The 57,671-nt window shown below is 60.2% G+C and carries 45 protein-coding genes and 3 tRNA genes (1 of these 48 running past the window's edge); 28 read left to right on the top strand and 20 right to left on the bottom strand.

The annotated features are described in order from the left end of the window. The 4 genes from dgcA to etfB form a co-directional block, all read left to right on the top strand. A protein-coding gene (dgcA, locus tag F451_RS0113075) for a dimethylglycine demethylation protein DgcA (protein WP_020681824.1) crosses the window boundary here: on the top strand, positions 1-1,081 show its 3' portion. The gene continues 983 nt to the left of window position 1, outside the view; only the last 1,081 of its 2,064 coding nucleotides appear in the window; the start codon falls outside the window, past its left edge; its stop codon occupies positions 1,079-1,081. Positions 1,082-1,182: 101 nt separating this feature from the next. Continuing rightward, on the top strand, positions 1,183-3,114 hold the full coding sequence (locus F451_RS0113070) for a (Fe-S)-binding protein (RefSeq protein WP_156826478.1): 1,932 nt from the start codon (positions 1,183-1,185) through the stop codon (positions 3,112-3,114). Then, positions 3,111-4,349 (top strand): electron transfer flavoprotein subunit alpha, encoded by a 1,239-nt coding sequence (etfA, locus tag F451_RS0113065; protein WP_020681822.1) that lies wholly within the window; start codon positions 3,111-3,113, stop codon positions 4,347-4,349. The genes F451_RS0113070 and etfA overlap by 4 nt, the downstream gene beginning before the upstream one ends. Positions 4,350-4,378: 29 nt before the next feature. Continuing rightward, positions 4,379-5,155, top strand: coding sequence for an electron transfer flavoprotein subunit beta (gene etfB / locus F451_RS0113060; protein ID WP_020681821.1), 777 nt, complete (start codon positions 4,379-4,381; stop codon positions 5,153-5,155). A gap of 129 nt (positions 5,156-5,284) precedes the next feature. On the opposite strand, the gene F451_RS25510 is transcribed toward etfB, so the two are convergent. The 6 genes from F451_RS25510 to F451_RS0113030 all read right to left on the bottom strand — a co-directional run bounded on the left by F451_RS25510 (position 5,285) and on the right by F451_RS0113030 (position 13,486). Then, positions 5,285-7,129, bottom strand: a complete 1,845-nt coding sequence (locus F451_RS25510) for an IucA/IucC family protein (protein WP_020681820.1) — start codon at positions 7,127-7,129, stop codon at positions 5,285-5,287. Beyond that, the gene (locus tag F451_RS0113050) at positions 7,126-7,728 is read right to left on the bottom strand and encodes a GNAT family N-acetyltransferase (protein WP_020681819.1); all 603 of its coding nucleotides are present in this window, start codon (positions 7,726-7,728) and stop codon (positions 7,126-7,128) included. The genes F451_RS25510 and F451_RS0113050 overlap by 4 nt, the downstream gene beginning before the upstream one ends. Continuing rightward, complete coding sequence (locus F451_RS0113045; RefSeq protein WP_020681818.1) at positions 7,721-8,914, bottom strand: MFS transporter; 1,194 nt, start codon at positions 8,912-8,914, stop codon at positions 7,721-7,723. Before F451_RS0113045 ends, F451_RS0113050 begins: the two co-directional genes overlap by 8 nt. Beyond that, the gene (locus tag F451_RS0113040; protein WP_020681817.1) at positions 8,911-10,227 is read right to left on the bottom strand and encodes a lysine N(6)-hydroxylase/L-ornithine N(5)-oxygenase family protein; all 1,317 of its coding nucleotides are present in this window, start codon (positions 10,225-10,227) and stop codon (positions 8,911-8,913) included. Before F451_RS0113040 ends, F451_RS0113045 begins: the two co-directional genes overlap by 4 nt. Further along, the gene (locus F451_RS0113035) at positions 10,220-11,800 is read right to left on the bottom strand and encodes a pyridoxal phosphate-dependent decarboxylase family protein (RefSeq protein WP_020681816.1); all 1,581 of its coding nucleotides are present in this window, start codon (positions 11,798-11,800) and stop codon (positions 10,220-10,222) included. The genes F451_RS0113040 and F451_RS0113035 overlap by 8 nt, the downstream gene beginning before the upstream one ends. 1,002 nt (positions 11,801-12,802) lie before the next feature. Continuing rightward, positions 12,803-13,486, bottom strand: a complete 684-nt coding sequence (locus F451_RS0113030) for a MaoC family dehydratase (RefSeq protein WP_083928426.1) — start codon at positions 13,484-13,486, stop codon at positions 12,803-12,805. A 1,028-nt stretch (positions 13,487-14,514) separates the two neighbouring features. Between F451_RS0113030 and F451_RS0113025 the strand changes: the two genes are divergently transcribed. The 4 genes from F451_RS0113025 to F451_RS0113005 all read left to right on the top strand — a co-directional run bounded on the left by F451_RS0113025 (position 14,515) and on the right by F451_RS0113005 (position 18,447). Beyond that, complete coding sequence (locus F451_RS0113025) at positions 14,515-16,098, top strand: BCCT family transporter (RefSeq protein WP_020681814.1); 1,584 nt, start codon at positions 14,515-14,517, stop codon at positions 16,096-16,098. Positions 16,099-16,200: 102 nt separating this feature from the next. Next, complete coding sequence (locus F451_RS0113020; RefSeq protein ID WP_020681813.1) at positions 16,201-16,455, top strand: hypothetical protein; 255 nt, start codon at positions 16,201-16,203, stop codon at positions 16,453-16,455. Positions 16,456-16,673: 218 nt separating this feature from the next. Continuing rightward, on the top strand, positions 16,674-17,339 hold the full coding sequence (locus F451_RS0113010; protein WP_020681811.1) for a glutathione S-transferase: 666 nt from the start codon (positions 16,674-16,676) through the stop codon (positions 17,337-17,339). A 67-nt stretch (positions 17,340-17,406) separates the two neighbouring features. After that, on the top strand, positions 17,407-18,447 hold the full coding sequence (locus F451_RS0113005; protein ID WP_020681810.1) for a type II secretion system F family protein: 1,041 nt from the start codon (positions 17,407-17,409) through the stop codon (positions 18,445-18,447). 64 nt (positions 18,448-18,511) lie between these two features. On the opposite strand, the gene F451_RS0113000 is transcribed toward F451_RS0113005, so the two are convergent. The 8 genes from F451_RS0113000 to F451_RS0112965 form a co-directional block, all read right to left on the bottom strand. Beyond that, positions 18,512-19,009 carry a DUF3016 domain-containing protein gene (locus F451_RS0113000; RefSeq protein WP_020681809.1) on the bottom strand — a complete coding sequence of 166 codons (498 nt, stop codon included), beginning with the start codon at positions 19,007-19,009 and terminating at the stop codon, positions 18,512-18,514. A gap of 134 nt (positions 19,010-19,143) precedes the next feature. Then, a complete protein-coding gene (locus F451_RS0112995; RefSeq protein WP_020681808.1) occupies positions 19,144-21,261 on the bottom strand; it encodes a TonB-dependent siderophore receptor in 2,118 nt (705 codons plus the stop codon). Positions 21,262-21,716: 455 nt separating this feature from the next. After that, positions 21,717-23,546 carry an ABC transporter ATP-binding protein gene (locus F451_RS0112990; RefSeq protein WP_020681807.1) on the bottom strand — a complete coding sequence of 610 codons (1,830 nt, stop codon included), beginning with the start codon at positions 23,544-23,546 and terminating at the stop codon, positions 21,717-21,719. Positions 23,547-23,564: 18 nt separating this feature from the next. Beyond that, complete coding sequence (fhuB, locus tag F451_RS0112985; protein WP_020681806.1) at positions 23,565-25,526, bottom strand: Fe(3+)-hydroxamate ABC transporter permease FhuB; 1,962 nt, start codon at positions 25,524-25,526, stop codon at positions 23,565-23,567. After that, positions 25,523-26,431, bottom strand: coding sequence for an ABC transporter substrate-binding protein (locus tag F451_RS0112980; RefSeq protein ID WP_020681805.1), 909 nt, complete (start codon positions 26,429-26,431; stop codon positions 25,523-25,525). Before F451_RS0112980 ends, fhuB begins: the two co-directional genes overlap by 4 nt. Positions 26,432-26,453: 22 nt before the next feature. Continuing rightward, positions 26,454-27,221, bottom strand: a complete 768-nt coding sequence (locus F451_RS0112975) for an ABC transporter ATP-binding protein (protein WP_020681804.1) — start codon at positions 27,219-27,221, stop codon at positions 26,454-26,456. Beyond that, a complete protein-coding gene (locus F451_RS0112970; protein ID WP_020681803.1) occupies positions 27,214-27,975 on the bottom strand; it encodes a siderophore ferric iron reductase in 762 nt (253 codons plus the stop codon). Before F451_RS0112970 ends, F451_RS0112975 begins: the two co-directional genes overlap by 8 nt. Before the next feature lie 403 nt (positions 27,976-28,378). Continuing rightward, positions 28,379-29,650, bottom strand: a complete 1,272-nt coding sequence (locus F451_RS0112965; RefSeq protein ID WP_020681802.1) for an aromatic ring-hydroxylating oxygenase subunit alpha — start codon at positions 29,648-29,650, stop codon at positions 28,379-28,381. Between the two features lie 595 nt (positions 29,651-30,245). On the opposite strand from F451_RS0112965, the gene F451_RS0112960 reads away from it, so the two are divergent. Both F451_RS0112960 and F451_RS0112955 read left to right on the top strand, forming a co-directional pair. Then, entirely contained in the window at positions 30,246-31,352 is a 1,107-nt protein-coding gene (locus F451_RS0112960; RefSeq protein WP_026291740.1) for an FAD-binding oxidoreductase, read from the top strand. Positions 31,353-31,741: 389 nt separating this feature from the next. Then, positions 31,742-32,725: a calcium/sodium antiporter gene (locus F451_RS0112955; protein ID WP_020681800.1), complete on the top strand. Its 984-nt coding sequence runs from the start codon at positions 31,742-31,744 to the stop codon at positions 32,723-32,725. 28 nt (positions 32,726-32,753) lie between these two features. On the opposite strand, the gene F451_RS0112950 is transcribed toward F451_RS0112955, so the two are convergent. Both F451_RS0112950 and F451_RS0112945 read right to left on the bottom strand, forming a co-directional pair. Then, positions 32,754-33,563: an inositol monophosphatase family protein gene (locus F451_RS0112950; RefSeq protein WP_020681799.1), complete on the bottom strand. Its 810-nt coding sequence runs from the start codon at positions 33,561-33,563 to the stop codon at positions 32,754-32,756. Next, on the bottom strand, positions 33,560-34,123 hold the full coding sequence (locus F451_RS0112945; protein ID WP_020681798.1) for a thioredoxin family protein: 564 nt from the start codon (positions 34,121-34,123) through the stop codon (positions 33,560-33,562). The genes F451_RS0112950 and F451_RS0112945 overlap by 4 nt, the downstream gene beginning before the upstream one ends. Positions 34,124-34,310: 187 nt before the next feature. On the opposite strand from F451_RS0112945, the gene F451_RS0112940 reads away from it, so the two are divergent. The 11 genes from F451_RS0112940 (at position 34,311) to F451_RS0112890 (ending at position 45,454) form a co-directional block, all read left to right on the top strand. Next, entirely contained in the window at positions 34,311-34,766 is a 456-nt protein-coding gene (locus tag F451_RS0112940) for a regulatory protein RecX (RefSeq protein ID WP_020681797.1), read from the top strand. Positions 34,767-35,011: 245 nt separating this feature from the next. Beyond that, positions 35,012-37,609, top strand: a complete 2,598-nt coding sequence (gene alaS, locus F451_RS0112935; protein WP_020681796.1) for an alanine--tRNA ligase — start codon at positions 35,012-35,014, stop codon at positions 37,607-37,609. Positions 37,610-37,750: 141 nt separating this feature from the next. Further along, a complete protein-coding gene (locus tag F451_RS0112930) occupies positions 37,751-38,986 on the top strand; it encodes an aspartate kinase (RefSeq protein WP_020681795.1) in 1,236 nt (411 codons plus the stop codon). A gap of 228 nt (positions 38,987-39,214) precedes the next feature. Next, entirely contained in the window at positions 39,215-39,406 is a 192-nt protein-coding gene (gene csrA / locus F451_RS0112925) for a carbon storage regulator CsrA (protein ID WP_020681794.1), read from the top strand. A gap of 59 nt (positions 39,407-39,465) precedes the next feature. Beyond that, positions 39,466-39,554, top strand: a tRNA-Ser gene (locus F451_RS0112920). A 12-nt stretch (positions 39,555-39,566) separates the two neighbouring features. Continuing rightward, positions 39,567-39,643, top strand: a tRNA-Arg gene (locus F451_RS0112915). A gap of 26 nt (positions 39,644-39,669) precedes the next feature. Next, positions 39,670-39,746: transfer RNA gene (locus F451_RS0112910), tRNA-Arg, on the top strand. A gap of 529 nt (positions 39,747-40,275) precedes the next feature. Further along, complete coding sequence (thiI, locus tag F451_RS0112905) at positions 40,276-41,739, top strand: tRNA uracil 4-sulfurtransferase ThiI (protein WP_020681793.1); 1,464 nt, start codon at positions 40,276-40,278, stop codon at positions 41,737-41,739. 290 nt (positions 41,740-42,029) lie between these two features. Continuing rightward, positions 42,030-42,287 carry an OadG family protein gene (locus F451_RS0112900; RefSeq protein WP_020681792.1) on the top strand — a complete coding sequence of 86 codons (258 nt, stop codon included), beginning with the start codon at positions 42,030-42,032 and terminating at the stop codon, positions 42,285-42,287. 55 nt (positions 42,288-42,342) lie between these two features. Continuing rightward, positions 42,343-44,136 carry a sodium-extruding oxaloacetate decarboxylase subunit alpha gene (gene oadA / locus F451_RS0112895; protein WP_020681791.1) on the top strand — a complete coding sequence of 598 codons (1,794 nt, stop codon included), beginning with the start codon at positions 42,343-42,345 and terminating at the stop codon, positions 44,134-44,136. 16 nt (positions 44,137-44,152) lie between these two features. Next, positions 44,153-45,454: a sodium ion-translocating decarboxylase subunit beta gene (locus tag F451_RS0112890; RefSeq protein ID WP_020681790.1), complete on the top strand. Its 1,302-nt coding sequence runs from the start codon at positions 44,153-44,155 to the stop codon at positions 45,452-45,454. Positions 45,455-45,661: 207 nt separating this feature from the next. On the opposite strand, the gene F451_RS0112885 is transcribed toward F451_RS0112890, so the two are convergent. Next, positions 45,662-46,585 (bottom strand): histone deacetylase family protein, encoded by a 924-nt coding sequence (locus F451_RS0112885; protein WP_020681789.1) that lies wholly within the window; start codon positions 46,583-46,585, stop codon positions 45,662-45,664. Positions 46,586-46,823: 238 nt separating this feature from the next. Here F451_RS0112885 and F451_RS0112880 point away from each other — a divergent pair, with 238 nt between their 5' ends. The 6 genes from F451_RS0112880 to F451_RS0112855 all read left to right on the top strand — a co-directional run bounded on the left by F451_RS0112880 (position 46,824) and on the right by F451_RS0112855 (position 54,036). Then, positions 46,824-48,440 (top strand): tetratricopeptide repeat protein, encoded by a 1,617-nt coding sequence (locus F451_RS0112880; RefSeq protein WP_020681788.1) that lies wholly within the window; start codon positions 46,824-46,826, stop codon positions 48,438-48,440. Between the two features lie 617 nt (positions 48,441-49,057). Next, positions 49,058-50,488, top strand: a complete 1,431-nt coding sequence (locus tag F451_RS0112875) for a cytochrome c oxidase subunit II (protein ID WP_020681787.1) — start codon at positions 49,058-49,060, stop codon at positions 50,486-50,488. 25 nt (positions 50,489-50,513) lie between these two features. Next, entirely contained in the window at positions 50,514-52,310 is a 1,797-nt protein-coding gene (ctaD, locus tag F451_RS0112870; protein WP_240476477.1) for a cytochrome c oxidase subunit I, read from the top strand. Beyond that, positions 52,307-52,981 carry a cytochrome c oxidase subunit 3 gene (locus F451_RS0112865; RefSeq protein WP_020681785.1) on the top strand — a complete coding sequence of 225 codons (675 nt, stop codon included), beginning with the start codon at positions 52,307-52,309 and terminating at the stop codon, positions 52,979-52,981. Before ctaD ends, F451_RS0112865 begins: the two co-directional genes overlap by 4 nt. Before the next feature lie 4 nt (positions 52,982-52,985). Continuing rightward, positions 52,986-53,702: a heme-copper oxidase subunit III family protein gene (locus F451_RS0112860; RefSeq protein WP_020681784.1), complete on the top strand. Its 717-nt coding sequence runs from the start codon at positions 52,986-52,988 to the stop codon at positions 53,700-53,702. 10 nt (positions 53,703-53,712) lie between these two features. Then, positions 53,713-54,036, top strand: a complete 324-nt coding sequence (locus F451_RS0112855; RefSeq protein ID WP_020681783.1) for a cytochrome C oxidase subunit IV family protein — start codon at positions 53,713-53,715, stop codon at positions 54,034-54,036. A gap of 211 nt (positions 54,037-54,247) precedes the next feature. Here the strand turns inward: F451_RS0112855 and F451_RS0112850 are convergent, their stop codons facing one another. Then, positions 54,248-54,802, bottom strand: coding sequence for a magnesium transporter (locus F451_RS0112850; protein WP_020681782.1), 555 nt, complete (start codon positions 54,800-54,802; stop codon positions 54,248-54,250). Positions 54,803-55,189: 387 nt separating this feature from the next. Between F451_RS0112850 and F451_RS25505 the strand changes: the two genes are divergently transcribed. Further along, positions 55,190-55,807: a nucleotidyltransferase family protein gene (locus F451_RS25505; RefSeq protein ID WP_020681781.1), complete on the top strand. Its 618-nt coding sequence runs from the start codon at positions 55,190-55,192 to the stop codon at positions 55,805-55,807. 38 nt (positions 55,808-55,845) lie between these two features. Here the strand turns inward: F451_RS25505 and F451_RS0112840 are convergent, their stop codons facing one another. Continuing rightward, the gene (locus F451_RS0112840) at positions 55,846-57,132 is read right to left on the bottom strand and encodes a TRAP transporter large permease (RefSeq protein ID WP_020681780.1); all 1,287 of its coding nucleotides are present in this window, start codon (positions 57,130-57,132) and stop codon (positions 55,846-55,848) included. After that, positions 57,129-57,671: TRAP transporter small permease (locus F451_RS25500; protein WP_020681779.1), on the bottom strand; the 543-nt coding region annotated here is incomplete at its 5' end. The genes F451_RS0112840 and F451_RS25500, both read right to left, overlap by 4 nt.

Below are 57,671 nucleotides of genomic sequence, written 5' to 3'. Positions count from 1 at the left end.
CATCGCCGATCCGCATTTCATTGCCAAGGTCAAGGCGAACCAGGTGGATCAGATCCGCCAGTGCGTGGGTGCCAACTACTGCATCGACCGCCAGTACATGGGTCTGGACGTGCTGTGCATCCAGAACGCTGCGACCTCGCGCGAATACAGCGGCATGCCGCACATCATCGAGAAGACCACCGGCCCCAAACGCAAGGTGGTTGTTGTGGGCGGTGGCCCTGGCGGGCTTGAAGCGGCCCGTGTGGCGGCGGAGCGCGGCCATGCCGTGACCCTGATCGAGCGGGCGGACGAGCTCGGCGGGCAGGTCACGATTGCTGCCAAGGCGCCGCAGCGTGACCAGATGGCCGGTATCACCCGCTGGTTGGCCATGGAAGTCGAACGTCTGGGCGTGGATCTGCGTCTGGGAACATCGGCCAATGCCGACATGATCAAGGACCTGAAAGCCGATGTGGTGATTCTGGCCACCGGCGGCCGTCCGTTCTTGGATCAGAACCCGCACTGGGGCGCAGCCGATGGGCTGTGCGTATCCACCTGGGACATTCTCAATGGCACCGTAGAGCCCGGCAAGAACGTGCTGATTTACGACACCATCTGCGAATTCTCCGGTATGTCGGCTGCCGACTACCTGAGTTCCAAGGGCTCGCTGGTCGAGCTGGTGACCGATGATATCAAGCCGGGTGTCGGTATTGGTGGTACCACCTTCCCGACTTACTACCGCAGCCTGTACGAGAAGGAAGTCATCATGAGCTCCGACATGCTGCTGGAGAAGGTTTACCGCGAAGGCGATAAACTGGTCGCGGTACTTGAGAACGAGTACACCGGTGCCCAGGAAGAGCGCGTGGTGGATCAGGTGGTGATCGAGAACGGTACCCGTCCCAACGAAGAACTGTACTACGAGCTCAAGGCCGGTTCGCGCAACAAGGGTCAGATCGACAATGAAACCCTGTTCGCAGGCCAGGCGCAGCCGGTGCTGTCTGAAGCCGGCGAGGGCATGATCCTGTGGCGTCTGGGGGATTGCGTATCGCAGCGCAACGTCCACGCCGCCATCTACGACGCCCTGCGTCTGTGCAAAGACCTTTAATACGGCCGGCCGGGCATTGCCCGGCCACCCGCCGTGTTAGCTACCCTAACTCTGCGACGGGCCTGGCCTGTCGCACCCTTTTTTGGTGAGGGTGACGCATGATCCTCGACTGGTTACTCCCTGTTCTGATTTCGGCTGCGCTGGTGCTGGCACTGGCCGGCGCCATCAAGCGCGTCAACCTGTGGCGCGCCGGCCAGCCCGATTCGGTCAATCTTATTGCCGGCCTGATGGCCATGCCGCGTCGCTACCTGGTGGATCTGCACCATGTGGTCGAGCGCGACAAGTACATGTCCAACACCCACGTGGCGACGGCCGGCGGTTTCGTACTGTCCATGCTGCTGATCGTGCTGGTGCACCTGTTCGGACTGGAAAGCCGCTGGCTGGCCTGGGCGCTGCTGGCGTCTTCCGTGCTGATGTTCACCGGTGCGGTCTTTGTCTTCCGGCGCCGGCTTAACCCGCCATCGCGCCTGTCCAAAGGCCCCTGGATGCGGCTGCCCAAAAGCCTGCTGATGTTCTCTGCCAGCTTCTTTATCCTGACGCTGCCGGCAGCGGGCATTTTGCCCGAAGACTTCGGTGGCTGGGTGCTGGCGCTGATTCTGCTGGTGGGCGTGGCCTGGGGCCTGAGCGAGCTGGTATTCGGCATGACCTGGGGCGGGCCGATGAAGCACGCTTTCGCCGGCGCGCTGCACCTGGCATTTCACCGTCGTCCAGAGCGCTTCAACGGCGGCCGTTCTACCGGGCTCAAGCCGGTCGATCTGCAGGCCCGTGTGCTGGGTGTGGAAAAGCCGACTGATTTCAAATGGAATCAGCTGCTGGGCTTTGATGCCTGTGTACAGTGTGGCAAGTGTGAAGCCATGTGCCCGGCCTTTGCCGCCGGTCAGCCGCTGAACCCGAAAAAGCTGATTCAGGACATGGTTATCGGCCTGGCCGGTGGCAGCGATGCCAAGTTTGCCGGCAGCCCCTATCCCGGCGTTGAGCTGGGCCATGCCGTGGGCGGCCCGGGCCAGACCATCACTGAAGGCCTGGTGAACCCGGATACGCTCTGGTCCTGCACCACCTGTCGTGCCTGTGTTGAAGAATGCCCGATGATGATCGAGCACGTCGACGCCATCGTCGACATGCGCCGCTTCCTGACCATGGAAAAGGGCAACACCCCCAACAAGGGTGCCGAGGTGCTGGAAAACTTGATCGCCACCGACAACCCCAACGGCTTCGATCCGGGCGGGCGCATGAACTGGGCGGCGGATCAGAACCTGCCGCTGATGTCCGATGTGAAAGAGGCTGACGTGCTGTTCTGGGTTTCCGATGGTGCCTTTGACATGCGCAGCCAGCGCATCCTGCGCGCCTTCGTCAAGGTACTCAAGGCGGCGGGTGTCGACTTTGCCGTACTGGGCGATGAAGAGCGTGATAGCGGTGATGTGGCTCGCCGACTGGGTGACGATGCCACCTTCCAGAGCCTGGCCAAGCGCAACATCGCAGTACTGAACAAATACCGCTTCAAGCGCATTGTGACCACCGACCCCCATGCGTTTCATGTGCTCAAGAACGAGTACGGCGATTTGGGTGGACATTACGAGGTGCTGCATCACACCACCTTTATCAATGAGCTGGTACAGCTGGGTCGTCTGCAGCTGGATACGTTCAAGGGCGGCACCGTGACCTATCATGATCCCTGCTACCTGGGACGCTATAACGGCGAGTACGACTCACCCCGCGACCTGCTCAAGGCACTGGGTATCGAACTGGCCGAGATGGAAAGGTCCGGTTTCCGCAGTCGCTGCTGTGGCGGCGGTGGCGGCGCACCGATCACCGATATTCCCGGTGAGCACCGTATCGCAGACATGCGCATGGAAGATGCGCGCGCGGTGGGGGCAGAACTGGTGGCCGTGGGTTGTCAGCAGTGTACTGCGATGCTTGAAGGCGTTGTGGAGCCACGGCCGCAGATCAAGGATATTGCTGAGCTGGTGTCCGAAGCGCTGATCGAAGGCGCACCGGCGGCCAGAGCCGCAGTCGCTGAGGAGGTGCTGTCATGAGTGATCTGATACGCAGAGACCCCCGTGCCGAGTGGATCGCCCGTAACCGTCTGCACCCGCTGCACGCGGCCATGACGGCGCCTGCAGGCGAAGTGCGCGGGCCTTCCGGTTTGCTGCGCAAGAACCCCCATGGGGTCGGCTTTATCGGCCCCAATGGCATCAAGCGTATCGACCGCTCGGGTGGCAGCAATGCCGCGGCGGGCGGACGCCGGGGTGCGGCCAAGAGTGCCCAGGCCGTTGAGTTGCCGCTGCATGTGGTGGAAGCGCCCGATTTCTACGTTGTCACCGTGCTGGACCTGGTGGGTGGCCGCCTGGGCAGTCACGACAAGGATGTGCTCGGCCAGGCCCACAAGCTGGTGAATGGCCTGGAAGGTAACGGTGCGGTGCTTGCCGTGGTATTTGGCGAGTGCAAGGAAGAGGGCTTTGGCCTGGCGGGCGTCGATCGCCTGCTGCACCTGGAAGGTAGCGAATACGAAGGCTACAGCCCGGAGCAGCGCCTGGCGGCGCTGGTCGAAGTTGAGCGCAGGTTCACCCCGCGCTACTGGCTGTTCCCCGACAGCATCAATGGCGGCAATGAACTGGGCTGCCGCCTGGCGGCGCGCCTGGGCGAGCGCCCGGCGACTCAGGCCTGGCAGGTGGATACGCAGCAGACCCTGTGCCGCGGTGCGGGCGGGAGCAGCGATATTACCCGCGCCACACCACGCCTGCTGTTGCTGGCCGAAGAGTGCGCCGAGCCTGTTGATGAGCGGCGCCATGAGGCGCTGGCCGTGGAACTGGACAGTATTGCACCGAGCCTGGTACGTATCAGGGATTGTGGCCAGGTGGCGGTGGATCCCAATGCGATTCCGCTGGCCGAGGCCGAGTTTATCCTGTCCGCCGGCAACGGTATTCGCGACTGGGATCAGTTCCACCAGGCCGCCGAGCTGCTGGGGGCGACCGAAGGCGCCAGCCGCGTGGTGGTGGACGATGGCTTTATGCCCCGTCCACGCCAGGTGGGTGCATCCGGTACCTGGGTTACCGCGCGGGTCTACCTGGCGGTGGGAATCTCCGGTGCGATTCAGCACATGCAGGGGATTGGACAGTGCGACAAGGTGGTGGCCATTAACCTGGATGCCGGCTGTGACATGGTCAAGCGCGCTGATCTGAGCGTGATTGGCGATAGTCAGGCGGTGCTGGCACACCTGATCGAACTGGCCCGGGAATACCGGCACGGAGCGGCTGAAAATGCAGCCTGAACAGACAGACCGCAACGGGAGGGTCGCACATGACATCTGATCTCAACATCGTTGCCCTGGTGTCCATCGGGCAGCACCCCAAGTCGGGTCGTGCGCGTCGTGCCGAGCAGGATGCGCGCGCCGTAGAGCTGGGCATGCGCCTGGCAGGTGACAACGTGCAGGTGCTGCACGCCGGGGACGCCGCAGAGGAAACCCTGCGCCAGTATGCCGGCATGGGGCTCAAAAGCCTGCGGGTGCTGCAACAGTCGCCGCAAGCAGATGCGGTGGTGGCCCTGGGTGACTACCTGGCGGAGCATCGCGCGGATGTGGTGTTGACCGGGGTGCGCGCTGAAAGCGGCGAGTCATCCGGCATGGCGCCCTATCTGCTGGCCGAAAAGCTGGGCTGGCCGCTGGTAACACGCATTGCCGATATCGTCAGCATCGAGAACGGTGAAGCGCAGATCCTGCAGGCGCTGCCGCGCGGACAGCGTCGTGCCATTCAGGTACGTCTGCCCTTCGTGGCGAGCGTTGACATGGCCGCCCAGGTTGCTCGTCAGAGCGCTTTTGGGCCGGGGCGTCGTGCGGAGCTGGAGTCACTGCCCTGGGTTGAAACGCCGGACAGCGAACGTGCCCAGTTCAAGGAAGCACCGGCCCGCAAGCGGCCCAAGCGCCTCAAGAAGGTCAAGGCCACGACGGCTGCCGAGCGTTTCAAGGCCGCCACCGCCAAGTCCCAGGGAACGGGTGGTCGCATTATCAAGGATCAGCCGCCGACGGAGCAGGCGCAGGCGATTTTCGACCTGCTGCTCGAAGAAGGCGTGCTGCGCTAACAGCCTGCCAAGCGTTTTTGGACGAAATCGACAAGAGCCAGGGCTGCCGCCCTGGCTCTTTTTTTATGGCGCGCGGTTCATTTCATTAACCGGCACTCGACGTTGCCGGACGCTGGCGCCGGTTAACGCTTAACCGTTCGCGGCTCTGACGGGCGGCCCAGGTTGTGCGGGGCGGAACTGCGCGATCGGGTTGCGCAGGGTGCCGGCGAACTTGAGGTTCCTGGCCGGGTCTGCCAGGTCGATCATCTGCCGGTTGTTGCCCAGCTGCAACCGGTTGAGGCAGGACAGGGTGAACTCGTCCGCAAACAGGTCGTAGCGGTCGAACTTGTCCGCCAGTTCCGGGTGCGCCTGCTGGTAGTCGATGATGCTGTCGGCCACCAGGCGCCAGAAGGCCTCTTGCGGAACGTCGCATTGCTCGACCAGGACCTGGCCGAGGAAGCGGAAGAAACAGTCGAAGACGTCGGTAAAAATCGACAGTACCTTCAGCTGTTCCGGCACCTCGACGGACAACCGCTGCACCTTCTCAGACAGCACCACCTCGGTGTTCATGATGGCCGATTCCTCGGCGATGTCCTTCATGATGGCCCTTACCGGCACGTTGTTTTCCAGTACCAGGATCAGGTTCTCGCCGTGGGGCATGAACACCAGGTCATGGGCATAGAAGCAATGCAGCAGCGGGCTCAGGTAGGCGTCGAGGTAGCGCTGCAGCCAGGTTTCGGCATTGAGGCCGGCACGGTTGATCAACGCTGCCAGGAAGGCCTTGCCGTCGGCGTCGATGTGCAGCAGCGCCGCCATGGTCATGAGCCGCTGGTCGTTGCCGAGCTGCGGCAGCGGGCTTTCGCGCCAAAGCGCCGACAGCATTTTCTTGTAGGGGCTGTCGCCCGCGATTGCGGCCTCGAAGTGGGCGTTGCGATAGCCCACGGCCGCCACCTCGCGCAGTATCGAGAAGCCTTTGGCGGCGAGCCAGGGATCCTGTTCGACCAGGGCGTGGATCCAGTCGTTGATCGCCGGCGTAGTGCTCATGTAATAGGGTGACAGCCCGCGCATGAAACCCATGTTGAGGATCGACAGCGCGGTCTTGACGTAGCGTTTGTGGGGCTGGCTGCGGTTGAAAAAGGTGCGGATCGACTGCTGCGCCTGGTAGTGGTCCTCCGCCTCGCCGAGGCAGACCAGGTCGCGGCGGGCGATATCGGCCGCGAATACCGACGCCAGCTTGTTGTACCACTGCCAGGGGTGTACCGGCATCAGCACATAGTCCGCAGGATCCAGCCCGAGCGTCTCGAGCTGCCGGTCAAAGGTGCTGAGGGTGTCCGCCCCCAATTCTTCCTCGAGCAGGGTCCGGTAGGGCAGCGCGCGCAACGAGGCAAATACCGTCTTGCTGCGATAAGCCGCGACCCAGATCAGCCGGATCGGTGCGGCAGCTTCCGGCGTGTAGGCACGGTAGTCCAGGGTATCGAAGCCGATGCGGCCGTTGTTGGCGAGAAAGCAGGGATGCCCTTCCATCATGGCACCTTCAAGTGTCTGGAAGTCGGCGTCAACGAGTGCCTCGCTGCCGAGCCCTGGACGCAGGTGTTTCCAGGCACTGCCGTAAAGGGTGCTGGCGATCTCCTCCAGGTAAGTTGGCAGCACATCGTCGGCAATGCCGAGCCGTTCCCGGTGTTCGATGATGAAGGCCAGGGCGTCCAGCTCGGTGGACGTACCGTCGACACGCTTTTCGATGGATGCGGTGTCGATCGCCCAGTGATCGAGCGCCAGCAGCCGGGCGCGGAACCGGTACTCGATGGCCGCAGTGTCCGTTGTCAGCCGGTAATGTCCCCAGTCCCCCTGCGCGGACTCGAGAGTCGGCGCGATAAGCCGTTCGTGTGACAGTTCCGCGATCGACTTGCGGATGTGCAGGCGGTTGACGCGGGTCCATAGCGCCGGTTCGAGATGAGCGACGGCCTGTTGTGGTGCCGTTGAGAGCGGGGTGGTCATGCTGTCGTAAGTCCTTTGCGTTTGCATATTGGGTTGGGAAGCCGCAGTGCGCGGCGGTACTGCTCGCGGGTACAGAAGGCGAGGTGCGCGGTCTTGCCCGGCAGTTCGATGAAACGGTCATATTCAAAGCCGGCCCGGCGGTTCAGCCTGTGAATGCGATCGTTGTGCATGTCGGGCTCGACGACGACGCGACAAACCTGTTCGTCGCTGAACAGGAACTCCATTACCAGGCTGAATACGGCCCAGCTGAAACCGGCGACGGGGCGATCCGGCGGCGACAGCAGGATATGCATGCCACAGTCGCCGTCTGCGACCGCGTAGTGCCGGCCTACCGGTTCGAGACGCGGGTCATAGCGCTCCAGCAGGAAAGCCGGTTCGCCGTTGCGGTAGCCGAGAAAAATGTTGGACCGGGTGGCGAGCGTGCGGTATTCGGCTTCGACCTCGTCCGCGCTCGCGCCCTGCAGCCCCCAGAAGTGGGCATAGGGGAGCGTCATCCAGCGGTGGAGCAAGGCGATGTCTTCGGGAATGCGCAGCCGGAACAGTTCGAAACGCCCCAGGCCCTGCACGGTTTTGACGAAATGGAGTCTGGTGTCAGGCATTTTCGCTCCTTGTGACTGACGTTGAGTTGAGCAGAGTGGCGGGCGCGGCATCGGGCCCGGCACGCAGCAGGTGTTTCGACAGCAGCAGGGTCACCACCAGGCCACCGGCTGCGATCCAGAACGGCAGCTGCAGACCGAAACGGTCAACCAGCGCACCGGCGCCCCAGGAGGCGAGCAGCACACCCAGGCTCTGAGCCACCTGGATGCGGCTGAAGTCGGTGGCGTAGGCCTCGGGCGAGCTGCGTTCGAACAGCAGCAGGTCGAGCCGTACCGTTACCTGGAACAGCGACCAGCCGAACAGGCCGCGTCCGAGCAGTACCAGCACTTCCTGTTGCGAGGCCTGCAGCACAAGCCCGGCGATACCCGGCAGCAGCGCTGCGGCCAGTGCACTCGGGGCGCCGCGGTGGCGGTTATAGCGCAACCCGAGGAGGGCGATCGCCGCCGGAATGGCGAACACCAGGCCTGAGAGGATCTCGCCATCGAACGTCGAGATCATCTCCCAGTAGCGGGCGAAGAAGGGCCGGATCAGAAAGGCGCTGAAATAAAACAGCAGCATCACCAGCGTCAACCGGTAGATGAAGCGGCTGCTGCGTGGGGCCACAGGCGCTGCCGCGTCCCCTTTGACGGGCGCTGCATACCCGGCGCGGACCAGCACGATGCAGACGAGCATCTGGATGAAATCGCCGCCGGTCATGATCATGAATGCCTGGCGCGGCTCCAGCAGCTGCAGCACGAAGCCGCCGGCCAGTGCACCGAAGATGGCGCCGAAGTGCACCACGACAGACAGCAGGCCAATGGTGTTGCCGTGCCGCTCGGGCGACTCGAGGCGCATGATCAGCGGATAGATCAGCAGGTAGCTGCCCTTGAATGCCACCATCGCCAGCGACAGTATCCAGAAACCCATGATGGTATCGGCGCCGTAGCACAACAGGCTCAGCACGCCGGCTGCCGCCTGGGTCGGAATCAGCAGGCACAGCGCCGGCACCCGGCGTGACAGCCGTGCCCAGAGCGGATAGCTCAACATCACAGCCAGGCAGACGGCGGCCAGGTAAAGACCGACCGCCTGCGGCTCGTCGATACCGTAGACATCGGCGAAGAACTGCGGATAGAAAGGGATCAGCATCGAGTCGCTGATCACCGCGACCAGTGTCATGCCGATCAACCAGGCTTTCAGGCCCCGCTTCATCGACAGGCCTGCCGCTCGAACGTCGCCGGTGCCGGCGCGGCGAACTGCTGGAAGGCGATCGACTGTTCGACCGGGTAATGCTCGACTCCGGTCAGCGAGCGGATGATGCAGGAGTTGCGGTAGCAGGCCATGCCCAGGTCCGGGGTGGACAAGCCGTGGGTGTGCAGTTCCGCATTCTGCACGAAGATCTCGCCACCGGATCGGTCGATGCTGTAATCCCGGCGGGCGTCGTAACGTCCCGCGTCGTCCCAGCGGATACGCGTCGCGATGCCGTCGAGATAGGCCGGGGCGCGCCAGCTGTAGCCGGTCGCCAGGATCAGCCGCTCGCTACGGTGACGGTAGTGCCGGTCCTGCTCCTGCTGGTGGAGTTCAAGCTCCAGGCCGTCGGTCGAGTGCGAGAGTCGCGTCAGCGCCGCGTTGGTATGGAGGTTAACGCGAAGATCCTGCCGCAGCTGCCGGGCATAGAGTTCATCGTAGATGTCGTTGATCAGGTCGCTGTTGATACCCTTGTACAGCTGCTTCTGGGTTCGGTTGAGCTGTGCCCGCTGCGCGGGCGGCAGGCTGTGGAAATAGTCGACGTACTCGGGCGAGGTCATCTCCAGTGTCAGCTTGGTGTATTCCAGCGGGAAGTAGCGGGGAGAGCGGGTGATCCAGCTGAGGTCGAAGCCGTGTCCGCCGCCTTGCTGCAGCAGGTCCTGGAATATTTCGGCCGCGCTCTGGCCGCTGCCCAGCACGGTGATGGAGCCGGTGCCGAGCAGGTCGTCCCGGTTCTCAAGGTAGGCGGATGAATGGATGACGCCGGCGGGCAGCGGTTCGCAACAATCGGGTATATGCGGCGACGGGCCGGTACCGAGCACCAGCTTGCGGGCGCGGATCAGGCCGGCGGCGCCGTTTTTCGATGCCCGGGTATGGAGCCGGTAGGCGTTGGCAGCGCTGTCGTAGTCGATGCGCTCCACCTCGGTGCCGAATCGCAGGTTGGGCAGCCGCGCCACGGCCCACTGGCAGTAGCGGTTGTATTCCTCGCGCAGCAGGAAAAAACTTTCGCGGATATAAAACGGGTACAGCCGGCCCTGCTGCTTGAGGTAGTTCAACAGACTGAAGGGACTGGTGGGATCGGCCAGGGTGACGAGATCAGCCATGAAGGGTGTCTGCAGGCGGGCGCCGTCAAGCATCATCCCCGGGTGCCAGTCAAAACCGTCGTTGCGGTCCAGAAAGATGCCCTCGAGCCCCTCGATCGGCGCCGTCAGGCAGGCCAGGCCGAGGTTGAACGGGCCTATTCCGATCGAGGCAAAGTCATAGATCTTCTCAGACATCGGTGTGCTCCTTTGTTTGAACAGGCTGTTGCTGATTTTCCCGGACGCTGAACCAGGCATCGCCGTGCCGGCGAATCAGTTTCACCACGGCCTGGATATCGCCGATGGCGGTGGCCGGGTTCAGCAGCGTGAACTTGAGATACTGCCGGCTCCCCACCCGAGTACCGGCAATCACCGCCTCGCCCGAGCGCGACAGCGATTTGCGGATTGCCGCGTTGGCGGCATCAACCTCCTCGCAAGAGCTGCCGGGCCGCGGGTTGTAGCGGAACACCAGGGTGCTGAGGCGGGGCTGGTGCAGCACCTCGATACCGGGCTCGGAGAGCAGCAGGAGGTAGGCCTGGCGGGTCAGGTGAATGACCTGGTCGAAGGCCTCGCCGATGCCCCGGGCGCCCAGGGTGCGCAGCGTCAGCCAGAGCTTGAGGGCATCAAAGCGGCGTGTGGTTTGCATACTCTTGTTGACCAGGTTGGGGGTGCCCTCCTGCAGCTGACTGAGCGGGTTCAGGTATTCGGCGTAGTAGGTCACCGCCGACAGGTGCTGCTTGTCGCGCACCAGCAGGGCGCTGCAACTGACCGGCTGCAGGAACGACTTGTGGTAGTCCAGGGTGACCGAATCCGCCTGCTCGATACCGGCCAGCCAGTGCCGGTATTTGGGTGACACCAGCAGGCCGCAGCCATAGGCGGCATCGGCGTGCAGCCAGAGGTCATGGCGGCGACAGATGGCGGCGATCTCGGGCAGTGGATCGATGCTGCCGAAGTCCGTGGTGCCGGCGGTCGCCACCACCGCCATGGGCTGCAGGCCCTGGTCGCGGCAATCGTCAATCTGCTGCTGCAACGCGATACTGTCCATGCGGAAGTAGCGGTCGCAGGGGACCGGAACCACCGCGTCGTACCCCAGTCCCAGGATGGCGGCGGCTTTCTGCACGCTGAAGTGGCTGAGTTCGGAGGTGAAAATGCGCAGCCTGTTGAAGCTTTCCGGCAGCCCGTGCTGCTTGTTGAGGTGGTTCTGTCGTGCGGCGCAGAAGCGATCCCGCGCCAGCAACAGGGCCATCAGGTTGGACTGGGTGCCGCCACTGGTGAAAATGCCGTCCGCCAGATCGCCCAGGCCGATCTTCGCCGCACTCCAGTCGAGCAGCTTCTGCTCGATGAAGGTGGCCCCGGCGCTCTGGTCCCAGGTGTCCACCGAGGTATTGATCGCCGACAGGATCAGCTCGCCCAGCAACGCCGGAATGGCGACGGGGCAGTTGAGGTGGGCGACGTAGCGGGGGTGGTCGAAGTGGACAGCGTCGCGCAGGTACAGCCGTTCGACTTCCGTCAGGGCGGCGTCGAGATCCTCGTGGCACTGGTCCAGATCGATATCCTGGAACGCCGTTGCCAGTTCGTGCGGCAGGATCCCGGTGAAGGGCCCGCTCCTGTCCTGAAGGGTGCGGCGAACGAGACCGATCCCTTGCTGCATGGCGGTTTCGTAGCGTGACAGGTTGTGCGGGGTGAGCAGGGTGTCCCGGGCTTCAGGGCGTAGCGGCCGAACAGTCGGGGGGGTGTCGACGGGCGCGAGTGCGAAGGCTTCCTCTGTCATTCCATGGTCCTTGTAGTCGAGTAACGGGCCGTTGCATTCGCTCGTCGCCGGGTAGCGACATAAATAAGATTGATAATGCGAATGCGAACGATTATTATTCTTGCATGTTTTACCGTATGACTGTCAACAGCCGAAAGGCGGATGGGGGATAAAAATGCGATCGGATGCGGTAAGGGGATACCGGCACGCTGCGGCTGAAAGTGCAGCTTGAACAGGCAGGGGGCGCGGCAGGGTAGACCCTGCGCCAATATGCCGGCATGGGCTCTAAAGCTTGCGGGTGCTTCGGCAGTCGCGCAATGCAGCGGCGATGATGGCCCTGGGCGACTGCCTGGCCCAGCACCGTGCGGATGAGGTGTGGAACGGGGGGCGCGCTTCTGGCACAAGGCGAAATGCCCATTGCCCGGGTTGGAGAGGCTGCGGCCTGTCCCGAATCTGTCCACTTTACCGGTCAGTTTCGCGCCGCGAAAAGTGTGGCACTGTTGGCTGCTCCGCTACGGAGCCCGATGCCTGCTAAATTTACCGGCCCTTGCGATGGGGTAAAAAATAATAATTCCCGGCTGTCGTAAAGAGAATACTTTGTGGCGAGTTTGGATAGTCGCCCGAGCGTCGGCTGGGCTATTCTGTTTTTACAGTCGACGCAGGCAATATCTGCTCAGGGTGAACTCACCATTCACCTGATATTACCGACGGCTCTGTTATCGCATTACCCTGTATCCATTGCGGAAAGTATCGCTTATTCGATGTTTTCCGGTCTTTGTCTGAGCTCGGGTGTTTGCATGCATTCACCTTGAATACTTTGTACCCATCACGGCTTTTATCCGGGCACCCTGCCCGGATTTTTTTTATCTGCAGGATGTCGGTTCACTGAGATTGGTGCCGGCATTAACAGTATTTCCAGCATCACTGGCGGGCTGCGCAGGAGCAGGCTTTATGCGCTGACGCCGCGGGGTTAGCCCGCGTAATTGCCTGGCGGCTGAACGGGCGTGTTTACGATCTGTTCGGTCAGAAATAGAGACGCAGCAGTGTATCGGCGACGCACACGGTGCGGCTCGATCCTTCTACTTCTACCTGAATGCGGTTCACCATTTCGATACTGCGTTTCGATGCGGTCATGGATATCAGGGTGGTGCGGGCGCGGATTCGACTGCCGGTTCTGACCGGGTGCGGAAAGCGCACCTGGTCAAGCCCACAGTTCACCACCATGCGGGCTTCGGGGTAGGGGGGCTTTTCCGGATTGACGGTATCGGTCAGCTCCGGCAGCAGCGACAGGACCAGAAAGCCATGGGCGATGGTTCCGCCGAATGGCGATTCGCTACGCGCGCGCTCAGGATCGGTATGAATCCACTGGCGGTCACCGGTAACATCGGCGAAATGGTCGATACGGGATTGATCAATCGTCATCCAGTCTCCCACGAAGACTTCCCTGCCAATACGCGACTGCCAGTCTTGATAGAAAGCAATAACCTTGGCGTTCTTGACGCCCTGCAGTTCGCGGTCGCTGGCGGTATCGAAGAACAGGTGCATTCTGGAAACCCAGGAGTTGTTCAGCGTGTTATTCAGCGAATGGCTGATGAAATAGGAGAGCTGGCGCAGATGAGCGTCGGACGTGTTCTTCAGATCAAGGCTGCTGATCCGGGTTCTGATCGACCTTTCTTTTTCTCTGATGTACTCGAAGACGTCCATCATCAGATCCTGTATTGGTGGTGACTGAAGGGTGACACGGCCCTGGCTGCTTCAACTCATTGGTATCATCGCGGCCGAGTTGCTGTATTAATTCCGGTTCCCCGGTTGCATCCAGTCGGATTACCCGGGGTATCGACCGCATACCCGCAAGACGGTACAGATTTGGTGTCATCGGCGCCAGTGCTATTAACCCGCGGATTGATATGAGGCATGGACGCTTCATCATTGGGTCTTGCTTTAAAAAATGGCCCAATGCGAACGCCAGCAAAACCAGCACGTTCACGCACTCGCGCCCACTCTCTTGAGTTAAAGGGCTGTGGCGTGACGGACAAATAGGGAGGGAACCTATTTGTCCACCAGGTTGATGCGCAGAGCCAATAGCGCATTTACCGTCCCGACCATCTTTAATGGGATCCGTCGAAACCCTGTCAGCCCGCTGTCCTTCTGGCTGGGCGTCGTCTCGAAGCGCCATTCATGGCGGGGTGACCTCGTCGAGCACGCAGACAAACGCCTCGATCAGAATGTCATCGTCGTCGGTGCCCCGCAATGATTTCAGCCGCAACAGGCCTCAGTCGCCGTTATCGAATAAGTGCGCTGGTGGCTGGGTAGGCGCGTTCGTGTCAGCCGGTTGCCAGCACCAGGCTGCAGCGCGCCGGTAATCTGCATGTCGCGTCGGACGGTCGGGCAGAAACCTGGTGGTGTGCGGAGGCTTTTGCGGTGCTCAAAGCAGCGGCTTTCGCCGTTTGCGCTTGAGTTGACGCCATCTGCAGAACTTTCTTGCTGGACGGCACTAATGACGTTTTCAGGATTCCAATGTCGCCATTGCGTCGTTTGGGCAATGCTGGTGTCGCTATCAGAACACCGGCGTTGGTGCTTGTTTGTAAGATGGTATCACCATTGTGCCAGCTTAGTTCTGCGGGAGGTTCACTTTTATCCCTTTCTGGGGTTAATGGATTTCGCAGAGATTTCGTCGCGAAATATAACAATAACGACAAAACGATATCGATCCCGATACGGGTGAGGAGTGTTGAATGAACGCGGGTTTAAAAACCGAAAGTGCAAGCGCCGAGAATGAATATGAAACGGATTATGAGGTAGGCCAGGATAACGTTCAGGTCATGGGGATGGATGTCCATAACCCCGTATTTGGCGTTAGTGCAGGCTTGATTCTACTGTTTATCATCGGCACTTTGCTGTTCCCCGCTGAAGCCAAAGTCGCACTGACAGGCGCGCGCGGCTGGTCAATCGAGAATTTTGATTGGCTGTTCATGATCGGCGGTAATATTTTTGTGCTTTTCTGCCTGGCGCTGATTGTGCTGCCAGTGGGCAAGATTCGACTGGGTGGGGCTGCTGCCAAGCCCGAGTTTTCGACCATGTCCTGGTTCTCAATGCTGTTTGCCGCCGGTATGGGTATCGGCCTGATGTTCTGGAGTGTAGCGGAGCCTGTGGCTTACTACACCGACTGGTACGGCACGCCGCTGAATGTGGCTGCACGCACATCCGAGGGCGCGGAACTGGCCCTGGGCGCGACCATGTTTCACTGGGGGCTGCATCCCTGGGCAATTTACGGCGTTGTTGCTCTGGCGCTGGCGTTCTTCTGCTACAACAAGGGTCTGCCTATGACCATCCGCTCCGCCTTCTACCCGCTGCTGGGTGAGAAGTGCTGGGGTCCGATCGGTAACGTAATCGATATCCTGGCTGTGCTGGCGACCATTTTTGGTCTGGCAACGTCGCTGGGTCTGGGTGCACAGCAGGCGTCTGGCGGTCTGAACTACCTGTTTGGTATCGAAAACAGTCTGACCACCCAGATCGTGGTGATCGTCTGTGTGACCGCCGTGGCGCTGCTGTCCGTTGCCCGGGGTCTGGATGGCGGTGTGAAACTGCTGAGTAACATCAACATGGTGATTGCGGCCAGCCTGGTTGCGCTGGTGATTGTGGTCGGCCCGACGCTGCAAATCTTTGGATCGATTGGCGGTATCGTCACAAGCTACGTAGAAAACATTGTACCGCTGAGCAACTGGATCGGCCGTGAAGACGGCACCTGGTTCCACGGCTGGACGGTTTTCTACTGGGCCTGGTGGGTATCCTGGTCGCCGTTCGTGGGCATGTTTATCGCCCGTGTGTCCCGCGGTCGCACCGTACGCGAGTTCCTGACTGCCGTGCTGCTGGTTCCGACGCTTGTGACTGCCGTCTGGATGGGCGCCTTTGGTGGCACCGCTGTTGAGCAGGCCCAGGCAGGTGTGGGCGCGCTGGCCAACGGTATCGGTGATGTGTCCCTGGCGATGTTCCAGATGTTCGAGCACTTGCCGCTGAGCATGCTGATGTCTTCCGTGGCCGTGTTGCTGGTGCTGGTGTTCTTCATCACCTCGGCGGACTCCGGCTCCCTGGTGATCGACAGCATCACTTCGGGTGGCAAGACGGATGCTCCCATGATTCAGCGACTGTTCTGGGCGTCCCTGGTGGGCATCATTGCTGCGGTACTGCTGGTGGGTGGCGGTTCCGAAGCCCTGACTGCACTGCAGGCGGCGGCAATCACCACAGGCCTGCCGTTCACGCTGGTCTTGATGTTGATGTGCCTGAGCCTTTATAAAGGTTTGAGAGCAGAAAGCATTTAATCCAAACGCCGGTGCGGGACGACGGCTTCCCGGCCAGCATATGCAAAACAATCAAACAGGCCTCGCTGCCTGTTTGATTGTTGGATAAAAGAGGGTGCAGATATGATGTACACCGATCTGATCGATCAGGATGATTTTCGCGAACGTCTGGTACGCCTAGGCATTCCGGTTGCCCAGGGGGCTGATGCCGAATATTGCTGTCGCGAGCTGCTGAACTGGCTGGCTCTGCCTCAGGGTGCGGCCAGTCTGCCCCAGGCCAAGGCCCTGGTGAAGGAATTGCGTCTGCAGCGTGAAATACTGCTGCCCGACGTGGCCCGTGCAATTGATCAGTATCTGGTACCGGTGCTGGGGCGCTAGTCGCCCAACAGCTCGATCTGTATTCCTGCCAGGGATCTGGCTGACACATCGCACTGAAAGCTCACTTTGTTATGCAACCCGGACAGGCTCGCGCCTGTGCGGGTTTTTTGCTTTTCAAAGCCGAGGGTGGCTTTGCGCAATGCTGTTCCTGCCGGCGGGCAAACAGGTACACTCTGCACCCTATGAGCCATATAGCCCGTTATCACAGGGGACCTGAGGTGCCGCTTCCTATCCTGTATTCCTTTCGTCGCTGCCCCTATGCCATACGTGCCCGGCTGGCGCTCGCCTGTGCGGGTATCCGTTGTGAGCTCAGAGAGGTGGTGTTGCGAGACAAACCCGCTGAAATGCTGGCCGTTTCGGCCAAGGGTACGGTGCCCGTGCTGCACGTTGGGCATGATGGCACGCAGCCTGTGGCGCAAAGGGTGATTGCAGAAAGTCTCGATATCATGCTGTGGGCTTTGCAGCAGCATGATCCCGAACACTGGCTGGGGTGTGAAGAGCGCGCAATGGCGCTGATCGGGCGCAATGATGGCGAGTTCAAGTGGGCGCTGGACCGGTATAAATATGCCGACCGTTATCCGGAGAAGACGGCCGTTGAATACCGCGAAATGGCCGAGCCGTTTTTGCGTACGCTGGACGCCAGCTTGCAGCACAGCGCAGGTCTGGTCGCGAACAGACCGACGCTGGCGGATGCGGCAATTTTCCCCTTTGTACGCCAATTCTCTATGGTCGATCCGGTCTGGTTTGCTGCCAGCGGGTACAAGGCGCTGCAGCGATGGTTGAGCGACTGGCTGGCATCGGACTTGTTTGCCGCCGTTATGACGAAATATCCGCCCTGGCGGCCTGGCGATGCCATAACGCTGTTTCCTGCGGATTCGCGATAAAGGCCAGAGTGCCGTCTGCAGACGCTGACAGGGTGCACGGGCGAGCCTGGGGATCTAGTATCGAGGCATGAAACCTCGAAAATGGACTGACAGGCAAGGTGGCCGGCGAACACGCTGGGATGCGGAACGGCTGCGCAGCCTGGCAACTCTGCTCGGCGCCGGGCTCGCCCCGGTGCAGGCGCTTGACGTGCTGCAACAGCAGTTTCCCGGCAGCGCCATCGCGCTGGGGCGGATGAGTCAGCGGTTGCGCGGCGGGGAGTCACTGGCGCGAACCCTGTCCCAGGCGCAGGTACTCAGTCCATCGACAGCTGATATTTTGCAGGTGGCTGAAAACGCTGGACAACTCGACGAGGCGCTACGCCAGGTCGCCGCCAGCGCAGAGCGGCGACGCAAGCGTATCCGCGCCTTCAGGGTGAAGCTCTGGCTGCCCTGGGGTGTGCTGATCATGGCCCTGTTTGCGGGCAGTCTGCTGCGGATGCAGATGCACGATGCGAGCCTATCAGGCGTGTCGCTGGATCTCGGGCTCTGGCTCGGGTTGGTGGCAGTGGTCACGGGGTTACTGCTACGCCTACTGGAAACGGACACAGTACAGTGGCTGAGCTGGGGCTGGTGCTTGGGGGCGCGTGGGAGGTCTTGTCTGGCCGCGTTCGGGGCTGTTCGTGACGCTACTCATGGGGCTGCTCATGGGGCCGCTCATGGTAAAAAGCAGCGATCCCGCCTGTATAACCTGGCGTACGAGTATTATTTTTTGGCCCTGCTGCTATGGCCCCTGAAAGCCGGTGCTGATTGTGGCTCGGCTCTGGCGAGCACCGCCAGGCTGCTACAGTGCAGCGATTATCAGCGCGCGGTACGGCGGGCCCAGCACTGCGTTTACCGGGGCGAGACGCTGGCCGATGCGCTGCAGCAGACGGGCCTGCTGTTATCCACAGAAATGACTCAGTTGATCCGCAGTGCGGAACAGGCGGGCCGGGTGGCACCGGCGATCGAGCATCAATTGGCTCTCCTGCAGCAGCGCCTGGAGCTGGCGGCGCAGACATTATACGAATGGCTGCCGAGATTCTATTATCTGCTGGTATTGGGTGTGGCAGGCAGGTTCTTGGCAGGATGATCCAGACGACTGCTGCCAACGATGAGTCGGTTCCAGGCGCCGTACCATTGGCGGGGCGTTAATATCAGCTGCGGCGGCAGAACTCTTGCTCGAACCATCGGCTAAGCATGGCCTTGTCGTAGCCGTAGAGCTCATTCCGGGCAGTGATGTGGTGGCCAAACATCAGGTAATTCATATCCGCAAGCCGCGCCTGTGCCTGCTTCCTTAAGGCACCGTTGCCATCGAGCCAGTCGTATTCAAGTTGCATGCGTGGCCAGGTAATGTCACGCATCACCCGCACATCGGTGTAGGCGGTGCCTCGCCACCATTCCTGTTGGCCGGCCAGGTCAATATCGAGCACGCGTATATGAAGACGATCCTCGGGGGCAAGGCATCGGGCGCCCAACTGCTGCAGATGGCGGGCGAATATCGGCAGGGGATCGGGTGAGCTGCCATAGTCGCCAAGGTCGGTGTATTTTTGCGGATCGATGAAATCCACCTCGACGCCGGCCGCGACTGCGGTCGGCAGCAACGCCAGTGCCAGAGCCAAGGCCGCTACCAGACCGGATTTGAGCTTTTGCATCGTCGGTCTCCTGCTGGGCTTCATGACATTCGACCCTGGAGCACTACGGTTGTTCTGCAGAGCGGCCGACCTCCTTGGGCGCAAAGAAAAAAGAGGAGAAGCAAAGTTCTCCCCCGGGGATGGCGACTGCCCGATCAGTATTTCCAGCTGAGCTTCAGCATGGCATTGCGTGACGCGCCATAGTACGACTGGTTGTATTTCAGACTGTTGAGATACTTCTCATCGGTGACGTTGTTGAGATTCAGGGTCGCGCTCAGGTTCGGCGTGAAGGCGTAATCGGCCATCAGCCCCAGCACGCCGTAGCTGTCCTGTTCGGCGGTGGCGTTGCGGATAGCATCCTGCCAGCGGTAGCTGGCACCGACACGCATCTGCGGCAGGGCCGGCAGGCGGTAGGTCGAGGACAGTTTCAGCAGGTGGCGCGGCGTTTCGGTCTTGGCGCGGCTGCCGTCGGCGTTTTCGATGTCGACGTAGCTGTAGCCGGCCAACGCCTGCAGGCCCGGCAGTACCTCGCCGGCCAGGTCCAGCTCGAAGCCATTGCTGACCACCCCATCGACACCCCGGTAGTAAGTGTCAACGGTACCCGAAATCGTCCCGGCGGCTTCGGCCACGTTATCTTGCTCGGCGCGGAATACCGCCAGCGCGGCATAGGCGCCGCCATTGAACAGGTCGGCTTTCACGCCGGCCTCGATATTGCTGCCCTGGACAGGATCGAGGCGTTTGCGGTTGCTATCGATCTCACTCTGCGGATCGAAGATTTCGGTATAGCTGGCATAGACCGAAACGCTGTCGGTCAGGTCGTAGACCGCGCCGGCATAGGGCGTCAGCTCATTGTCATAGGAGGTGTCCTGGCTCACGCCATAGGAAACCCCTTCGGAATCCAGATGGGTGACGCGCAGGCCGGTAATCAGCGCCAGGCGGTCGGTCAGGCTGAAGCGGGCGGCGCCGTAAAGGCTGGTCTGCTCGTCTTCCCAGTCGCTGCCGGCTGTGCCTGCGTCAAATGCCGGTTTCGGGTAGTTGCCATCGAAGTCCTCAAGCGGGCCGAGCGCCGTGCCGATGCCCTGGCCGTAGTACGACAGGTCCGAGACCTCGGAGCGGTACCACTGGGTGCCGACGACCAGCTCGTGCTCGCGACCGCCGAGCCTGAATGGGCCTGTGGCATAGACGTCGGCGATCAGCTGTTCGCTTTCGAATTCGTACGCGCTCGGGTAGGCGTAGAGGCCCAGGCCGGTGTCCTTGTCCGGTGAGCCGTACTGGTAGAAGAGCTCGCTGTCGGAATCGCTTTCGAGGTGTGTCAGGCGGGCGATAGCGCTCCAGTTGCCACCGAGCTGCTGCTGCAGCTCGACGAAGGTGTCGCGGGTGACATTGTCCCAGTAGGCCCAGTCGGCCGCGGTGCTGGTGGAAACGTCGTAGTTGGTCGGGCTGCCGTCGGCGTAGGTCAGCGGCAGTGCGCCCCAGAGCGGGCTGTCGGCATAGTCGCGCTGTTCGGTGTGGCCCAGGGTCAGCAGGGTGTTGTCGCCGAGATCCGCTTCGATAACGCCGTAGAAGACGTTGCGTTCCTTCTCGTAGCGGTCGAGGTAGGAGTTTTCATTGCTGCCGGATACCACCAGGCGGCCGCGTACAGTGCCTGCTTCGTTCAGCGGCCCTGCGACGTCGCCCTGCAGGCGGTAGCGGTCCCAGGAACCCGCCGACAGGTCGGCCGAGGCCTGGAATTCCTCGGTCGGGCGTTTGCGGATCAGGTTGACGGTAGCCGAGGGGTTGCCGGTGCCGGACAGCAGGCCGTTGGCGCCGCGCAGCACTTCGATACGGTCATAGATGGCGGTGTCGATGTCGCCATAGAGGTTGTCGTAGATCGCCGGGATCCCCAGTCCGTCCACCTGGAAGTTGGTGATGTTGAAGCCCCGTGCGGTGTAGTAGGTGCGGTCCGTTTCGACCCGCTCCACGGACACGCCGGGCGTCAGCTCGAGGGCGTCGTTGAGGGTGTTGAGCGAGTAGTCGTCAAGCAGGGCGCGGGTGACGGTGGTCACGGCCTGCGGCGTTTCGCGCGGCGTCAGGGCGAGGCGGGTGGCGCTGGTAGCGATCGGGGCGCTGTACGACTCCGAGTGCTCGGTCTCGGCTTTGATACCCTCGCCGGACACCTCCAGAGTCTGCAGCACTACAGCGCCACTCTCGTTGGACGCGAGTGTCGGTGCGGCAGCCGTTGCCGAAAGTGCGGCCAGGATGCCGAGTGAAAGCGGGTTGCGTCGTAAAGCCATGGAAATCGTTCTCCTTCGATCTTCGCCATGCCGGGCGTGGTGCGCGCGCTGAGTCGCCTGCCTGAAATGATGTTTAGACACCAACTAAAATACGAAGCGTAATATAAATGAAAATCAATATCATTTAAAGAAGAAGGACGGGCGTTGATAAAAAGTGACGGCTGGCCGGTATAGCGGCGCATCGGTACCGCTCTAAAAGCGCCCGCTGTCGTTTGGGCGTCGCGCAGCCGCCATCTGGACCTTTGTGCAGGTCAAAGGGCTGCAAATGGCATCGGTGTGGGCTTAAACGGCTGCGCAGTATCCGGGTTGGATGGGCGCAGCGATATTTTGGCTGCGGATATAACGTACTCAACGTGGGGCGGGCATCGCGGAGCCCAGTCAATCAATAGTCGTGTAGATCGATGCGCTGCAAGCGGCACCTGTGTCGGGTTGCGCGGATTGGCCGCTGACCCCGCCTACGAGGTGCCGAGGAAACCGCCGCACTGGTGATGCCAGAGCTGGGCATAGCGCCCGCCGCGAGCCAGCAGTTCGGCATGGCTGCCCTGCTCGACGATGCGGCCCCGGTCGAGCACGACCAGCCGGTCGAGCGCCGCGATCGTCGACAGCCGGTGGGCGATCGCGATCACCGTCTTGCCCTGCATCAGCTCGTCGAGGTTTTCCTGGATCGCGGCTTCGACTTCTGAATCCAGTGCCGAGGTTGCTTCGTCGAGCACCAGTATCGGGGCGTTTTTGAGCAGCACCCGGGCAATGGCGATGCGCTGGCGTTGGCCGCCGGAGAGCTTCAGGCCCCGTTCGCCGACGCGAACGTCGAAGCCGGTGCGGCCTTCGGGATCGCACAACGTTTCGATAAAATCGTGTATGTGCGCCTTGCGGGCCGCCTCGATCATCGCCGCCTCGTCGGCGTCTGGATTGCCGTAGAGCAGATTCTCCCGCACCGAGCGGTGCAGCAGCGAGGTATCCTGGCTGACCATGCCGATGTGGGCACGCAGACTCTCCTGGGTGACATTGGCGATGTCCTGGCCATCGATGAGGATGTGACCTTGGCGCAGGTCGTAGAACCGCAGCAGCAGGTTCACCAGTGTCGACTTGCCGGCGCCGGAGCTGCCGACGATACCGATTTTTTCGCCGGGACGAATGTCCAGTGTCAGACCGTCGATCACGGCCTGGCCGGCGTGGTAGCCGAAGCCAATATCATCAAAATGAATGCCGCCGCCACCGATCCTCAGTGTGCAGGCATTGGAGGTATTCCGTACTGACTGGGGTTGGGACAGGGTCTCGAGACCGTCCTGCAGGGTGCCGATATTGCGGAACAGGGCGGCAATTTCCCACATGATGAACTGCGACAGGCTCTTCAGGCGCAGGGTCAGCGAGATGGCGATGGTAATGGCGCCGGCGCTGACCGCATCCTGCATCCAGAGGTGAATCGACAAAGCCGCAGTGGCGAAAATCAGCAGCGCGTTGAGCAGCCAGAGCGAGATATTGAGTCCGGTGATCAGGCGCATCAGCGGATAGACCGCATCGAGTAAGCCCTGCATGCTGGCGCGGGCGTAGGCGGATTCGCGCTCGGAGTGCGAGAACAGCTTGACCGTGTTGAAGTTGGTATAGCTGTCGACGATACGGCCGGTCATCTGGGACTGGGCATCGGCCTGGGTCGCGGCACGTGCCTTGAGGCGAGGAATGTTGACTGCCAGCAGCAGGGTGTAGCAGGCCACCCAGCCCAGCAATGGCAGCGACAGACGCCAGTCGGCGGCGACGATGAGCGCCGTCATGCCCGACAGATAGACCGCGACGTAGAGCAGCACATCGAGCAGCTTCATTACCGTTTCACGCAGCGACTCCGAAGTCTGCATCACCTTGGTGGCGATGCGGCCGGCGAACTCGTTCTGGTAGAAGTCGAAACTCTGGCCCAGCAGGTAGCGATGGGCCTGCCAGCGCACCGCCATGCTGTAATTGGCGAACAGCGACTGGTGGAACAGCATTGAATGGACGAGCACCGACAGTGGCAGGGCCACCAGGACCAGCAGCCCCATACCCCAGAGCGTGGCGCTTTCATCACTCAGCAGCGTTGCCGGATCGTGGCTGCCGAGCCAGTCGACCAGCTGGCCAAGGAAGTTGAACAGGGCAACCTCGATACCGGCGATGATCACCGTGAACAGCGCCAGTACCATCAGGGCCTTTTCATAGCCCTGGCTGTAGTGACGGCAGAAGGCCAGCAGGGTGCCCGGCGGCTGTTGTGCCGGGCCTTCGGGAAACGGCGGGGTCAGGCATTCGAAATAGCGAAACATAAAGGTCCTTGAAAAAGGTCAGGCGAGACGGCGACGCGCCAGCAGCCAGACGAAATAGCTGCCGCCGATGATTGAGGCGATCAGGCCGGCGGGTATCTGCATCGGATAGATGATCACTCGACCCAGCCAGTCGGACAGCAGCATCAGCAACAGTCCCAGAACAGCGGCCAGCAGCAACTGTGGCAGTGCCTTGCGGGCGCCGAGCAGGGTTGCCATGTGCGGCGCCAGCAGGCCGACGAAGGCGACCGGTCCCATTACTGAGGTGACCAGGGCGCAGATCAGCGATACCAGCGTTAGCAGCAGAATGCGGCTGCGGGCCAGGTTGAGACCGCGGCCCGCGGCGATGCCCTCGCTGATGGATATCAGCGTAAGCGCCCGCTGGCAGGCCAGGCTGAGCGCGCCGGTGATCAGAACGCCAACGCTCAACAGCAGGGCCTCGGATTCGGAGACCCGGTAGGTGGAACCCGACAGCCAGCCGATCAGGGCGACGGCATCTTCGCTGCTGGTGGCCAGGGTAAAGCGCAGAACGGCATCAAGCAGTGCCGCCAGGGATATGCCCATCAACGCCATAATGCCAGGCGCGTATCGGTGACGGCGCCCGAGCAGCAGCAGGAGCAGCAGAATCGTCAGGCTGCCGGCAAAGGCGATCAGCGGGCCGGCGGCGCGTATCGAGCCTCCGAAAACCATGGCGGCGATCACCAGTGCCAGCGTTGCACCGGCCGAGAGGCCGAGAATGTCGGGACTGGCAAGCGGATTGCGGATCAGCCGCTGCAGCATGACGCCGGCAATCGCGAGTCCCAGGCCCGCCGCCGCGGCCGCGAGGATACGGGGCCAGCGCAGCGACCAGACCAGGGCGTCAGGCCACTGCAAGTGCCAGCCCGCGGCTGCCGGGCCCAGGGCCACTGACGCCAGCACCGCTATCAGCAGGGCCAGGGCAATCAGCAACCAGATACGGCGCGGCAGCTCGAGCCGGCCTGCCGGCATGCGGCTGACTTCCTGGTCACCGGCGGCGAGACGATGGCGTGACAGCCAGATCAGTGCCGGCGCGCCAATCAGGGCTGCCGCGGCACCGGTGGGCACCAGGTTCGCGGACCACTGGCTGAAGGCCAGTGCGATGGCGTCGGTGGCGAGTAGCAGCAGTGCGCCGAGCAGCAGGCTGTAACAGAGCTCGTCGCGGGCGCTGCGGCAACCCAGCATGCGCGCCAGGTTCGGCGTCAGCAGGCCGATGAAGCCGATCAGGCCAGCCGCGGTGATTGAGACCGCGGTGAGCCAGAGCACCAGTACCAGCAGGATCACCATCACCGGCAACAGGCTCAGGCCTCGGCCGCGGGCGCCGCCGTCGCCCAGGCGCAGCAGCGTCAACGGGCGCGGGGCGATCAGCAGCAACAGCAGTATCGGCAGCAGACGGGGTGCCAGCCACTGCACCCAGTGCCAGTCCGTCTGGGCCAGGTTACCGGAGCCCCAGATAAAGACGTCGCGGGCGTACTGGTCGTGCAGCAGTACCAGGCCAAAGGCCAGCGCGCCGAACAGCAGGTTGACCGCCATGCCCGCCAGTACCACTGGTAGCCCCCTCAGGCCGTGGCGGCCAGCGATCGTCATGACCAGCAATACCGCCAGCGCGGCACCGAGAATCGCCGCCCATTCACCGTGTTCGGCGGCGAACGCCGGCCAGGCGATAGTCGCAACCAGCAGGCCGAACCAGGCACCGGAGGTGGCGCCCAGGGTCATCGGCGAGACCAGAGCGTTCTGCAGCAGTTGTTGCAGCAGGCTGCCGATAAGACCCATTGACGCACCGATCAGCAGCGCCAGCACCAGGCGTGGCAGGCTGGCGAAATGGTACTGGAAGTCGGCGAAACTCGCGGGCGGCTGGCCCAGCAGCAGCGCCCCCTGGCTGCCCAGCGACAGGTCGGTTTCAAGCTGCAGGTGCAACAGTGCCATCAGCGCCAGCAGCGCGGCGGTAATGCAGTAGCGTCGGATCATGGTTCCAGCTGCAGCAGGGCGTGGCAGAATGCTTCGGCGAGGTACTGTACCGACAGGGCACCGCCGTAGGTCCAGACCGGCTCGACGGCGGCGATGTGCTGGTTCCTGACGAAGGGCATGATCTGCCAGAGCGGCATCGAGAACAAGGCGTCGGCTTTGGTGAATGGCTCGATGTAGAGCAGGATTCCGTCGTCGATAACGGCCAGGTCCGTGATTGCCTTCTGGGTCTGGCCCCAGGTACTGCGGGGTAGCGGCAACGCTGACGCCAGCCCCAGTGCCTGCAAGGCAACCTGGGCCATGGAATTGTCACCGTACACGCGAACATGGGCGGTATCGATAAAACGTACCGCGGTCACGTTTGGCAGAGAGTCGCCGTAGTGTGAATGCAGCTGCCGTTTCAGTTCCTCGAGCCGCGCTGCCCGGTGGACTAGGCGCTGTTCGGCTGCCGTCTCGCGCCCCAGTGCGCGCGCCAGCTGGCGAAAGGCCTTCAGCACGGCCTGGTGGTTATCATGGTCGATGCGGTAATTATCGAAATAGAGCACCGGCGCAATGCGCGATAGCCGCTCGACCATATCGCGCTGCATGGTGCCGACCACGATCAGGTCCGGCGTAAGTTCCGCGATGCGCTCGATATTGGGTTCGGCACGGGTGCCGACGTCGACGCTGTCACCCTTAATAACCGGACGTACCACCCAGTCACGATAGCCCTGGATTTCAGCGATGCCGACCGGGGTGACGCCTAGTTCGATCACTTCCTCGGTGGCCCCCCAGTTCAGTGTTACGACCCGCTGGGCGGGTTGTGCGAAGTGGTGCACGCCGAGACTGTCCTCGACCTCGGCGGCAAAGCCCGGCCGGGCGAACAGCATAACGATGAACAGCAGTGTCGAATGGAGCAGGCGGGGCATGGATGAGTCCTGGGCTGGTGGATCAGGCGACGACGGCGACCTGTTCGGGTTGGCTGGGATGCGGGCACAGGCGAATATCGATGTCGTAGAGTGCCGAGAGGCGTTCTTCGCTTAGCAGCGCGTCCGGCGTGCCGTCAAAGGCGAGGCGGCCCTGCTTCAGTGCCAGGACGCGGTCGGCATGGCGTACGGCCAGGTTGATGTCGTGCAGGATGACCACCACGCCGCGGCCAGTCTCGCGATTGAGGCGGCGCAACAGGGCCATGAGCTCATACTGATGGGACAGGTCCAGCGCCGAAGTGGGTTCGTCGAGCAGTAACAGCGGCGACTGCTGCGCCAGCAGCATTGCCACCCAGGCGCGCTGGCGTTCGCCGCCGGACAGCAGGTCGGTCATATGATCGGCGTAGTGGGCGACGTCGGTCTGCTGCATCGCTGCGTCGACGATGGCGTGATCGTCTGCCTGCCAGCGACCGAGCAGGCCTCGCCAGGGAAAGCGCCCCAGACGCACCAGCTCGCGGACGTTCAGCCCCGCCACTTCCGGCAGGCGCTGGGGCAAAAACGCGATGCGGCGTGCGAAGGCGCGTTGCGACCAGGCCGTCAGCGCTTTGCCGTCGAGGCACAGCGCGCCTTCGTCGGGCTGGAGCTGGCGTGCCAGCAGGTTCATCAGTGTCGATTTGCCCGAGCCATTATGGCCCAGGATCACGCTGAACTCGTCGGCGGCCAGGCTTAGCCGATCGAGGCTCAGGATCGTGCGTCCCTGGCGGTGCACGCGGATGTTATTGAGCTCAAGCATCCTGGCTCCATTGTTGTTGCAATCGTTCGATACGGACCTCGCGTCGCTGTCGCGGGCAGCTCGCGCAGAGGCTGCCGTCCTTGCGGCGGTAATGCTGACAGCAGCCCTTGCGATCCAGTGCCAGGCGGCAGCCCCCCGGCAGTTCGATGACCATCAGGTCGCTGGCTCGTTCCAGCGACAGCGCCGATAGCCACTGGCGCCCAAGCGATTCGATGTGCGCGTTATCGATCTTCGCTCGTGACTGCAGCAAGTACAGCAGCGTCGCCAGCACCCGGTCGGCGAGCAGGCGTCGGGCCAGAACCGGATTGACCCGGGTGTGCCGGGTGTGCCGGGACAGCTGAGTCAGTAGCAGCTCACAGAGCGAGCGCAGTTCCAGGGCGGTGCGCTGAATCAGCGTATCCGTCGGGCCGGGCTCAAGTGGCTGTGGCGGCAGGCTGTAGCCGGCGACCATGCCGTCGGCGGCTTGTTGTGCCAGGCGACGCAGCACGATGCTGCGCTCGAGCACGTGTACGCTGACCAGGCTGATGATCACCGGCTGCCAGATCAACAGTGCCCAGCAGTGGATCGACCAGTAATGCGGGCCGGCTTCCGGGTGGTGTCGCCGGTGGTGTTCCAGCAGGGATTCGATAACACCGTGGTCATCGCCGTCGGTCACGATCTCGCCGGGTTGCGGTAACCCGACACGCCCTTGCAGCGCGGGCACCAGCTCGGAGGCTCGCGCCATAAGGTCTGTCAGTTCTGCGCAGGTTTGCATGGCATTGCCGCTACGGGGCTGAGGACGCGTCAGCCGGAACTGGAATCACCGGGGCGCCTGAATCTGAAACCGGTGATCGCTGGCGAAGCAGAATATCTCATGATAAAGGTAATGACAATGATTCGTATTTATATTAATGCGCGTAAGGCGGAGGGTAGGTGCAGCGATGTATCGCGACGAGGTTGAGCGTTTTCTGCGATGTATGGGCATCGCGGAACCCGCAATATCGAGCGTATTGCAGATCGAATGGTTCCAGTTGGCATAATGCGACACCCGAAACCGCCGGTGTCGGGTTTAAGGCGACCGCCTTAAACCCAATGATTTGACGAGTCGCAACGAGCCTCGTGGGCAGCAAAGAAACAAAAAAGCCCGCAGATGCGGGCTTTCGTGGCGGATCGAGCATTTAGCTCTTGGTTTCGAGGTTCTTCTGCATGGTATCGCTGTACCAGTCCAGGAAGTTGATCACGCCGAACTCGAAGGTCTCGGAGTAGGGGCCCGGCTGGTAGGCCAGGGAGTTGATGCCGCGCTGGTTCTCTTCACCCAGCTGGCGGTCCTGCTCGTTGGTGGCATCCCAGACCTGGCGCAGCTTGGCGGTGTCGTAATCCACGCCTTCAACCGCATCCTTGTGCACGAACCACTTGGTGGTGACCAGGGATTCCTGGGCCGAGATCGGCAGCACGCGGAAGACGATGAAGTGATCGCTCTGCATGTGGTTCCAGGAGTTCGGCAGGTGCAGGATACGCATCGAGCCCAGGTGACGGTTCTTGATGCGCCCCATCAGTTTTTCGCAACCGGTGCTGCCGTCGATGGTCATGACCTCGGTGCCTTCCTTCAGCGGCATCCGCACGATACGGTTGCGCACGCCGAAGTTCTTGTGATGATGGGGAATGCCTTCGGCGTCCCATTCTGCTGCCTGGCGATTGTACTGGGCCAGGAACTCCTCGCTTGCACGCGGGTCGTTGGTATCGTCCCACTCCAGCAGGGTGTTCAGCAGTTCCGGGTGGTTGCCGGCACAGTGGTAGCACTCGCGGTTGTTCTCGAGAACCAGCTTCCAGTTGGCCTGTTCGTGCATGTTGGATTCCACCGCCAGCTTGGTGTTCTCCACGTCGTACGGTTCCATGTATTCGTCGAGGGTGGCCAGGAACTCGTCGAAGTCGCCTTCCGGCTCTTCCTTGCCGAGGCAAACGAAGATGAAGCCGCCGCCAGTCTTGCAGAACGCCTTTTTCAGGCCGTGCTGGGACTTGTCGAAGCCAGTGCCCATGTCGGTGCCAGCGAACAGCAGGTTGCCTTTCAGGTCGTAAGTCCACTGGTGATACGGGCAGACCAGGTTGGCGACCTTGCCGCGGTGCTGTGAACACAGACGCGAACCGCGGTGACGGCAGGTGTTGTGAAAGGCATTAACGGAGCCGTCGGCATCACGCACAACAAGCACCGGGTTCTGACCGATCTCGACGGTGATGTAGTCGCCCTTTTTCGGAAGCTCACTGGTCATGCCGACGAACAGCCATTCCTTTTGGAAGATTTCTTCCATATCGACCCGGAACATGTGCGGGTCGTTGTAAAGCGGGCGCGGCAGGGAGTAGTTGGGCTCGCGGCTTTTCAGCAGACTGTCCATTTCTTTGCGCGCGGTATCGACGTCGGCATAGGTGGTGTTGAGAAGGTCGTTCTGGTTCATTTGGTGCTAATCCTCAATTCACCGGTGCAGCCCCCAATGGGCGTGCCTGTGAGAATCTTGTTTAGGTCAGTTCAGTCGCCGCCCTAGGTTTCCCCGCCGTCAGCGCTGTGCCGTATAAATGGGCCATTAGTTCGGGCATCCATGGGAAGCATAGTGCGCCTTGGCCGGCTTTGGTATTTATCTGTTTGCGACACATAATCGCTGTCTTTTCGACGTCCTGTTGTTCTGCCGGGCCCGCGGTGGTTGGTTCAGATAAATTTTTGTCGTAAACAGCTAAATGGCGAGGCTGCGTCGGGATGACAATGGCGCCATAATATGAACACGGGCAAGTGACTGGCGAAGGGCGCATGGGGTAATTGAAACCTGTGTGTCCTGCTGGTCATTGGTCCGGCGTCTTTTTAAACGACACCGGGATGTGTCGTTATTGGCCGCAGGCCAATGTAAGCCCCACGAAACAGGCACGAATGCATACGTTTGTGGTGGTGACGGACAGCCAGGTACGGATTACCGGTTGTTGACAGGTGAATAACAAACGCCAACCCGAGTCTGCGGACAACACGAGATAAGTCACATGAATAATACTTCTGTCAGCCTGCTGAATACCAATGCGCTGAATCCGATTACTACCCAGTCCTGGAGCAACGGGCGCCACGTTGTGCGCTGCGTCAAGGTGATCCAGGAAACCTGGGACGTCAAGACGTTCTGCTTCATGGCGGAGCAGCCGGTGATGTTCTTCTTCAAACCCGGTCAGTTCGTGACGCTTGAACTGGAGATCAAGGGGGAACAGGTCTTCCGTTCCTATACCATCTCCAGCTCGCCGTCGGTACCTTACAGCTTCTCGATCACCGTCAAGCGCGCGCCGGGTGGCCTGGTATCCAACTGGCTGCACGACAACATGATCGAAGGTTACGAACTGGCGGTGCACGGGCCCGTCGGTCAGTTCAACTGTATCGACTTCCCGGCTGAAAAGGTGCTGATGCTCTCCGGCGGTGTGGGGATCACCCCGCTGATGTCGATGATGCGCTGGTACTTTGACACCAACTCCGCCGTGGACGTGGAATTCATTCATAGTGCTCGCTCGCCGAAAGACATCATTTACCATCGCGAGCTGGAGCATATCTTCTCGCGGATTCCCGAGTTCAAGATGCATATCGTCTGCGAGCAGAGCGACAAGCTGGGCGAGGCCTGGGCTGGCTTCCGCGGCTATCTGACCAAACAGATGCTCGAACTGATGGCGCCGGATTTCATGGAGCGGGAAGTTTACTGCTGCGGCCCCACCCCTTACATGAACGCCGTCAAGCATCTGCTTGAGCAAAACGGCTTCGACATGAAGCATTACCACGAGGAATCCTTCGGTGCGACCCCGGTCGACGTGCAGGAAGATGTGGAGGAGTTCGCCGAGCTGGCGCAGGAAGAGGCCGATGCCATCCAAGCGTCGGACTTGCTGCGTGTCGATTTCGCCAGCACTGGCAAAAGTGTCCAGATCATTCCGGGCGAAACCGTGCACGCGGCCGCTTCCAAACTCGGCTTGCACATTCCCAAGGCGTGCGGCATGGGCATCTGCGGTACCTGCAAGGTGATGAAGATTTCCGGTGAGGTTGAAATGTCGCACAACGGCGGCATTACCGACGAGGACGTCGCCGAAGGCTACATCCTGTCCTGCTGCAGCGTGCCCCAGGGCGACGTGGTGGTGGAATACTGATCGGGTTTGTAGCGCGATGCTTTTGAGCAACAGGGGCCCCAGGGCCCCTGTTGTCGTTTATAGCGGATATGGCGGTTGATTCATTTCCGGCGCCGACTCTGCTATTCTTCTCGCCACTTAGGGGAGTAGTCTCCTGGCGCCAGCCAGGATGGTCGTCAACAACCTCCGGGTCCTCATGACCCGTGGCGATCATGTCCAAATTCGGGCTGATGAGACCTGAGATAGATCAAAAGCACCGGGGCCGGCTCTTTTGATATGTCTCTGTGTCCAGCGCCGGCCCCCGACAGTCAAACCATGAATCATTATTTTCAGTTATGTACGCCCGCCGTGCTCACGATCTGTGTGCCCGTTTCCGCCGTTGTCAGTTCCCGTGGCATGGAGGCAGGACTATGATCTTGCCAATTATTGCGGTCATCCTGGGACTGGTGCTGCTGGTCTGGAGTGCCGATCGTTTTGTCGATGGTGCCGCCGCGACGGCGGGCCACGCCGGTATGCCGCCGCTGCTGATCGGCATGGTGGTGATCGGCTTCGGTACTTCGGCACCGGAAATGGTGGTCTCCGCGCTGGCGGCCCTGGACGGCAATCCCGGTCTTGCACTGGGTAACGCCTACGGCTCCAATATCACCAACATAGCGCTGATACTGGGTGTTGTGGCGGTGTTCAGCCCGATTGCCGTGCATTCGCAGATTCTGCGCAAGGAACTGCCGATACTGACCGTGGTCACCTTGCTGGCCGGTCTGCTATTGATCAACGGTCAGCTTGACAGGCTCGATGCGCTGATCCTGCTGGGGGCCTTCTTCGCGGTCATGGGCTGGTCGATCTTTCAGGCCATGCGCCAGCGTGGCGATACGCTGGCGGTGGATATGGATGAGGTCATGATTGCTAACGTCATGCCTCTGAAAAGCGCCATTACCTGGCTGCTCATTGGTCTGGCGCTGCTGGTTGCCAGCTCGAAGGTGCTGGTATGGGGGGCGGTCTCCATCGCCCAGTCCCTGGGCGTGAGCGATCTGATCATCGGCCTGACCATCGTGGCCATCGGTACCTCGCTGCCGGAACTGGCATCATCCATTGCCGCCATGCGCAAGGGCGAACATGACCTGGCGCTCGGTAACGTGATCGGCTCCAACCTGTTCAATACCCTGGCAGTAGTGGGTATTGCCGCCGCGATTCATCCGCTGGAGGTGGAATCCGTGGTGTTGTACCGCGACTGGGGGCTGACCATGGGGCTGACGCTGGTACTGTTCCTGATGGGCTACAGCTTTGGCAAGAAGCAGGGGCGCATCAATCGCTTTGAAGGCGCCGTCCTGCTTGCCGCCTACATCACCTACATGGGCTATCTGGGCAGTACGGTGATTGCTGCAAGCGCAGCCTGAACCGCAGGCTGTCTGCGGTTCAGTTTGTTCAGTCGCCCGCCGGATAATGGCGGGCGACGATCGGCAGCAGCTCCTTATGCACACCCGGCGGTGCGGCGATCAGCAGCCGGTCTTCACCTATGCGATAAGGTGCGCCGCGGCCATTGGTGACGCACATGCCGGCTTCATCAAGCAGGAGCAGCGCGGCGGCAACATCGTAAGGCTGCAGATCGGTTTCCCAAAATCCCTGCAGGTAGCCGCAGGCCAGGTAGCTCAGGTCCAGTGCCGCCGAGCCCAGCCGGCGGATGCCGCGACAGCGGTACAGCACGTCTTCCGCACAACCGAAAAACGCGGTGGCCCTGTCTGGCGAGCGGTATGGAAAGCCGGTGCCGAGCAACGCATCTTTCAGCCGAAGGTCGTCGGGTATGGGTGATGCCCGGCAGCCGTTATGAAATAATCCCTGCCCCCGTACTGCACTGAACACCTCGTCGGACGCCGGCCGGTAGACCACGCCGAGCAGCGGCATCCCCTCGTCCAGCAGTGCGATCGAGATCGAGAACTGGTCCAGACCGGAGAGGTAATTGGTGGTGCCGTCGATCGGGTCGATAACCCAACAGCGGCGCTGATCGCCTTCGCGGCCGCTCTCTTCGCCAAATATACCGGCGCCCTGGTCGAGGGCTTTCAGGCCTTTGATCAGCTGTCGTTCGCTTTCAATATCGACCCGCGAGACCAGCTCGCGGGCACTTTTCTGTTCGCCGCCTCCGGGCGGCACGCAGCGGAACTGGCCGAGTTGATAGCGTCCGGTGTCCCGCGCCAATGCAATGACGGCGTCCAGCAGGATGTCGGGCGCCTGCGTCATGCGTTCGACTTCCACTTGATGCTGCAGCCCATGCTGGGTTTCTGGTCCGGGTCTATCGGGTCGCCGGTCAACAGGGCATCACAGGCGCGACGCAGGTCGCTGCCGGTAACTTCAATATCGTTGCCGGGCCTGGAGTCGTCGAACTGGCCCCGGTACACGCACTTTTTCTGTCCATCGAATAGAAACAGGTCCGGCGTACAAACGGCATTGTAGGCCCGGGCGACGTCCTGGGTTTCGTCGTACAGGTAGGGGAACGGGTAGCCCTTGGCCGAGGCGCGGTCCTGCATCTGTTCTGGCCCGTCACTGGGTGAGACATTGACATCGTTGGCCGAAATGGCCACCACGGCAATGCCGCGGGCCTGGTAGTCCCAGGCCAGTTCAATCAATTCATCTTCTATATGCCGTACGTAGGGGCAGTGGTTGCAGATAAAGGCGACCAGGGTGCCCTGCGCTCCGGCGCTTTCCTGCAAGGTCATCAGCGCGCCGCTACGTACATCCTGCAGGCAGAAATCCGGCGCCGGGGTACCCAGCGGCATCATGGTGGAGGCGGTCAGGGTCATTGCGGTCTCCGGCACGTCAATTTGTACAAATATGTAGTATTTGCACAGAAATGATAATAGTAGCAGTGATACCGGGCAGTGGAGGCTGTTGGCTGGTGTTGGCGGATATCAGGCTCTACCATGCGGTCCTGGTGGCGGGGCACGGAGCCCGCGAGGTGAATTTCAGTTCTGTAAGGTGAGTGCGAACATGCTTGAGACTCTGGGCGAGATCAAGGCGGCGGCGGTGCGGTTGCTGGCGCGGCGTGAACACAGTCGTGCGGAGCTGGAACTGAAGATCGGCAGCAAGTGCGCCGAGCAAGGCGTGCTGGCAGAGGCGCTGGATGCGCTGGAGGCGGATGGATATCTGAGTGATGCCCGTTTCGCGGCAGTGTACTTGCGCAGCAAGGCGGCGCAGGGTTTTGGCCCCCTGCGGATTCGTGCCGAGATGAGGCGCAAGGGAATCGATACGGCGCTTTGGCAGCAGAGCCTGGACGAAGAACCGGTCGACTGGTTCGAGCAGGCCCGCGCTCTGGCGCAGCGCCGTTTTGGGCAGGTGTCGCAACAGGACCGAAAGCACTACGCCAAATGCATGCGTTATCTGCTGAACCGTGGTTACAACCTCGAGCAGGCGCGTTATGCGCTGGAGGATGCAGACGACAGCTGATTGACGCGCTTGTATTCGGCCCGCGGTGAACGACGATGCAGTGGTATACCCTTCATCAGCCGACTTGTTGCTAACTCCGGTTTTACGGGCTTTTCGGAAAAAGTTCGTACAATTTTCACTCACGTTATATACTGCTTCGCCATTTTTGCGTGGTATTTTGATCGGGTTTTGAGCCGGAAATACAGCGCCACGTTTATTCCCGTTGAGCAACCAACCATCTGTAGCGGTTCGTGCTAATGAAATACATGACGAGTGCCGAAATTCGCCAGGCTTTCCTGGATTACTTCAATCAGCAGGGGCATGAAATTGTCCCCACCAGTTCGCTGATTCCTGCTAACGACCCGACCCTGTTGTTCACCAATGCGGGCATGGTGCAGTTCAAGGACGTGTTCCTTGGCAGCGACAAGCGCAGCTATAGCCGCGCCACGACGTCGCAGCGCTGCGTGCGCGCCGGTGGCAAGCACAATGACCTCGAGAACGTGGGTTATACAGCGCGTCATCACACCTTCTTTGAGATGCTGGGCAACTTCAGCTTCGGTGACTACTTCAAGCGCGAAGCCATTGGCTTCGCCTGGACGCTGCTGACCGAAGTATTCGGTCTGCCCAAGGAGCGTCTGTGGGTGACTGTGCACCACAGCGATGAAGAAGCCGAACGTATCTGGAAAGACGAGATCGGGGTCGATCCCGAGCGTTTCTCCAAGTTGGATGAAGACAATTTCTGGGCCATGGGCGACACCGGCCCTTGCGGTCCGTGTACCGAGATCTTCTTTGATCACGGTCCTGAGGTTGCCGGTGGACCTCCGGGCAGCCCGGACGAAGACGGTGATCGCTACATCGAGATCTGGAACGTGGTCTTCATGCAGTACAACCGTTCTGCCGATGGCGAGATGGTGCCGCTGCCGCGTCCGTCCGTGGATACGGGCATGGGTCTGGAGCGTATCGCTGCGGTACTGCAGGGTGTGCACAGCAATTACGAAATCGACCTGTTCCAGAATCTGCTCAAGGCCGCCGCCAAGGCGGTGGGCAGCGATGATCTGATGCACAAGTCACTGCGCGTGATTGCCGATCACATCCGTTCCTGCTCTTTCCTGATTACCGATGGCGTGCTGCCCTCCAATGAAGGGCGCGGCTACGTGTTGCGCCGCATCATTCGCCGCGCCATTCGTCACGGCAACAAGCTTGGCGCCACCGAACCGTTCTTCCACACCCTGGTGCCCGCGCTGGTGGCCGAGATGGGCGCGGCCTATCCGGAACTTGTGCGTCAGCAGGACCAGGTTGAGCGCGTTCTGCTAAAAGAAGAACAGCAGTTTGCCCGTACCCTGGACAATGGCATGCGCCTGCTGCAGCAGGCCATTGATGAACTCGACGGCACAGTGATTCCGGGTGAAACCCTGTTCCGCCTGTACGACACCTTTGGCTTCCCGGTGGATCTGACCGCTGACGTTGCCCGCGAGTCGGGGCTGAGCGTCGACATGCAGGGCTTTGAAGATGCCATGACGCAGCAGCGCGAGCGTGCGCGCGCCACGGGTTCCTTCGCCGTGGATTACAACGACAAGCTGGATCTGGATGGCGAAACCACCTTTAGTGGTTACAGTGCACTGCAGGACAGCTCCAAGGTTGTGGCACTTTTCCGCGACGGGGAGGCCGTCCAGCAACTGTCTGCCGGCCAGTCCGGCGTTGTGGTGCTGGAAAAGACCTCCTTCTATGCTGAATCCGGTGGCCAGGCGGGTGATCGCGGCGTGCTGCGCTGGGACCGTGGCCTGTTCGACGTGACTGACTGCAGCAAGGAAGGCAAGAATCACCTGCACCAGGGGCAGATGGCCGAGGGCGTGCTGACGCTCGGCGATACGGTGAGCACCGAAGTGGATGCGGCTAACCGTCAGGCGACAGCGCTGAACCATTCGGGTACGCACCTGCTGCACGAGGCATTGCGCCGGGTATTGGGCGATCACGTGCTGCAGAAGGGCTCGCTGGTCAATGCCGAACGTCTGCGTTTCGATTTCGCGCATTTCGAGGCCGTTACGCCCGAGCAGCTCAAGACCGTGGAAGACATGGTCAACGAGCAGATTCGCGCCAACAGTGGCGTTAGCACTGAGATCATGGACATCGATGCGGCCAAGGCCCGCGGCGCCATGGCGTTGTTCGGTGAAAAGTATGACGAACAGGTACGCGTGCTGAGTATGGGTACCGACGGTTTTTCGACCGAGCTTTGCGGTGGCACCCATGTGCAGCGTACCGGTGATATCGGCCTGCTGAAGATCGTCGCTGAAAGCGGCATTGCTTCGGGCGTGCGACGCATTGAAGCTGTGACCGGCGCCGCTGCCATGGCCTGGGTTGAGTCGCTGGATGCCACCTGCAGCACCCTTGCCAGCCTGACGAAGGGCGGGCGTGACAACCTGGTCGACAAGGTCCGGGGTCTGGTGGATCGCAATCGTGCGCTGGAAAAGGAACTTGAGCAGCTCAAGGGCAAACTGGCCAGCCTGCAGGGCGGCGAGTTGCTCGGCAAGGCGATTGAGGTCAAGGGCGTCAAGGTGCTGGTGGAACAGTTGTCCGGCGTTGAGCCCAAGGCGCTGCGTGACACCCTCGATCAGCTGAAAAACAAGCTGGGCAGCGGTGTTGTGGTGCTGGCCGTGACCCAGGACGACAAGGTGAGCCTGGTGGCAGGTGTCACCAAGGATCTGACCGGTCGCGTCAAGGCCGGTGACCTTATTCGTGATCTGTCCGCCAAGGTCGGCGGCAAGGGCGGTGGTCGCCCGGATATGGCCCAGGGTGGGGGTAACGATGTGGCAGCACTGCCTGCGGCCCTGGCTTCGGTCGGTGCATTGCTGGAATCCGCGCTTTAAGGCAGCAGTCGGGGCGCTGCAGCGGGTATCCGCCGTGGCCGGGCAGGCAGCTTGCTGCCTCGGTCGTGATGCTCGCGTTGTGCTTTGTAATTACTAGACACTAGGGGCCGCCATGCTGGCGGTGAAAGGATCAGACAGAAGATGGCTCTATTCGTACAGAAATACGGCGGGACGTCCGTGGGCACTGTAGAACGAATCGAAGCGGTGGCGGACAAGGTAAAGCGCTTTCGCGACGAGGGACACGACCTGGTCGTGGTATTGTCTGCAATGAGTGGCGAGACCAATCGCCTGATCGGGCTGGCCAAGGCGATTCAGGAAGAACCCTGCCCGCGGGAAATGGACGTGCTGGTTTCGACCGGTGAGCAGGTGACCATTGCGCTGCTGTGCATGGCGCTGGAAAAGCGCGGCGTCAGCGCACGCTCATACACCGGTGGTCAGGTTCGCATTGTGACCGACAGTGCCCACACCAAGGCACGTATTCAGGATATCGAAGTTGACGGCATGCGTGCAGACCTGTCCGCAGGCCGGGTTGTTGTCGTCGCCGGTTTCCAGGGGATGGATGAACTAGGCAACATTACGACCCTGGGGCGTGGCGGTTCGGATACGACCGGTGTGGCCCTGGCGGCTGCGCTGAAGGCTGATGAATGCCAGATCTATACCGATGTGGACGGCGTCTACACCACCGATCCCCGGGTGGTTGAGGGGGCGACCCGTCTGGATAAAATTACCTTTGAAGAAATGCTGGAAATGGCCAGCCTGGGCTCAAAGATACTGCAGATTCGTTCGGTCGAATTCGCCGGCAAGTACAAAGTGCCGTTGCGTGTGCTTTCCAGCTTTGTGGACGGCCCGGGCACCCTGATTACCATAGAGGATGAGGATACAGTGGAAAAACCAGTTATCTCCGGTATCGCTTTCAACCGCGACGAAGCCAAGCTGACCGTTATTGGCGTGCCCGATATTCCGGGCGTGGCATCACGCATTCTGGGCCCGATCAGCCGCGCCAATATCGAAGTGGACATGATTGTGCAGAACGTGGCCGCTGACAAGACCACTGATTTCACCTTCACCGTGCACCGTAATGACTTCGCCAAGGCTGAATCCATTCTGCGTCAGGTATGTGCGGAGCTGGGTGCCCGTGAGGTAGCCGGCAACAACAAGATTGCCAAGGTTTCCATCGTTGGTGTGGGCATGCGCTCGCACGCCGGTGTGGCGAGCAAGATGTTCGATGCCCTGGCACAGGACAACATCAACATTCAGATGATCTCCACTTCAGAGATCAAGGTGTCTGTTGTGATCGCAGAGAAGTATCTCGAACTGGCCGTGCGCGGGCTGCATTCTGCATTTGAGTTGGATAAGGCTGATACGGTCAGCGAATAGTTGCTTCGTTGAAGTAGGCTATAGTTAATTCGGTCTATGCTGAGCCTGGTTATTGCATCAGATTACAGGGACTTACTGTACTATCTGAGGCTGTCGTAACCGGGCTTGGTAGCGCCTGTAAGGCTGTGGTTCGATGGGAATAGGGAATAACGGGCGGTTGCGCCAGAACACTGGCTGATGCTCCCTCCGGCCTGCAGTATTCTAGGAAAGCTTAAGGAGATCCAACAGATGTTGATTCTAACCCGCCGCGTGGGCGAAACATTGATGATCGGCGATGACGTTACCGTTACCGTGTTAGGTGTGAAAGGTAACCAGGTTCGTATCGGTGTCAATGCGCCAAAGGATGTTTCTGTCCATCGTGAAGAGATTTATCAGCGTATTCAGCGTGAAAAATCCGACGAACACGACGATCAGGAATAAAAGTTAAGAAAACGCTTTTCTTTTGAAAATCAATCTCGTATATTACGCCCCGTTGTCGCGGTGAGATGGCCGAGTGGCTGAAGGCGCACCCCTGCTAAGGGTGTATATCTCTTGGGTATCGAGGGTTCGAATCCCTCTCTCACCGCCATTTTTCAGGTAGGCGCCCGTAGCTCAGCTGGATAGAGTACCTGGCTACGAACCAGGCGGTCGCACGTTCGAATCGTGCCGGGCGCACCACTCCTGTAACAACCTCGCTGCTTTAAGCGCCCGTAGCTCAGCTGGATAGAGTACCTGGCTACGAACCAGGCGGTCGCACGTTCGAATCGTGCCGGGCGCACCACTACGAAAGACTGTAGTGTTCCTAAAGCAGTTCTTCATGCACCAGTAAAACATCCAACTCGTAACAGACCTGATCTCAACGCCGGATATCTCACCGGATAGAGTACCTGGGCTATCAGTCGCCGCAGGCGCCACCAGGCGGTTGCACCATGCCTCGGATCGTATTCCAAGCCAGATCGTATAATCGACGAGGTCCTGAATTGGCATCAGACATTCAGCTATCAGCTTGCGCCGTTCGCCACAGCTTCGCTGTGGATGTCGGAATTCGCTACGCTCATTGCCAACCTACGGGTTGCCGTTTGTCGCCTGGAATGAGCCTGCGAATTCCGGGAAGCAGGGTAAACCTGCGGCGCTCGAGCAGGCGATCTCACTGTGTGTGTACTTCTGAGGGTGGCACCTCATGCCTTTCATCTTTCACCTCGCCCCTTTAGCCCTGCATCTGGAAGTCGGGACAACATTCTGACTCTCGGCGTTCGATCCGGTATAATCAGGGCCCTTCGATCTTCCGTCCTGCTTTCCTGGTCCGCGACATGAAATTTATCGTCAAGCTGTTTCCCGAAATCACTATCAAGAGTCGCCCTGTACGCAAGCGCCTGATTCAGCGCCTGGGGACTAATCTGGATGTCATGCTGCGTCGCGTCGACGAACAGATCAAAGTTCGCATTAACTGGGACAAGATTGATGTTATCTGCCCGACGGGTAGCGAGGGCCTGCGCGACGATGTCGTCTCTGTGCTGTCCCGCACGCCTGGAGTGCATGCTTTCCTCGAAGTGCGGGAATTCCCGCTGGTCGACTTTCACGACGCCTACGAGCGTACCAGGGACGCCTACGGCGAGCTGTTGCGTGGCAAGACCTTCAAGGTGCGGGTCAAACGCAGCGGCCGTAACCATGACTTTACCTCCGTGGACATGGAGCGCTATATCGGCGGCGGTCTGAATCAGCACACCGAAGCGGCCGGTGTCGATGTGCGTAACCCGCAGGTTTGGGTCGACCTCGAGGTGGTCGATGATCGCCTGTTTATCGTCACCGAGCGCCATGCGGGCCTGGGCGGCTTTCCGCTAGGCACTCAGGAGCCGGTGCTTTCCCTGATCTCTGGCGGTTTTGACTCGGTGGTGGCCTCCTACATGACCATGCGCCGCGGTTGCAAAACCCACTTCATTTTCTTCAACCTCGGCGGCCACGCCCACGAGATCGGCGTCAAGCAGGTCGCACTGCACCTGTGGCAGCGTTACGGCTCCAGTGCCCGGGTGAAGTTTGTCACCGTTCCCTTTGAAGAGGTGATCGGCGAGCTGCTGCAGAATGTGCATCACTCTTACATGGGCGTCATCCTCAAGCGCATGATGCTGCGTGCTGGCGAGCGGGCCGCTGATTTCATGAAGATTGATGCCCTGGTCACCGGCGAGAGTGTTGCGCAGGTATCGAGCCAGACCCTGACGAACCTGGCGCTGATCGACAAGGCCACCGACAAGCTGGTGCTGCGCCCACTGGTTACCTCTGACAAGCAGGACATTATCAACCTGTCCCGTGAGATCGGTGCCTTCGAGTTCGCCAAGAGCATGCCTGAGTACTGCGGCGTGATTTCGGACCGCCCGACCACCCGTGGCAAGATGGAGCGGGTCCTGGAAGAGGAGGCCAACTTCGACTTCGAGGTACTGGAGCAGGCGTTGCGCAAGGTGCAGGTCATTTCGATCGACGAGATCGTCGAGAATGTTAATGCCCATGCCGCGGTGGAAGCCCTGACCCGGGTTGGCGCCAATCAGGTGATCGTGGATATTCGTGCCAGCCATGAGCAGGAAAAGAAGCCGCTCAACATGCCTGGCTGCGAAATACTCACCATTCCCTTTTTCAAACTCGGGGCTGAAGTGGAAAATTTCGATACCGACCGGGAGTACCTGCTGTATTGCGAAAAGGGGGTGATGAGCCAGATGCAGGCCCACCACCTGCAGGAAAAGGGCTTTTCCAACGTCAAGGTTTTTCGACCGGAAGGCGCCTAAAGGCGCCTTTTTCTTTTAGGGTTAGAAGCTTAATTTAATCGAAATAGGGGCAACTATAAGTTTTCTTAAATGCCTGCCATAAATTATGCAGTCGCCCCCTCACCTCCCTTGTTTCCTCCGTTTTGTCTAGAATACGTTGGCTTATTGCTGTCGGGAGTAGGCATTCCCGGCTAAATTGAATCCGTTCAGCTTGTTGAAGCTTTACCTTTTTTGTTTGTAAGTTGCTGAAAATTAAGTGATTTTCAGGCTAATTAGATAACAACGTGATTAACAAAAAGGAGCATCCAACGATGGATAATCTGCTCTCCGAAGGCCTCGAACTGATGGTGTTCGGCATGGGATTCGTGTTCGTTTTCCTGACGCTGCTGGTAATTGTCACCGGTCTTATGTCCAAGATTGTGACTAAATATGCCCCTGCGCCAGAGATTAAACCGGCTAAAAAGCGTGCTTCGGCCGCCGCGGCGGCAACTGTCAGTGCACCAGCCACCAACAATGACGAACTGGTCGCCGTGATCAGTGCAGCGGTACACAAATACCGTTCAAACTGACGGCAGTGGTAATGAAAAGAATAAACGCATTCATTCGACAAAAGGCCCTTTAAACATGTCAGATGCAAAGAAACCCTTAGGCATTACCGAACTGGTACTGCGTGATGGTCACCAGTCTCTGCTGGCTACCCGCATGCGCCTGGACGACATGCTCCCTATTGCCGACAAACTTGATCAGGTCGGCTATTGGTCGACGGAAAGCTGGGGTGGTGCAACTTTTGACTCCTGCATTCGCTATATTGGCGAAGATCCGTGGGATCGTATCCGCGAACTGAAAAAGGCCATGCCGAATACGCGCCAGCAGATGCTGCTGCGCGGTCAGAACCTGCTGGGCTACCGTCACTACGCTGACGATGTGGTCGCCAAGTTCGTTGAGCGTGCTGCCACCAACGGTGTCGACGTATTCCGCATCTTTGATGCGATGAACGACCCGCGCAACCTGGCGGCGGCCATCAAGGCCGTCAAGGCGACCGGCAAACACGCCCAGGGCACCATCTCCTATACCACCAGCTCGGTTCATACCGTGGACAACTGGGTGGATTACGCCAAGACCCTGGAAGACATGGGCGCGGAATCCATTTGCATCAAGGACATGTCCGGCATCCTCAAGCCGTACGAGGCCTTTGACCTGGTCTCGCGCCTGAAGAACCAGACTGAGCTCGAAGTGCAGCTGCAGTCCCACTCCACGTCGGGTCTGGCGGACATGACACTGCTCAAGGCCATCGAGGCGGGCATCGACCGCGTGGATGCGTCCATTTCCTCCATGTCCATGACCTATGGCCACACCGCCACTGAAACCGTGGTTGCTGCGCTGCAGGGTACGGATCGCGATACCGGTCTGGATCTGTTGCTGCTGGAAGAAATTGCCGCCTACTTCCGCGAGGTCCGCAAGAAGTACGCCAAGTTCGAAGGCTCGCTGCGCGGCACCGATTCGCGCATCCTGATTGCCCAGGTGCCCGGTGGCATGCTGACCAACATGGAAAGCCAGCTGCGCGAGCAGGGTGCTGCCGACAAGTTTGACGAAGTACTGGCCGAAATTCCGCGCGTACGCGAGGACCTGGGCCTGATCCCGCTGGTGACTCCGACCTCGCAGATCGTCGGTACCCAGGCGGTCATCAACGTCCTGATGGGCGAACGTTACAAAAGCATCTCCAAGGAAGTTCAGGCCATTCTCAAGGGCGAATACGGTGCGGCTCCGGCCCCCTACAACGCCGAGCTGCAGGCCCGCGTGCTGAATGGCCAGGAACCCATTACCTGCCGTCCGGCCGATATGCTTGAGCCCGAGATGGAAAAACTGACCGCAGAGCTGCGCAAGCAGGCCCAGGAAAAAGGCATCAGCCTGACGACGGGCGAAAACGAAATTGATGATGTTCTGACTTACGCCCTGTTCCCGCAAATCGGGCTTAAATTCCTGGAAAATCGCAACAATCCCGACGCATTTGAACCTGCACCGACTCTAGAGGACGCTCAGACCATGGCTGCACCGAAGAAATCCGGCCCGGAAGTTTACACGATCACCGTTAACGGCCAGAACTACGTGGTTCAGGTAGCAGAAGGTGGCGACATCTCTGCGATCTCCAAGGCGCCCGCTGCTGCGCCTGCCGCCGCTGCCGCTGCCGCACCTGCTGTGGCAGAAGGTGAAGATGTGCCGGCACCGCTGGCTGGCAACATCTGGAAGGTTGAAGTGTCCGTTGGCCAGGCCGTACAGGAAGGTGATGTGCTGGTGATCCTGGAAGCGATGAAGATGGAAACCGAAGTCCGTGCTGCCCGCGCCGGTACCGTGGTTGCTGTCGACGTGAAGGAAGGCGACGCAGTTCAGGTGGGTGACTCCCTCCTGAGCCTGGCGTAATCGGGGAACGATCCGCATGGAAAAGCTATTAACTCTGCTGACCGCCTCGGGGATATACAATATCTCCGGCGGCCAGTTTGTGATGATCCTGGTCGGCTTGCTGTTGCTGTACCTGGCGATCAAGAAAAACTTTGAGCCGCTGCTGCTGGTCCCGATCGGATTCGGTGGCATCATGGCCAACATTCCCGAAGCGGGTCTGGCCTTCTCGGCGGTCGAAAACGCAGTGCATTTTGCCAAGCCGGAGCTGTTGCAGGCGCTGGCATCGGTGTTGAATGTTGGCAGCACCAATCCTGAAGAAATCCTGCACGCCTACCATGTGTCGTCACCCTCGGTACATGCAACGGCATCGCTGGTAGCCCAGGATGGCGGCTATAGCAACGGCATGATGTACAACTTCTACCTGGTGGCGATTGCCTCCGGTGCTGCGCCTTTGCTGATTTTTATGGGCGTGGGTGCGATGACCGATTTCGGTCCGCTGCTGGCTAACCCCAAGACATTGTTCCTGGGGGCCGCTGCGCAGTTCGGCATCTTCGCTACGGTGCTCGGTGCTATCGGCCTGACGACCCTGGGTCTGATGGACTTCAGCATTCAGGATGCCGCGGCGATTGGCATCATCGGTGGTGCCGATGGCCCGACCGCCATCTACGTGACCACTCTGCTGGCGCCCCAGCTGCTGGGTGCGATTGCGGTTGCTGCATACTCCTACATGGCGCTGGTGCCGCTGATTCAGCCGCCGATCATGCGTGCCCTGACCACTGAGGCGGAGCGCAAGATCAAGATGAGCCAGCTGCGTCACGTGTCCAAGCTGGAGAAGATCCTGTTCCCGGTGTCTCTGCTTCTCCTGGTGGCTATGCTGCTGCCGGATGCGGCGCCGCTGTTGGGCATGTTCTGCTTCGGTAACCTGATGCGTGAATGTGGCGTGGTGGATCGTCTGAGCGATACTGCCCAGAACGCCCTGATCAACATTGTTACCATCTTCCTGGGTCTGTCGGTGGGTTCCAAGCTGTCCGCTGACAAGTTCCTCGATGTACAGACCCTGGGTATCCTGGTGCTGGGTATCATCGCCTTTGGTATCGGTACCGCCTGTGGCGTGCTGATGGCCAAGGTCATGAACAAGATGGCCGGCGGCAATGCCATCAACCCGCTGATCGGCTCCGCCGGCGTTTCCGCGGTACCGATGGCTGCCCGTGTGTCCAACAAGCTGGGTCTGGAATCGAACTCCCAGAACTTCCTGTTGATGCACGCCATGGGCCCGAACGTTGCCGGCGTTATTGGCTCGGCGGTTGCAGCCGGTGTGATGATCAAGTTTGTCGGTTAAACGACAGGCTGCTGTATAAGCTAGAAAAAAAGGGGCCGTCATCGACGGCCCCTTTTTTATGCGTGGAGGTATTTCATTATCAACTGCACCTGCAGTGATAATAATCCCGCCGTCCCCGGCGGGTAGCTCGCGCGCGCATGGCTGCTGGGGACTCCTGACGAGCCGCATGCTACGCAGTATGTCGAGGAAAGCGGCAACAAGGTTCCATCAGGATGCTGCCAGCACCTCCAGGTGCGCCTGCACCGAAAACGCCAGTGCGACCGGGTTGTAACCGCCCTCGAGTACGGACACGATGCGCCCGTCACAGCACTGGCGTGCCACGTCGGTCAGCAGTTGCGTGGCCCACCGATAGTCGTCCTCAGTCAGTTCCAGATCGGCCATGGGATCTTCGACGTGCGCATCGAAGCCCGCCGAGATAAAGATGATATCGGGCTTGTGCGCCAGCAGTGCCGGCAGCCAGCGGTCTTCCAGTGCGTGGCGAAACAGCGCCGGTTTGCTGTGGGCCGCCAGCGGGCAGTTGAGGATGTTGTCGCGCTGAATATCCTGGTAACGCTCAGGGTAGTAGGGGTGCTGAAAGGTTGAACACACCAGCACTTCGGGCCTGTCCTTGAAGATATCCACAGTGCCGTTGCCGTGATGGACGTCGAAGTCGACGATGGCAACCCGCTCTACCATGGGCTGCTGCAATGCATGCAGGGCACCGATGGCCACATTGTTGTAGAAACAAAAACCCATGGCCAGGTTATGCTCGGCGTGGTGCCCGGGCGGGCGTATGGCGCAAAAGGCATTGTGGCTGCCCCCACCCAGGACCAGGTCGGTCGCCTGGACAGCAGAACCGGCCGCCAGGGAAGCCGCATGTAGACTGTCCGGGCAGAGCGCGGTGTCATCATCGGTATGTACGATACCCTCTTCAGGTACCTGCTGCTCGAGTCCTGTGCGGTGCTGGCGGCTGTGGGCCAACTCTATCTGCTCTACGGTAGCCGGCACTGCCGTGTGCTGCTGCAGTTCCTGTATAAGGCCGGTGCGCTCCAGTACCTTGTGAATGGCCTGCAGACGCAGCGGGCTTTCCGGGTGTTCAGGCCCCATGTCATGCAGGATGCAATCTGCATGGGAGATAAAAGCGGTGGTCATGGTAAGGGCACTCTTGTCATTGTTATGGCGCTATTTTTCAGGCGGCGCTGTACAGTGCGAGGTTTAACGCTCAAATACAGCACTGAGTGTTTTTTTAGTGTAACGAATCGAGGCGCTGGCGGCTGCTAGCTTTAGGTATTAGCCGATATGTCGATGTATTTGCAGGGGTATGCTTTTCTTGATGCCTGCCGGGCTCCTATACTCGGCTATGCATCGACAGCTTAAGGATTTGCGCTAGGTGGCGAACGGGAAGATCGATTATTCAGATAAGCGGGTGCTTCTGATTGATACCAGCGGCAATGTCCGCTCGGCGATCTTTCATATGTTGCGCCGTCTGGGAGTGGACAACATCCAGGCGGTGAGCATTAACGACCGGGTGTTCAGTCTGATTACCGAGGGCGGCTTCGATCTGATTCTGCTCGGCCACAATGCCAGCGATACCTTGTCCGGTATCCAGATCCTCGAAGAAGCCCGCTATCGGGGGTACATCAAACCCAGCGCCGGCTGGGTATTCATGACCAGCGATGCCAGCCAGGAAATGGTATTGCATGCCATCGAGAACCGTCCGGATGTGCTGCTGACCAAACCCTTCAGTATTGATGAACTAAAATTGCGCCTCGATACTCTGGTGTGTCGCAAGGCGGTGTTGCGCCCGGTGGATATTGCCCTGGAGATGGGGGACCTGACCCGCGCGATCGCCGCCTGCGATGAGCGTGTGCCGCGACATGACCCACTGTTTGACCAGGTGCAGCAGGTCAAGGGCAAGCTGCTTATTCAGGCGCGCCGGTTTCAGGAAGCCCGCGTGCTGTCAGAAGCGCGCTACTGGCAGAGCCAGGACAAGGATGCCGGGCTGCACCTTGCGCAAGCGCTGGCGGGGCTGGGCCAGTGGAGTGATGCTGTCGGCGTACTCAAGGGCCTGATCGAGCATTACCCACTGCTGATCGGCGCTTATGACTTGTTGGCCGTGGTGTATGAACGCTTGGGCGAGCTTGCTGCCGCCCGCGAGGCACTGCTGGATGCGACCACACGCAGTCCATTGGGTATTCCGCGGCAGATGGAACTCGGGCGGGTCTCGACCCAGACGCGCCACTTGTCCATCGCTGAAGGGGCCTATCGAAAGTGCATTGTGCTGGGCCGCCACAGTGTTTACCGCTCTCCAGAGCCCTTTTTGAAGCTGGCCAATATCCAGCGTCTGGCGCTTGCCGATGCCGATGCGCGTCAGGCCGTTCTGCTGCGCGATAGTTTCGAGCAGGCACTGAATCAGGCGCTGTTCCAGTTTCCCCGCGATGATCGTTGCAAGGTTCAGGTGGCACTGATGCGCCGTCAGCTGTTTCAGGATCTGGACGATGCACCCGAAGCCGAGCGCATGGAGCGCGAAGCCACCGCGCTCAACCAGCTGCGTGAAACGCCGCTTGATCTCAAGCGCGAGCAACTGCGACTCAGTGCGGACAAGGTACCGCTGCTTGAGCCCGAAACTCCACAGGGGCTGCTGCTGCTGCTGCCGGATACCGACAAGCGGGATCCCGCCATGAGTCTGAAGGTGAACCGTCTGGGGGTGAAACACTGCCGGGTCGGAAAGGTACCCCAGGCATTGCGTTATTTTGGTATGGCAATCGAGTACGACCCGGCGAATGCGTCGGCGCTGCTGAACCTGGCCCAGCTGTTTCTGGAGTCTGCACGTGATACCGAAAACCGGCGTGATGAGCGTCTGCGCATGGTAGACCGCTACCTGCACCTGGCTGACACCCTGTCGATGAATAGCGGCGCGCAGGCCAAGCAGGTGCTGCTAAAGCGCCTGCGCACTCAGGCATTGGAGGAGTTGCCCCAGGGGAGTCTTGGAGCGCTGCTGCGCTGAGTCGGGCGGTTATTGTCTGCGGGGCATGCGCTCTTGGCAGCAAGGCTCTATACCGGTGGTTCAGAACCCGAAGCCGAGTAACTGTATTTCCGCCTGTGCATAAGTTGTTGTGAATAAAAAGTGTCGCCAATTACCGAATATTACACACAGAATATCTGTACAAGGCTGTGGTCAGTATGGGGATAAGCTCCGCACACTTTGCTCCAGCCCTTGTGGATAGGGACTTCTGTAAAACTGCGTGATTTTTGAGTGCGCGGTGGGCAAAAAGGTACCCGGCTCCGTCCCGGGGAAAGGTGCCCGCTAACTGTCCACAGCTTTTCACCATTCTTGAGCGAATGCATTGGTGTGCGCGGCGTCCTTGTTCCAGAGCGCCAGGGCGTCACCACCACCTTGAGCGGGTTCGCATATTTTTGCCGGCAGCACTACGCTTTTATAAGGTTTGACCGGATTCTGTTTGTCGCAATCCTGTAACGTTTCCGTTGAGGCGCGATCCGGCTATCGGGCCCAGATGCCGTGACAGGTCGGCGGGCTCACGCAATTTTGCTGGTCCCGTGCCGGGACTGTCGCAGGCGACTGCAAGGCGCGCCAAGCGCGGCGGCGGGCGAGGGTGATTATCGATGGCACTGGCAATCGTTTTTGTCATTATCGTTATCGCGTCAGTTCTGTTTCATCTGCTGAATCCCTGGCGCGCCACCGAAGCGGCTTCAAACTGGGGCTCGATCGACGATACCCAATTTCTCACCCTGTTGATAACCGGCGCTTTTTTTGTTGCCGTTACCCTGTTTATGGCGTTCGCCATTATTCGCTATCGTCACCGCCAAGGTGCCAGAGCCCACTATGAGCCAGAAAACAAGAGGCTGGAGTGGTGGCTGATCGGGGTTACCACCGTAGGCATTGTGGGACTGCTGGCGCCAGGTCTGGTGGTGTACAACGATTTTGTCCGGGTACCGGAAAACGCCTATGAGCTGGAGGTCGTGGGTCAGCAATGGCAATGGGCATTTCGCTTGCCCGGGGCAGACGGCCAGCTCGGCACGTCGGGCGTTGGCTGGATCAGTGCAGCCAATCCGCTGGGACTGAATCCCGAAGACGCCAGTGGCCAGGATGACGTTATTGTCCGGGGCAACGAGGTTCATCTGCCGGCGGGACTGCCGGTCAAGGTGCTGCAACGGTCGCGCGATGTGCTGCACAATTTCTACATTCCGCAGATTCGCAGCAAGATGGATATGGTGCCAGGTCTGGTGTCCTATTTCTGGTTTACACCCACCTCGACCGGGTCCTATGAAATCCTCTGTGCCGAATTTTGTGGCCTGGGTCACTACAACATGCGCGGGCGAATGATTGTCGAAGCGCCCGAAGCCTTCGCGCTGTGGCTTGAGCGTCAGCCCACCTTCGCTCAGACGCTCGAGCAGGCGGCACAGCGCGCGGGGCTTGATCCTGCTGTGGAGCGGGGTCGTGCACTGGCCCAGCGGCATGGCTGCGTTGCCTGTCACAGTCAGGATGGCAGCAAGAGTCTCGGGCCCGGCTGGCAGGGCCTGTATGGCAGTCTGGAGACCCTTGCCGATGGCAGCCAGGTTCGGGTCGATGATGACTACCTGAAAGAATCCATCCTGCAGCCGGGAGCCCGCATGGTGCAGGGCTATGCGCCGGTGATGGTGGCCTATCCGCTGGCGGATACCGATCTGGAAGCGCTGATCGCGCTGATCCGCTCGCTGGGTCCTGAGGCCCGTGGCGCTGCGCCGGATCAGCTTGTGTCTGACGGACAGCAGCTGGCCGAAACCCTGGGGTGTCTGGCCTGTCACAGCCTCGACGGTAGCCGGGGCATTGGCCCCAGCTGGAAAGGACTCTATGGCCGTACCGAGACCCTGGCCGATGGCCGCGAGATTCAGGTTGACGCGGCCTATCTCCGTGAGTCGATTCTCAGCCCTGCGGCTCAAACGGTAAAGGGCTACGCGTCCGTAATGCCGGCGTACAGCCTGAGCGATGCGCAGGTGCAGGCTCTGGGCGCCTTTATCGCCGCCCAGGCAGATACCGCGAAGGACACACCCTGACAGTGGCGCAGCACCGGTATGTGCTGTGTCTGAGGAGGATATGATGGCCTATGCAGAGCAAGCGGAACGGGCTTCCGTGCATGTGCCGGGCAGTTTTCTGACACGCTACATCTGGAGCCAGGATCACAAGGTTATTGCGATTCAGTATGGCCTGACCGCTATCTTCGTGGGCCTTGTGGGCCTGGTTCTGTCGGGCCTGATGCGCATGCAACTCGGCTTTCCAGGCAGTCTCGAGTTCATGGACCCCGCGGCCTATTATCAGGCCATGACCATGCACGGCATGATCATGGTGATCTACCTGCTGACGGCGCTGTTTCTGGGCGGGTTCGGCAATTACCTGATTCCGCTGATGGTGGGCGCCCGTGACATGGTGTTCCCCTATCTCAATATGCTGAGCTACTGGTTTTTCCTGCTCTCGGTGCTGGTGCTGCTGAGTAGTTTTTTCGTACCTGGCGGGCCTACCGGTGCCGGCTGGACACTGTATCCACCCCAGTCCATTACCCGCGGCACACCCGGCACGGACTGGGGCATCGTACTGATGCTGGTATCGCTGGCAATCTTTATCGTTGCCGCCACCATGGGGGGGCTGAACTACGTCACCACGGTGCTGCAGGCGCGCACCTTCGGCATGACTCTGTTTCGGATGCCGCTGACGGTCTGGGGCATCTTTATGGCAACCGTACTGGCGCTACTGGCATTTCCTGCGCTCTTTGTCAGCGCCATCATGATGCTGTGTGACCGCTTGCTGGGCACCAGTTTCTTTATGCCGGCCATGATGTCCATGGGGCAACCGCTGGACCATGAAGGCGGCAGTCCTATTTTGTTCCAGCACCTGTTCTGGTTCTTTGGCCACCCGGAAGTCTATATCGTGGCGCTGCCGGCCTTTGGCCTGGTATCGGATCTGATCAGTACCCATGCGCGCAAGAACATCTTCGGATATCGCATGATGGTGTGGGCCATCGTGGCCATCGGGGTACTGAGTTTTGTGGTCTGGGCGCACCATATGTACGTCAGCGGCATGAATCCAACATTCGGCTTTTTCTTCGCGACCACCACCTTGATCATCGCTGTGCCCACTGCGCTCAAAGTGTACAACTGGGTGCTTACGCTATGGCGGGGCGACATCCACCTGCGGGTGCCCATGCTGTTCGCACTGGCCTTTATCCTGACCTTTCTGGTGGGAGGGCTGACCGGGCTTTTTCTCGGCAACGTGATCGTCGATATACCCTTGTCGGATACCTATTTTGTGGTGGCGCATTTTCACATGGTTATGGGCGTCGCGCCGATACTGGTGGTGTTCGGTGCCATTTACCACTGGTTCCCGAAGGTGACTGGCCGGATGCTGAACGATACCGTCGGACAGCTGCATTTCTGGATCACCTTTCTGGGCACCTATGCAATCTACTTTCCGATGCACTACCTGGGCTTTCTGGGCATGCCAAGACGGTACTATTCCTTCGAGGGGTATGACTTCATTCCGCAGTCGGCCCATGATCTTAACGCCTTTATCACGGTGGCGGCACTGATTGTGGGTGTCAGCCAGTTGCTGTTCCTGGGAAATCTGCTGTGGAGTACCTTCAGGGGGCCGCCGTCGGGCCCCAATCCCTGGAATGCAACCAGCCTGGAGTGGCAAACGCCCGAGACCCCACCGGCCCATGGCAACTGGGGGCCCCACCTGCCGGTGGTGCATCGCTGGGCCTACGATTACAGCGTACCGGGGCTGGTGCAGGATTTTGTTCCGCAGACGCTGTCGGAACAGGATCAGGCCGCGCTGGCCCGGCGGCCGGGCAGTGGGGAGAGCGGCAGGGAGTCAGACTCATGAGCGGCTCAGCACTGAAAATGGCCCATAGTTATCCCGCTGGCGGCGGCGCCGGGTCGCAGCCGGATCAGGATCGACGCAGTCGTACCGCCACTCTTGGGCTACGTGTCTTCCTGGCGGTTGTCAGTTCGTTTTTCTTTCTGTTTCTGATCGCGTTTATTGCCCGCTCCCAGCTGGCCGACTGGCAGCCGCTGACTGAGCCGGCAGCGCCACTGAGCCGGCTCGAACCGCTGTGGCTGAATACCCTGGTACTGATGCTGGGTAGCCTGGCGTTGCAATGGGCCCGGGTAGCGGCAGGCCAGGATCGTCGCCTCGAGAGCCTTGCCGGATGTTTACTGGGTGGTTTTTGTGCGCTGGTGTTTATTGCCGGTCAGCTATGGTTGTGGCGCAGCTTTGTGATTCAGGGTTACGGCTTCACGGCAAATCCGGCCAACAGTTTCTTTTTTCTGCTGACGGGGTTGCATGGCCTGCATCTGCTGGGCGGGCTCGTTGCCTGGGCCAGAACCCTCTGGCGTTACGTTCGCGGCCTGGGGCTGGATCGGATACGCCCCGGTCTGTCACTCTGCGCGATTTACTGGCACTACCTGCTGGCACTCTGGCTGCTACTGTTTTTGCTGCTCAGCAGCAGCCCGGAAACCTATCAGACAATCGCCGCCCTTTGTGGCCTGAGGTGATGAAATGGCCCTGTTCCCGCGAGGTCCTGCTGTAGTCGAAAACCGTGCTCCCCCGGCCGAGCCTGAGGCCCCCGGTGGCCTGCAGGGGTTCTATCTCGACTGGTCATCGGACAGGGAGGCCTTCAAACAGGTGCCCTGGGGCAAGGCCATGATGTGGATCTTCCTGCTCAGTGATACCTTTGTTTTCTCCTGCTTTCTGATCGGCTATATGGCCGTGCGCATGACTACAACCGAACCCTGGCCCAACACCAGCGAAGTTTTTGCCCTGACCCTTGCCGGTCACTCCATTCCACTGATTCTGATTGCCATCATGACCTTCGTGCTGATCAGCAGTAGCGGCACCATGGCCATGGCCGTCAATTTCGCCTATCGCCGGGCGCGCATCAGAACGGGGTTGCTGATGCTGGCAACGGCACTTCTGGGCGCAACCTTCGTTGGCATGCAGGCATTCGAGTGGAGCAAGCTGATCGGGGAGGGAGTCAGGCCCTGGGGCAATCCTGAGGGAGCCGCGCAGTTTGGCGCCAGTTTTTTCATGATCACGGGGTTCCATGGGCTACATGTATCCATTGGCGTGGTCTATCTCAGCATCGTGGCGCTCAAGGTGCTACGGGGGCACTACGAAAGCAGCGGGAACTACCAAGTCGTCGAAATCGCCGGGCTCTACTGGCATTTCGTTGATCTGGTCTGGGTGTTTATATTCGCGTTCTTCTATCTGTGGTGAGGTGCTGGCGATGGAATATACACAGGGGCAGCAGCATCCGATTAGCTTGTATCTGAAGATTTGGGGGCTGCTGTTTATCCTCAGTACCCTGTCCTATCTGGTGGACTATTTTCAGTTTCATGGCCTGCTGCGCTGGGGGCTGATTGTCACCTTCATGCTGCTCAAGGCCGGGCTGATCGTGTCGATCTTTATGCACATGGCCTGGGAGCGGCTGGCAATTATCTATGCGATCCTGATTCCGCCGCTGTGCCTGCTGGTTCTGCTGGGGATGATGGCCGCGGAGGCCGATTATATCTTTTTACGCCGGTTGCTGTTTTTCGGCAGTGGAGGCTAGCTCCACCCGGCCATCAGGATGCTGTCGGGTGGGGCTGAGGGCATGCAGCTAGTTTACTGTTTCGCTCTTAGAGGCGGTTTTAGCGAGTCGCCAATTCGTGCCCTGCTGCGTTGCCGCTCTCGGCAAGAGCCCCCACTATTACCGGCGAACGGCGCCTTGCCGGACACGAATTGGCGGGCTTTATAAGCACCCATTAGGGCGAAGCAGTACACTAAATGGTGCGCTTGAACTGATGCCATCTGTGCAACCAGGCGACCACGAAATGTGGTGCGGCTTCACCGGTACCGGCAATTTTCAGGCGTGGGTGCTGTTTTACCACCTTGTCCAGAATATCCTCCTGCTCTGGCTCGACATCGACAAAAAAGATATGTTTGCCATGCTTCAATAGCCGTTTGAAGCGACGAAAATGCGCGTTGGGTTCCTGAATGCCAAAGAAACCGCCTTCCCAGGCGCAGAAGCCCAGTATGACTACCGCGAGGAACGCAAAGGGTATCCAGCCTGCAGCGGTATCCGTCCAGCCCATCCAGTAGGCCACCGCCAGCACCAGTGCGGATAGTACAATACCGACGACGGCGCCAATCTCGCCGGAGTGCACTACATCCTGCTTCATGAATGATGCGATTTCCGGTAGATGATGCTGATCTACAGCGGCCTCGCTGTCGCTCAGCACATGAATCTGCTCAATGCTTATTCCGCCGGCTTCCAGTTCATGTTCGACGGTTTCAAGCTCGTCGAGGTTATCACTGATGTAAAAGTGCCGTTGCATGACACACCTCCGAAATGTGGATCTGAGATGTCCCGTTTATCAAACGGTGGAGTCTTTAGGTCAGCGGGTGGAATGTCAGATCCCCTTTGCTGCCATCTTTAATTATAGCAGCCAGTGCGCAGTGTACAGGTGATCATTAAGTGTTCAATAATGTTCTCGGCTATCTGATAGTAAAGCCTTTTGATGAGTGGGTCTGTGGGGCTGCACCAAGTTCGGGGCGACAAGAGACCGAGACTCACCCCCAATAGTCGTGGTTCGGGCAGGGGCTGGAGGTGCTGATTGTTTGCCCGGCGTTCGGGTTCTGTGTCTGCATTAAATTCAGGGCGCGAATGACCGGCATTGCTATAGTGGCAGCTGTACGCCACAAACTTGGAACCGGGGCACGCAATGCGGGAAAACAATACAGTTATCGCCCTGGTGATGGCCGCCGGACGTGCTCGCCGTTTCGGTACCGACAAGCGGTGTGAAAAGCTGCTGCCCGAATGCACGCTGCTGGCCGCCACGGTGCAGTCCATGGCAGCGCAGTTCGATGAGGTCTGGGTGGTGCTTCGCAGCGATGATGATCCTGCCACGCTGGCGCTGACCGACTCCGCATTGCAGATCGTGCTTTCTCCGCGTGCCGATCAGGGCCTGGGCTTCAGTATCGCGGACGGATTCAGGGCACTGTGCACGTCGCAGGCAACGGCGGCGGCCGTGCTGCTGGGTGATATGCCCTGTATTGAGCCTGATACCTTTGAGGTTCTGATCGAGCATGCCGCGGCGGACCATATCGTTCGTCCGGAATTTCACGGCCGGGCCGGCCATCCGGTGATCTTCGGGCGCAACTTCTGGAACGAACTGTCGCTGTTACAGGATGAGGAGGGTGCGCGGTCGGTGATCCATCGTCACCCGGAAGCTTGCATGTACATCGAGGTGGACGACCCCGGCGTGCTGATGGATGCCGACCGGCCCGAGGATCTGGAAGCGTTGCGCGAACGCTATCGGCTGCTGGCGCCACGCTCTTGATCACGCAGACGTTCATGCCGGAACCCGGAGAGCGGTGATCAGACCAAGCCCAGCGCCAACACCGGGAACAGGATCAGCAGGAACAGCCGCACCACATCCGACAGCACGAACGGGAACACGCCCCGAAAGACCTGTCCCATGGGCACGTCCGGCGCCACGCTCTTGATCACGAAGACGTTCATGCCCACCGGCGGTGTAATGAGGCCGAGTTCCACCGTGATCACCGCGACGATGCCGAACCAGACCGGATCGAAACCTGCTTCAATAATCAGCGGCAGCACCACCGGTACGGTCAGCAGCAGCATGGCGATGCTGTCCATCACGCAGCCCAGCAGGATGAACAGCAATAGCACGGCGAACAGCACGCCGTAGGGCGGCCAGCCCAGCTGGCTCACGGTTTCGGTCAGGAAGAAGGAAATGCGCGACACCGACAGGAAGTAGCCGAAGATCTCCGCCCCCACGATCATGAAGAAAATCATCGCGCTGAGCGCCAGTGCCTCTTCCACCGCCGACATGAAACCCGCCCAGCCCATGCCCCGGTACAGGGCCACCAGCAGGGTGGCGAAGGCGCCGATGGCCGCCGCTTCGGTCGGCGTGAAGATACCCGTGTAGATACCGCCGATAATGATCGCGAACACGAACATGAAGGGGACAAAGCCCCACATGCCGACGATCTTCTGTTTCAGCGTGGTCGGCTTACCGCCCCGGGCCAGTTGTGGATAAAAGTGCACCAGCAGCGCGATGGTCACGCAGTACAGCACCAGCCCCAGAATGCCCGGCAGCAGGCCGGCGATAAACATGTCGCCCACCGACTGTTCGGTGATCAGCGCATAGAGCAGCAGCGCAATACTGGGCGGAATCATGATCCCCAGGGTACCGCCGGCGGCCAAAGTACCGGTCGCCAGGGAGTCGGCATAACCGTGCTTGCGCATTTCCGGCAGTGCCACCCGCGCCATGCTGGCCGCGGTGGCGACCGAGGAGCCCGAAATGGCCGAGAAGGTGCCGCAGGCCGATACCGCCGCCAGCGCCATGCCGCCGCGCCAGCCGCCAAACAGCGAGCGCGCCGCGTTGAACAGCTCGCTGGACATGTTGGCGTGCGAGGCCAGCACTCCCATGAGCAGAAACATCGGAATCGGGCTGAAACTGTAATTGCTCAGGGTTTCAAAGGGGCCGGCCTCCAGAATCGCGAAGGCCGGATCAAAGGCGATGATGGTGCCAAAGCCGATCACGCCGGTGGCTGCCATGGCCAGGGCGATGGGGCAGCGCAGCGCAATCATCACCAGCATCAGGCCCATGCAGACCAATCCAATCAGGGGAGCACTCATGCCGTTACCTTCTTCTTGCCCATTAATGCCTTCTGGCTCATTAATTCCTTCTTGCCCATTAACTCCAGAACGCCGCAGCTGAAGCCGCGCAGCGCCAGTACACCCAGCGCAAAGGCGGATACCAGATACATCGGTGCCAGCGGCAGCAGCAGATCCTGGGTCAGTTCGCCGCTCAGGCGCGCTGCCTCGGCTGCTTCGATAAAGCGCCAGCACAGCAGGGCGCCGAATATGCCAAAGCAGAAGGTATAGAAGCCGTCGAACCAGCGCAGCGTGCCGGGTGCCAGATTATGGGTGAACAGGTCCACCACGATCTGTCCCTTGTCGACGGCATGGGGGAAAGCAAACAGCATGGAGAACAGCAGGCCGTACTTCACCAGCTCGATGCCCCCCGTAAAGGTCAGGTCAACTGAACCTTCGGTCATGGCGAACAGACTGCGAGTAGCGACATCTACCACCACACTGAGCATCATCAGGACCAGCAGCAGGCCGCTGATCCGGTACAGGATCAGCGCCAGGCCATTGATTGCATTGATCAGCCA

It is taken from the genome of Marinobacterium rhizophilum DSM 18822 (genome assembly GCF_000378045.1).
In the GTDB taxonomy this organism is placed as follows: domain Bacteria; phylum Pseudomonadota; class Gammaproteobacteria; order Pseudomonadales; family Balneatricaceae; genus Marinobacterium_A; species Marinobacterium_A rhizophilum.
This window is presented reverse-complemented; position numbering and strand designations above follow the sequence as displayed.

What these genes read in the sequence shown, in the direction of transcription:
- etfA (WP_020681822.1), top strand. Translation starts at nt 3,111, where the DNA reads ATGAGTGATCTGATACGCAGAGACCCCCGTGCCGAGTGGATCGCCCGT.
- etfB (WP_020681821.1), top strand. Translation starts at nt 4,379, where the DNA reads ATGACATCTGATCTCAACATCGTTGCCCTGGTGTCCATCGGGCAGCAC.
- F451_RS25510 (WP_020681820.1), bottom strand. Translation starts at nt 7,129, where the DNA reads ATGACCACCCCGCTCTCAACGGCACCACAACAGGCCGTCGCTCATCTC.
- F451_RS0113050 (WP_020681819.1), bottom strand. Translation starts at nt 7,728, where the DNA reads ATGCCTGACACCAGACTCCATTTCGTCAAAACCGTGCAGGGCCTGGGG.
- F451_RS0113045 (WP_020681818.1), bottom strand. Translation starts at nt 8,914, where the DNA reads ATGAAGCGGGGCCTGAAAGCCTGGTTGATCGGCATGACACTGGTCGCG.
- F451_RS0113040 (WP_020681817.1), bottom strand. Translation starts at nt 10,227, where the DNA reads ATGTCTGAGAAGATCTATGACTTTGCCTCGATCGGAATAGGCCCGTTC.
- F451_RS0113035 (WP_020681816.1), bottom strand. Translation starts at nt 11,800, where the DNA reads ATGACAGAGGAAGCCTTCGCACTCGCGCCCGTCGACACCCCCCCGACT.
- F451_RS0113030 (WP_083928426.1), bottom strand. Translation starts at nt 13,486, where the DNA reads ATGATGGACGTCTTCGAGTACATCAGAGAAAAAGAAAGGTCGATCAGA.
- F451_RS0113025 (WP_020681814.1), top strand. Translation starts at nt 14,515, where the DNA reads ATGAACGCGGGTTTAAAAACCGAAAGTGCAAGCGCCGAGAATGAATAT.
- F451_RS0113020 (WP_020681813.1), top strand. Translation starts at nt 16,201, where the DNA reads ATGATGTACACCGATCTGATCGATCAGGATGATTTTCGCGAACGTCTG.
- F451_RS0113005 (WP_020681810.1), top strand. Translation starts at nt 17,407, where the DNA reads ATGAAACCTCGAAAATGGACTGACAGGCAAGGTGGCCGGCGAACACGC.
- F451_RS0113000 (WP_020681809.1), bottom strand. Translation starts at nt 19,009, where the DNA reads ATGCAAAAGCTCAAATCCGGTCTGGTAGCGGCCTTGGCTCTGGCACTG.
- F451_RS0112995 (WP_020681808.1), bottom strand. Translation starts at nt 21,261, where the DNA reads ATGGCTTTACGACGCAACCCGCTTTCACTCGGCATCCTGGCCGCACTT.
- F451_RS0112990 (WP_020681807.1), bottom strand. Translation starts at nt 23,546, where the DNA reads ATGTTTCGCTATTTCGAATGCCTGACCCCGCCGTTTCCCGAAGGCCCG.
- fhuB (WP_020681806.1), bottom strand. Translation starts at nt 25,526, where the DNA reads ATGATCCGACGCTACTGCATTACCGCCGCGCTGCTGGCGCTGATGGCA.
- F451_RS0112980 (WP_020681805.1), bottom strand. Translation starts at nt 26,431, where the DNA reads ATGCCCCGCCTGCTCCATTCGACACTGCTGTTCATCGTTATGCTGTTC.
- F451_RS0112975 (WP_020681804.1), bottom strand. Translation starts at nt 27,221, where the DNA reads ATGCTTGAGCTCAATAACATCCGCGTGCACCGCCAGGGACGCACGATC.
- F451_RS0112970 (WP_020681803.1), bottom strand. Translation starts at nt 27,975, where the DNA reads ATGCAAACCTGCGCAGAACTGACAGACCTTATGGCGCGAGCCTCCGAG.
- F451_RS0112965 (WP_020681802.1), bottom strand. Translation starts at nt 29,650, where the DNA reads ATGAACCAGAACGACCTTCTCAACACCACCTATGCCGACGTCGATACC.
- F451_RS0112955 (WP_020681800.1), top strand. Translation starts at nt 31,742, where the DNA reads ATGATCTTGCCAATTATTGCGGTCATCCTGGGACTGGTGCTGCTGGTC.
- F451_RS0112950 (WP_020681799.1), bottom strand. Translation starts at nt 33,563, where the DNA reads ATGACGCAGGCGCCCGACATCCTGCTGGACGCCGTCATTGCATTGGCG.
- F451_RS0112945 (WP_020681798.1), bottom strand. Translation starts at nt 34,123, where the DNA reads ATGACCCTGACCGCCTCCACCATGATGCCGCTGGGTACCCCGGCGCCG.
- F451_RS0112940 (WP_020681797.1), top strand. Translation starts at nt 34,311, where the DNA reads ATGCTTGAGACTCTGGGCGAGATCAAGGCGGCGGCGGTGCGGTTGCTG.
- alaS (WP_020681796.1), top strand. Translation starts at nt 35,012, where the DNA reads ATGACGAGTGCCGAAATTCGCCAGGCTTTCCTGGATTACTTCAATCAG.
- F451_RS0112930 (WP_020681795.1), top strand. Translation starts at nt 37,751, where the DNA reads ATGGCTCTATTCGTACAGAAATACGGCGGGACGTCCGTGGGCACTGTA.
- csrA (WP_020681794.1), top strand. Translation starts at nt 39,215, where the DNA reads ATGTTGATTCTAACCCGCCGCGTGGGCGAAACATTGATGATCGGCGAT.
- thiI (WP_020681793.1), top strand. Translation starts at nt 40,276, where the DNA reads ATGAAATTTATCGTCAAGCTGTTTCCCGAAATCACTATCAAGAGTCGC.
- F451_RS0112900 (WP_020681792.1), top strand. Translation starts at nt 42,030, where the DNA reads ATGGATAATCTGCTCTCCGAAGGCCTCGAACTGATGGTGTTCGGCATG.
- oadA (WP_020681791.1), top strand. Translation starts at nt 42,343, where the DNA reads ATGTCAGATGCAAAGAAACCCTTAGGCATTACCGAACTGGTACTGCGT.
- F451_RS0112890 (WP_020681790.1), top strand. Translation starts at nt 44,153, where the DNA reads ATGGAAAAGCTATTAACTCTGCTGACCGCCTCGGGGATATACAATATC.
- F451_RS0112885 (WP_020681789.1), bottom strand. Translation starts at nt 46,585, where the DNA reads ATGACCACCGCTTTTATCTCCCATGCAGATTGCATCCTGCATGACATG.
- F451_RS0112875 (WP_020681787.1), top strand. Translation starts at nt 49,058, where the DNA reads ATGGCACTGGCAATCGTTTTTGTCATTATCGTTATCGCGTCAGTTCTG.
- F451_RS0112865 (WP_020681785.1), top strand. Translation starts at nt 52,307, where the DNA reads ATGAGCGGCTCAGCACTGAAAATGGCCCATAGTTATCCCGCTGGCGGC.
- F451_RS0112860 (WP_020681784.1), top strand. Translation starts at nt 52,986, where the DNA reads ATGGCCCTGTTCCCGCGAGGTCCTGCTGTAGTCGAAAACCGTGCTCCC.
- F451_RS0112855 (WP_020681783.1), top strand. Translation starts at nt 53,713, where the DNA reads ATGGAATATACACAGGGGCAGCAGCATCCGATTAGCTTGTATCTGAAG.
- F451_RS0112850 (WP_020681782.1), bottom strand. Translation starts at nt 54,802, where the DNA reads ATGCAACGGCACTTTTACATCAGTGATAACCTCGACGAGCTTGAAACC.
- F451_RS25505 (WP_020681781.1), top strand. Translation starts at nt 55,190, where the DNA reads ATGCGGGAAAACAATACAGTTATCGCCCTGGTGATGGCCGCCGGACGT.
- F451_RS0112840 (WP_020681780.1), bottom strand. Translation starts at nt 57,132, where the DNA reads ATGAGTGCTCCCCTGATTGGATTGGTCTGCATGGGCCTGATGCTGGTG.